Source organism: Ruegeria sp. HKCCA0235A (assembly GCF_013033235.1).
GTDB lineage: Bacteria > Pseudomonadota > Alphaproteobacteria > Rhodobacterales > Rhodobacteraceae > Ruegeria.
This window is the reverse complement of record NZ_WQDQ01000004.1, coordinates 1-56,752: the sequence shown is the minus strand read 5'-3', so window position 1 is coordinate 56,752 and position 56,752 is coordinate 1. Positions and strand designations below refer to the sequence as shown.

Below are 56,752 nucleotides of genomic sequence, written 5' to 3'. Positions count from 1 at the left end.
CCATCCGCAGTTCTCGGTCCACGTCCGCGGCCTCGACCTCGCGCCCGCCTTCCAATCGCGTGTAAAGCGATTGAAGCACCTCAATAGCCTGCTTCTGGGCGTCTTCATCGCCCATCACGACAAGCTGATTGCCGCGGCGTACGATCTGGACGGAAAGCTTGCTTTCGATGTCGGTCAGATTGCGGTCGTATTCGCCGCACAGGTCAATCAACAATCGGTTGTCGGGAAACTCTAAAAACGCCTCGCGTTGGGGCATTTCGTCTTGCGGTGGGGTCAGGGCACCGATGGCCAATCCGTTCTCCTGTCTTGGCAGTTCACCCTGAGCGTAGACAACAAATCTCGGTGGGCGCAAGCCACAGTTTCAAAAATAAGCCCACAGATGACAAAAGCGCCGATCATACAAAAGAAAAAGCCTGTCAGACGCGCATCAGAACGTATAGTTCAGCCCGAATCTCAAGCCGCCGTATTTCGGTGTGGACTTCGTGGAAAAGCCCGAACCGAATTGAACGTCTTCGGATTTGAACTGGACGTATTCGTATTCGCCGGTGACCGACCAATTGTCGGTCAGCTTGTGTTCGGCACCGATGCTTGCGGCATATCCGCCCCGCCGATCCGACACCGCAAAATTCTGTGTCGAAGTCCCCGTTGCGATATTGTTGGTTGTCTCAACATCCCCCCACAAGTAACCGACACTGAAAAAGTACAGAACCCGACCGTTTCGACTTGTCAGGCCGCTTCGGTACCTGAGGGACAAAACGTCAGAAACCTCTGTCCCACCCTGAACATCGGCACCAGAGATCTGGGTTCTGACACTATCGTCCAAGGATCCGAAATCATAACTGACTTCAAAACCATAAACGAAATCACGCCCCCACCTTGAAGGCAGAACACCACGCCAGCCACCACGAAAGCCACCGTATGCGCCGGATACGTTCAGGTCGCCAATATCAAACAGCCCGGCGGGCGTTCTCAGTCCAAATCGATCGTCCCAGCCTGAGGCGTAGCCGCCAGCAATCCCCAGGTAAAATGCACTGACGTCACTGCTGAACTTCTTAGGGCTGATAACGACAGGATCGGTTGTCGTGCCCTTCAGGTCTCCGGCAATCGTCGCGCTGGCAAAAAAAGTGACAACCGAGGCCAAAGGCAAGGTTTTCACTAGGCTCAGGGTCCTGAAGCTGTTCAAGATTGGCACTCGTACCTCCATCACTCCGATCTCGGGATCGGCGAATAATCGTTTTTTTGACGCAAAAACAGCGCCTGAAAAAACATGGCTCCTCTCGGAGCATAGTTCCAAGCAATAAATCAAGGGTAAATTTTCGAAACAAACACCAACTATGGTGTCTGAACGGCGGAATCTTACCGACTCAGAGCAGCTCACCCGCCAAAGAATTGGCGCCCGAGTCGGTGATCCGGACCTCTTTCAGATCACCAACGGCAATCCCGGTGCCCTTCACGTGCACCGAATGCAGATACTCGGATTTTCCGACCATCTGGCCCGGCAGGCGGCCCGGTTTTTCAAACAAAACGCGGACTGTACGACCGACCATACCGTCCTGAATTTCCCTTTGGTGTCTTGTGATAAGGGCCTGAAGGCGCTGCAATCGATCATCCGCCGCAGCCGGATCAACCTGAGCCCGCTCGGCCGCCGGTGTTCCCGGGCGTGTGGAATACTTGAAGGAATAGGCGTAGCCGTATTTGACCTCTTCAACCAAATCCAACGTTGCCTGAAAATCCTCTTCGGTTTCTTCGGGGAAGCCGACGATGAAATCCCCTGACATCACGATATCCGGGCGCGCCGCACGAATGCGTTCGATCAGGCGCAGATAGCTTTCTGCCGTGTGGCTGCGATTCATTCGCTTGAGGATACGGTCCGAGCCCGACTGAACCGGCAGGTGCAGATACGGCATCAGTTTCTCACAGCTGCCATGTGCCTCGATCAGGTCGTCGGCCATGTCATTGGGGTGCGACGTGGTGAAACGAATACGTTCCAGCCCGTCAACCTTGTTCAGTTCCCAGATCAGCCCTGCCAGGGTCATGTCTCCGTCGGGGCCGGCCCCGTGATAGGCGTTCACGTTCTGACCTAGCAGCGTGATCTCGCGCACGCCGCGTTCAACCAGATCATGGGCTTCGCGGATGATGCGATCCGCGGGGCGGCTGACTTCGGCCCCACGCGTATAAGGCACCACGCAGAAGGCGCAGAACTTGTCGCACCCTTCCTGAACAGTCAGAAACGCCGTCGGGCCGCGCTTGGCCTTGGGACGGTTTTTCAGTTTTTCGAACTTGTCTTCCTCGGGGAAATCGGTGTCCAGCGCCTTTTCGCCCGCACGGGTCTTGGCCTCCATCTCGGGCAGACGGTGATAGCTTTGCGGACCGACGACCAGATCGACCAGCGGCTGGCGGCGCATGATTTCTTCACCTTCGGCCTGCGCAACACAGCCTGCCACACCGATTTTCAGGTCAGGCTTTTCGGCCTTCAGACCCTTGAAGCGACCGAGTTCTGAATAAACTTTCTCAGCCGCTTTTTCGCGGATGTGACAAGTGTTCAGCAGAATCATGTCGGCATCGTCAGGCGTTTTGGTTTCGACATAGCCCTGCCCGCCCAGCGCCTCGGACATGCGTTCACTGTCATAGACGTTCATCTGACAGCCATAAGTCTTGATAAACAGCTTCTTCGGTTCGGACATGGGACGGGCCTTTGCATTCGCTGGATCGGCGTCATCTATACGCTTCGAACGCCGCTTGCAATGCGGGCGCAATTACCCGAATTTGGCAGGACTTTCCAGCAAGGCCGGACCAAAAAGCACCCGATGACGTACGATTCCCTCGACCATTTCCTGAAATCGGGACAGGCCGCACTGTCCAAAGGCCCCGTAGCATTGATTTTTGCCGAGGACGACGTGGAGCTGGCCAGCACGCTGCACCATCATCTAAGGCTCGGCTTCAAATCCGTGATCGTCTTTGCCCCGGACGAGTTTCACCTGACAGAGGACCTGTCCGCCAAGGTGCATCGGATCAATTTGAAATGTGTTCCCCGGCTGGTCGTGTTCGAAACCATAAACAGGATCATTCAGGCCGCACCCGGCATCTGGATGTATTATTGCTACAACGCCGAATACCTATTCTTTCCCTACTGCGAAACGCGCAGCGTGGGCGAGATGCTTGTCTTTCATGGTGAAGAGCGTCGCAATGCGATGCTCAGCTATGTCGTTGACCTGTACGCCGAGGATCTGACCGCACATCCCAATGGCGTGGCCCCCGATCAGGCCATGTTCGACAGCGTTGGCTATTATGCCCATACCCGCCACGACCCAAGCGGCCAACCGCTGGACCGTCAGGTGGATCTTTCAGGCGGGTTGCGATGGCGGTTCGAGGACCACATCCCCTACGAACGTCGCAGGATCGACCGCATCGCATTGTTCAAAGCGCAAAAAAACCTGGTGCTGAGACCCGATCACACGTTCAACGAACCGGAATACAATACCTATTCCTGTCCCTGGCATCACAACCTGACGGCCGCCATTTGTTCCTTCCGTGCCGCGAAGGCGCTGAAATCCAATGCAGGGTCAACCTTTGACATCCGAAGCTTTTGCTGGCACAACTCGGTGCCGTTTGAATGGCAGTCCCGCCAGCTGCTGGATCTCGGGCTGATCGAATCAGGTCAGTGGTTCTGAGCCGGCCTGGCGCTGCAACAGAATCGGAAACCAATCCTCGCGCAGGCGCTGTCCCGGCGTCATGTCATGACCGGGAAACGGGGGCGAGGTTCGGCCGGGGCGCTCTACATACCGGGCATCGTCGCCCACCAGCCGCAGTGAAAAGGCGCGGCGACGGCTGTCCGACTGGTTTCCGCGCGCACCGTGCAGCGTGCGATAGTTGAAAGCGACGGCATCGCCGGGCTCCATCTCGAATTCGACGATCTTCATACCTTCGGCATCCGGATCCGGCACAGGGATGTACTGACCTTCATCCGGGAAAAAGCCGTCCTCGGAAACCCATCGGGTCGGCAGAACTTCTTTCTCCCATCGGTGCGACCCGGCGACACACCGCAGCGTCGCCTGCCTGACCGGATCAAGCGGAGACCAGAAGCTGATCGTCTGCTGACCCTCGACGAAATAATATGGGCCGTCCTGATGCCACGGCGTCGCCATCGACGTACCGGGTTCCTTGACCAGCACGTGATCGTGAAACATCTGAACGCGTCTCGATTGCATCAGATCCGCGGCAACCTCAGCTGCAGGAGACGTCTCGATCACGTCGCGGAACTGTGGAATCCGGGTCCAGTTGCAATAATCATCAAAGAAACGACCTGTTTCACCGGCCTTCTTGTTTTCGGACGCATACGGACCGGGATCGGCCATATTCGCGGCCACACCATCGCGCAGTTGATCCACGTGATCCGCAAACAGCCCTTTGACCAGTACGACGCCGTCGGCCTGATAAGTGTCGATCATCTGCTGAGAAACAAGAGGGTGTGGCATCGGAAGCTCCTGAAGTTTTTTTGTTTTTGCCCGGAAAAGTGTATTCTGTTCAAATCATATCTTTCGAAGTCATTATTAAGCTCATGTTATATATTTCACTGCGCCAATATGAATATGTCTGTGCAATCGGGCGTCACGGCAGTTTGTCGGCGGCAGCCCAGCATCTCAATGTTTCGCAACCGGCCTTGTCCACTGCGCTGACGCGTGTTGAAGCCCATTTGGGGTATCCGCTGTTCGTTCGCCGCCGAGGTGCAGCCATGGCACTGACACCCCAGGGACGTGCGTTCATAGACCAGGCCGAGGTCTTGCTGAAAAATGCTGCGCGAATCGAAACGTCCGATACCTCCGCGCCGGGCACCACCAGGCTGAGATTGGGCTGCTTTACGGACCTGGCCCCCTTCCTTTTGGCCCCGGCCCTGCAACTTCTCCGCGACACGTTCACCGATATCAACCTTACATATGTGGCCGGGTCCTTCGAAGGGCTGCTGAATGGATTGATGGATGGCCAGATTGACATTGCAATCACATACGACCTGACCATGGATGCGGGGTTCGCCCGTACAAAGCTGTTCGACAGCAAACCGAAGGCGTTGATGTCCCCGGATCATCCATTGGCGACAACCACGGAAGTCACCCTTGCGTTGCTGGAGGGTTATCCGCTGATTCTGTCTTCGGAAGGTTTGTCCGCCCAACACATTCTCGGCCTGTTCCGGCAGAACGGGCTGCGCCCTACCGTCGCGCACCGGGCCGCATCCCTTGAAATCCAACGCAGCCTTGCCGCCCATGGTGAGGGAATCGGGATCAGCTATACCAGCCCACCCAGCAGCGTCAGCTATGACAACAAGCATCTGGTCAGCGTACCGATTGCCAATCCGGACACAGCAGAATCCGTCGTTCTGGCACGGCACGGTACAGGGCCCTCTGACACGGTCATAGAAAAGGCCGAACGTGTTTTGGTGGCCGGGCTGACAGGCGTTTAAGGTCTGTTACTTCCTGCGCAAGCGAATGACGACATCGACAGAGGCGATTTCGACACCTTCCGGCGCCTCGGGAAGGCGCTGAATGACCAGCTGATCCGACGGCGCATCACTTAGCCTTGCGTCGTCTTCCCAATAAAAGTGAGGATGATCGTGTGTGTTCGTGTCGAAATAGCTTTTCGATCCGTCCACTGTGATTTCTTGCAGGACGCCTGCATCGCAGAAAGCACGCAGGGTGTTGTAGACCGTTGCCAGAGACACCGCATCCCCATTCGCCTTTGCCGATTCAAAAAGGCTTTCTGCGGTGACATGGCGATGGCGGCCGTCGCCCACCAGAAGCTCGGCCAGCGCCACGCGCTGACGCGTCGGTCGCAAGCCGGCATTCACCAGCCAACCTGTTGCGATTTCGCGGCTCTGAGGTGTCATCGATCCGATACCCGTTATTACTGCCTATATATATAGGGGCGCATCACCGGCAATTACAAATGAAATTCATTCGCAAGATAAGAACCAACACAACATGATGTGGCGCGCCGCTCTTGCAGGACCTTGCAAACGGGTGTTAGACGAAGCCAGATGAAAAGACAGACCCCCGGCAGGAAAGGTGGCAGAATGGCCCAGTTCCCTAGCAGTTTTGACAAAGATGATCTGCTGAAATGCGCTCGCGGTGAGTTATTTGGCCCCGGCAACGCACAATTGCCCGCCCCACCGATGCTGATGATGGACCGGATCACCGACATCTCTGCCGATGGTGGTCTGCACGGCAAGGGCCATGTGCTGGCCGAATTCGACATCACACCCGACCTTTGGTTCTTTGAGTGCCACTTTCCGGGCAACCCGATCATGCCGGGCTGTCTGGGGCTGGACGGGCTTTGGCAACTGACCGGTTTCAACCTTGGCTGGCGTGGATGGCAGGGGCGCGGCATGGCCGTTGGCGTCGGCGAAGTAAAGCTGACCGGCATGGTGCGCCCGGACCGCAAGATGCTGACGTATAAAATCGATTTCAAAAAAGCGATTCAAACGCGCCGCCTGACAATGGGTGTGGCGGATGGCATTGTCGAAGCCGATGGCGAGATGATTTATGATGTCAAGGACATGAAGGTCGTTCTGTCCGAGGCCTGAGCCTGAACGGTCTGAAACAAGGAGTGCGCACATGCGTCGAGTAGTCGTCACCGGTCTGGGGGTTGTGTCCTCGATCGGGAACAATGCCGAAGAGGTACTGACCTCGCTCAAAGCAGGTAAATCCGGGATCGTGGCCAGCGAACAGATGGCGGAACATGGTTTTCGCAGCCAGATCGCAGGAACGCTCAAGATCGACGTGGCCCAGCATGTGGACAAGCGCACATTGCGCTTCATGGGTCCAGGGGCGGCCTATGCACATATCGCCATGAGCCAGGCGATTGCCGATTCCGGGCTGACCGAAGACCAGATCGTTAATCCACGCACCGGGTTGGTTGCGGGCTCTGGCGGACCATCGACCAGCGCGATGCTGACGGCGCATCAGACTGTTCTGAAGACGGGCGCGACCAAGCGCATCGGGCCGTTTGCCGTGCCGAAATGCATGTGCTCGACGATCTCGGCCAATCTGGCGACCGCGTTCAAGATTAAGGGCATCAACTATTCGATCACGTCGGCCTGCTCGACCTCGCTGCATTGCATCGGCAACGCGGCCGAACAGATCATGCTTGGCAAACAGGACGTGATGTTCGCCGGCGGCGGTGAAGAACTGGACTGGACGCTTTCCTGCCTGTTCGATGCAATGGGCGCGATGTCGTCGAAATATAATGACACACCCGATAAAGCCTCGCGCGCGTTCGACGAAAACCGCGATGGTTTCGTGATTTCGGGCGGCGGTGGAATCGTTGTTCTGGAAGAACTGGACCACGCCCTGGCCCGCGGCGCCAAGATTTATGCTGAAGTTACGGGTTATGCCGCAACTTCAGACGGCCACGACATGGTTGCTCCTTCAGGTGAGGGCGGCGAGCGCGCGATGAGACTTGCTCTGAGTACCCTGCCCGAGGGGCGCAAGGTCGGCTATATCAATGCCCACGGCACCTCGACCCCCGTCGGCGATGTGGGTGAGGTAGAGGCAGTGCGCCGCATCTTTGGCGAAGGCAACGTACCCCCCATCTCCTCGACAAAGTCGATGACAGGCCACGCTCAGGGCGCGGCGGGCGCGCTTGAAACTATTTTCTGCCTGCTGATGCTGGAAAATGATTTCATTACACCATCGATCAATGTCGACACGCTTGCCGAAGGCATTCAGCCCGGTGAAATTGCAACTCAAGTGGTTGAAAACGCAGGACTGGACAGTGTCATGACCAACAGCTTCGGCTTTGGCGGCACAAACGGGTCCATGGTTCTTTCAAAGTATAACGGGTGAAAGTAATGTCGGATCTTCTCAAAGGTAAACGCGGCCTGATCATGGGCGTGGCCAATGACCGCTCGATTGCGTGGGGCATTGCCAAGGCCATGCACGAGGCTGGCGCCGAACTGGCATTCACCTATCAGGGCGAGGCATTCGGAAAACGGCTGGAGCCGCTGGCTCAGAGCCTGGGCAGCGATTTCATGGTCGATGCGGATGTCACCGACGACGAGTCTCTGGATCGCGCTTTTGGCGAGTTGGCCGAACGTTGGCCCACCATAGATTTCCTGGTCCATGCGATCGCCTATTCGGATAAGTCCGAGTTGACAGGTCGGTTCCTGAATACAACACGGGCGAATTTCAAGCATTCGATGGATGTTTCGGCCTATTCCTTCATCGAGGTCGCGCGTCGCGCCTATCCGATGATGAAAGACAATGGCGGTTCCCTGTTGACCCTGACTTATCAGGGTTCCAACCGGGTTGTGCCCAACTACAACGTGATGGGTGTCGCAAAGGCTGCGCTGGAATCAGCAACGCGCTATCTGGCCAACGATCTTGGCCCCGATGGCATCCGCGTGAATGCGATTTCCCCGGGGCCGATGAGAACCCTCGCCGGTGCAGCCATCGGCGGCGCGCGCAAGACCTACAAATTCTGCGATCAGAATGCACCGATGCGCTCTAACGCCACACTTGAAGCTGTCGGCGGAACGGCTGTGTACCTGACGTCAGATGCAGGTGCCTGCACGACGGGTGAGATCATCCGCGTTGACGGTGGTTTCCATGTTCTGGGCATGCCTCAACCCGAATCCATGTGACCATATCTTTCCCTGCCGCTGCCCAGATTTCACCATCATTTGGCGGCAGGTAATCGATATGAGCAAACTTGACCAGATCATTGCAAATAATGCACGCGTCACGCAAAGCAGGCGAAAACCCGGCTTTCTCAGCCAACGGGCCAGGGTGCTATTGCTTACGTTGACTTCGCTGTTGCTGGTGTTCGTCTTCTTTACGCAGCCACAGGTGCGGGCCGCGATTCACACTCTGATAGGGTGAGATCCGGGCCGGACATCCGGCCCGAACCATGTCTCTCAGTTGACTGAAACGACTTCGATCTCGAAAACCAGATCCTGCCCTGCCAGCGGATGATTTGCATCTAGGGTAACGGTGGCTTCATTCGAATCCACAACCGTTACAGGCACGGCTTGACCTTCTGGCGTTTGCATCTGCAACTGTGTCCCTGGATCCAGGGGGATGTCGTCTGGAATGCCTTCACGGGGAATTTCCTGACGCATCGCCGGGTTGATCGGGCCGTAGGCGTCGGTGCAGGCAATCTCGACCCGCGTCTTGTCCCCGGTGGACAGGCCCGGCATGGCACGGTCCAGACCCGGGATGATCTGGCCCGACCCGACCACGAATTCCAGCGGATCACGCTCGTCCGAGCTGTCAAAGACTTTGCCGTCCAGCAACGTCCCGGTGTAGTGGATGCGAACCGTGTCGCCTTGTTTGATTTCGGTCATCGTGGCCTCCGGCCGTTCCAAGGGGTTAAGCGGCCAACCCTATAGGTTGACACAATGTTGTAAACCCTCGGCTCTTTCACCCCCTGCGCCGATGTGCCAACCTGCGCGCAATCTAAGGAGGACCATATGCCGATCACGACCTGTGTGTTCGACGCCTACGGAACATTGTTCGATGTTGCCGCGGCTGCCCGACAGGCGGCAGACGAGCCGGGTTTCGAAGCCCTGAAAGACAAATGGACCAAAGTTGCGGGGCATTGGCGTCTGAAACAACTGCAATACACATGGCTGCGCGCCGTGGCGGATGCGCATGCGGATTTCTGGGACGTCACCCAGGACGGGCTGGATTGGGCTCTGGAGGCCACAGGCCTGCAAGGCAACCCGGAACTGCGCCAACGTCTGCTTGATCTCTATTGGGAATTGCAGGCCTATCCCGAAGTTCCGGCCATGCTGAATGCCCTCAAGGATGGTGGGCTGCAAACGGCGATCCTGTCCAATGGGTCGCCCCCTATGCTGGACGGAGCCGTGAAGTCCGCCGGAATCGGCGATGTATTGGATGATGTTCTGTCGGTCGAAAGCGTCGGCGTCTTCAAACCCCACGCCCGTGTCTATGATCTGGTGCAAGACAGGTTTGGCTGCGCACGCGATGAGGTCTTGTTCGTCAGTTCGAACGGCTGGGACGCTGCCGGGGCCAGCGGGTACGGTTTTGTGACCGCATGGGTCAATCGGATTGGTGAACCCATGGATCGCCTTCCCTGGACACCTGCGCATGTGCTGTCCGATCTGACCTCGATTCCCAAGCTGGCAGGTCTCTGATGTCAGAATTCATGACAACGGACGGCAGGCGCATCTATTTCGAAGAGGCCGGCACCGGCACGCCGCTTTTGTGCCTGGCTGGTCTGACCCGAAACAGCCGCGACTTTTCGTTTTTTGCGCCACATGCCTCGGGCCTGCGCATGATCGCCATGGATTACAGGGGGCGCGGGCGTTCGGAATACGACTCCGATTTCATGAACTACAATATCTTCCGCGAATCCCATGACGCGATTGAGCTGCTCGATCATCTGGGGATCGCTAAAGCAGTCATTCTGGGCACATCGCGCGGCGGGTTGATCGCCATGGCGCTGGCCGCAAGCCATCCTGAACGTCTGGCCGCCGTAATTCTGAATGACGTGGGGCCGGTTATCGAGCCGTCGGGCATCGCCAAGATCATGGCCTACGTGGGGGCGCAGCCCACGGCCAAAACCTATGATGAAGCCGCCGCCGCATTGAAACACGTAATGGAGCCGCAATTTCCCGGTGTTCCACTGGAAACCTGGCGCAAACAGGCAGAATTTCAGTATGAAATGCGCAAGGGTGGGCTGAAGCTGCGATATGATCCAGCCTTGCGCAAGGCGCTTCTTGAACAAGCTGCAAGCGGGGCAGCCCCTGATCTATGGGTGTTCTTCGAAGCCTTGCGCGACATTCCCACCGGTGTGATCCGGGGCGCGAATTCCGATGTTCTGGACGTGGCCACTCTGGCCGAGATGCGGCACCGACACCCGGGCCTGATCTCGGTCGAGGTACCAGATCGTGGGCATGTTCCTTTCCTGAACGAACCCCAATCACTGGACCTGATACAGAAGGTATTGAAGAACGCCGCATGAGCACATTTGAGATGATCGAAGCCGCCGCAGAGCGGCTGAAAGGACACGTTCGCGAAACGCCGATCCTGTCGTCGCCCTTTCTCGATACGCTTGCGGGCCGCCGGATTTGGGTCAAACCGGAATGCCTGCAACATACCGGCAGTTTCAAGTTTCGCGGCGCGTGGTCGGCCATTTCGGCGCTGGATGAGGGCATACGCCAGCGTGGTGTGATCGCATATTCATCAGGCAACCATGCGCAAGGCGTTGCGATGGCCGCCGCGAAGCACGGGATTGCCTCGGTCATTGTCATGCCGTCGGACGCGCCGCAACTCAAGATCGACAACACCCGTGCGCTGGGCGGCGAAGTCGTTTTGTACGATCGTGCGAATGAAAAACGAGAGGAAATAGGCGAAGCCATCGCTGCCGAACGGGGTCTGACCCTGATCCGCCCCTATGACGAACCGCAGGTCATCGCGGGGCAAGGTACAACCGGGCTGGAAATCGCCAGGCAGGCAGCGGAAATTGGGGTTTCGCAGGCGGATGTTCTGATCTGTTGCGGCGGCGGAGGTTTGACCTCGGGCATTGCGCTGGCGCTGGAGAAACACGCGCCGAATTTGCGGGCGCGCCCCTGTGAGCCGGAAGGGTTCGACGACGTCAAACGATCCTTGGCGTCAGGTCGCATTCAAAACAACAATGCGGCGTCGGGTAACATATGCGATGCGATCCTGACACCGCAGCCCGGCGACATCACCTTTCCGATCCTTCACCGTCTTTGCGGCCCCGGACTTTCTGTCACCGAAGACGAGGCATTGCAGGCCATGGCATATGCCTTTCTGCGCCTTAAAATCGTGTTGGAACCCGGCGGCGCCGTAGCCCTGGCCGCAGCCCTTTTCCGGGGCGACGAGATCGAAGGCGACGACGTGATCGTCGTCACATCGGGCGGGAATGTCGATCCGGGAATATTTGCTAAGGCGTTGGAATTCCTGACCTGACATGGGTGCGAAAGCTGTGCAAATTGCATCAGGACCGCATGACGACAAGGACCTTTGTCATGATGATCGCTGATCTGGGCGACGTGAAACTGAACTACCGCATCGACGGCCCCACGGACGGTGCACCCATTGTGTTTGCCAATTCCCTGGGAACCGACCTGCATCTCTGGGACGCGGTGCTGCCATACATGCCCGACGGGCTGCGCATCATCCGGTATGACAAACGTGGGCACGGGCAATCCTCGGTGCCCCCTGCACCCTATTCGATGGGCGCTCTGGTGCGGGATGCCGAGGCGCTGCTGGATCACCTTCAGGTTCGCGATTGCGTCTTTGTCGGCCTCTCTATTGGCGGGATGATCGCGCAGGGGCTGGCGGTCAAACGCATGGACCAGGTTCGTGCGCTGGTGCTGTCGAACACCGCTGCCAAGATCGCCACGCCTTCGATCTGGCAAGAGCGTATTCAGGCGGTGCGAAAGGGCGGGATCGAGGCTCTGGCGGATGCCACGATGGAGCGTTGGTTCTCGCGCGAATACCGCCCCGCGCAAAACCACCTGCCCTGGCGCGATATGATGGTCAGCCAACCAGTCGAAGGGTATCTGGGCTGCTGTGCCGCCATTGCCGGTACCGACTTTTTTACCCCAACAAGCGGCCTGCGCCTGCCCACGCTTGGGATTGCGGGCAGCGAAGACGGATCGACCCCGCCCGATCTGGTGCGGGAAACGATTGATCTTGTTCCTGGATCCCGATTTCGGCTGATCCGCCGCGCCGGACATTTGCCTTGCGTTGAGAAACCGGCGGAATACGCAGAAATCCTGACCGGATTTCTGACCGAAATCGGACATGTCTGAAGGAGAATGACAATGACGTCCTTCCTGTTGGTCCATGGCTCGTGTCACGGCGCCTGGTGCTGGCGCGACCTGATCCCCGCTTTGGAAGCCCTCGGCCATACCGCCCGCGCCATCGACATGCCCAGCCATGGTGCAGACCCCACGCCGGTGGCCGACGTCACGCTGGACAGTTGCCGCGATGCCATTTTGAACGCCTGTACACCCGATACGATCGTCGTCGGCCATTCCTGGGCCGGCTTTCCGATCAGCGCAGCGGCCGAGGCGCGCCCGGATGCAATGCGCGCTTTGATTTACCTGTGTGCCTATGTCCCCCGGGATGGTCTTTCGATGGCGGAAATGCGCAGGCGCGGGCCGCGGCAAACCATTGCGCACGCAGTGGAAAAATCTGCGGACGGGCTTTCCTATACCGTGTCCGTGGATGCGGTCCCACAGCTGTTTTATCACGATTGCCCGGACGACATCCTGCCATACGCATACGCGCGCCTGTGTCCGCAAGCCATCCTGCCACAAGAAACACCGCTGCCTGTCGGCGCACGCTTTGCCAAGGTCCCCAAGGCCTATATCCGAACAACCGACGACCACACGATACCGACCGAGTACCAGGCAGACATGAGCGCCTGCGTCCCCGAAAACCTTCGACGTACAATCGACAGCTCGCATTCGCCGTTTTTTTCACATCCGCAGGAATTGGCTGAGCTTCTGTCCGAACTGGCGGGCAAACTCTAGCAACCTGCCGCAACGACATGGGGTGTCCGGCGGAACTGTCTCTTTCCTCATTCGTCGGGCATGACTAGGGTGCCGCTCACAACTCATTTGTTCAGGTCCCATGCGTCTGCCGTTTTTCTTCATCCTCGGCATCGTCATGATCGATGCTATGGGCATTGGTCTTGTGATGCCGATCATGCCGCAACTGATTGTCGAGGTTCAGGGCGGCACCCTGGCCAATGCCGCGATCTGGGGCGGTGTGCTGAGCACAGCCTTTGCCGCGATGCAATTCATCTTCGGCCCCATTCTGGGAAACCTTTCCGATGCTTACGGGCGCAGAACGGTATTGCTGGTGTCCTTGTTCGTCATGGCGCTAGACTACGTCGTCATGGCCATGGCGGGCAGCATCTGGCTTTTGCTGATCGGTCGTGTCGTCGGCGGCATCACGGCGGCCACCCATTCGACAGCGGCGGCTTTCATGGCCGATGTGTCCGACCCAAAAAACAAGGCCGCAAATTTCGGCCTTCTGGGCGCCGCTTTTGGCGTGGGGTTCGTCCTGGGTCCGGTGATCGGCGGATTGCTAAGCGAATTTGGAACTCGTGCACCGTTCTGGGCTGCTGCGGGTTTGGCGGCGTTGACCTTCTGCATCGGATATTTCGTGATGCCCGAAACGGTGACCGATGAAAACAGGCGTGCCTTCAACCTGCGGCGCGCGAACCCGGTGAACTCGCTTCGCGCCATAGCATCATTGCCCGGCATCCGGCCGATGCTGTGGGTCTATTTCCTGTATTCGGTTTCAATCTACGTCTATCCGGCCATCTGGTCCTATTTCACGACCGAGCGCTTCGGTTGGTCCGCGCAGATGATCGGCCTGTCGCTTGGAATCTATGGTATCGGCATGGCCGTCGTGCAAGGCGGTCTGATCCGCCCGGCCATCCGGCTTTTGGGCGAGCGGGCAACAATCATCTATGGCATGATCTTTGAAATCATAAGCTTCGCCATTCTGGCCTTTCTGACCAACGGCCTGATTGCACTGCTTCTCATTCCGATTACCGCCATTGGGGCGGTCATCACGCCCGCCCTTCAGGCGATGATGTCACGGGCCACACCAGACTCGCAGCAAGGTGAATTGCAGGGTGTCCTGACTGCGTTGCATGCGCTTTCGATGGTGATCTCACCGTTGGTGATGACCAGCGTATTCGCGCAGTTCATTCGACCTGACACCCCGCTCTACCTGCCCGGCGCCCCTTTTCTGCTGGCACTCTTGTTGATGCTGGCAGGGTTCCTTCTATTTAGACGGTCCCGGCCTGTCGTAGCGTAACAACGACACGCTAATGGCGGTTTCTGCCTTGCGAGCCGCCTTTTCCCGCGCCACCGTGAACCCAACGGGAGTGAGGGACAACATGCAAAAAATCAAAGCCGCAGTCTGCCGGGCATTTGGCGAGCCACTGGTGATCGAAGACGTTCATCTGGCCCCCCCTGGCACGGGCGAGGTCGAGGTGACACTGGATGCCGTGGCCATATGCCATTCGGACATTTCCTATGCCGACGGCGCATGGGGAGGGTTCCTGCCAGCCGTTTACGGGCACGAAGCCGCAGGTGTGATCACCGCAGTCGGAGAGGCGGCCGGGGATTTCAAGGTCGGCGACCCGGTGGTGGTGACCCTGATCCGCGCCTGCGGGTCTTGCCCTGCCTGTGCAGGCGGGCAACCGACAATTTGCGAAACACCCTACGACACTGTCAAAGGTCCATTGAAAACAGGCGATGGCGGCCCGCTCGAACAGGCGATGGCATGCGGGGCCTTTGCCGAAAAGGTCGTGGTAAGCCACCGCCAGATCGTCAAAATCCCGGATGACCTGCCCAAGGAACTGGCCAGCCTGCTGTCCTGCGGTGTGATCACCGGGGTCGGCGCTGCAGTGAATGCGGCAGGCGTGCGCCCCGGTCAGGACGTGGTGGTCATTGGGGCCGGCGGTGTCGGCCTGAACGCAATTCAAGGCGCGCGGATTGCAGGCGCCCGGCGGATCGTGGCCGTGGACATGACCGAAGAAAAGCTTGAGATCGCCAAAGAGTTCGGCGCAACCCATGGCGTCCTGGCCGGCTTGGATCAACCATGGAAAGCCGCATACAGGGCGCTGGGGGGGCGCGGTGCCGATGCCGTTCTGATCACTGTCGGCGCGGTTCCCGCTTATGATCAGGCTCCGCGCTATCTTGGGCGCGGCGGCAAGGCGATCATGATCGGGATGCCACATTCCGGTGACATGGCCAGCTATGAACCTGTTGTATTGGCAGCCCTGGGCCAGGGTATCGTCGGGTCGAAAATGGGCGACGTGGTCATTCAGCGCGACATACCCTGGATGGTGGACCTGTATAAACAGGGGCGGCTGAAACTGGATGAGCTGATCTCGGGCCGCTGGTCACTGGATCAGATCAACGAGGCCATCGCCGACACAAAAACCGGATCGGCCAAGCGAAATGTGATCCTGTTCGACAGGACCTGACCCACCGAAAGGATTTGGGATGAAACTTCGGGATCTCGACGTCATCGTCACCGCCCCGCCCGCCCCGGGCTGGGGCGGGCGCTACTGGATACTTGTCAAAGTGACGACCGATACCGGCATCACGGGCTGGGGTGAGTGTTATGCCTCGTCCGTGGGGCCCGAGGCGATGCGTCATGTCATTCAGGACGTGTTCGACCGGCATATGCTGGGCGAGAACCCCGAAAACATCGAGCTCATGTTCCGTCGCGCCTATTCCAGCGGCTTTACGCAGCGCCCGGACCTGACGGTGATGGGCGCATTCTCGGGGTTGGAAATCGCCTGCTGGGACATTCTGGGCAAAGATCGCGACAGACCGGTCCATGCGCTGCTGGGTGGCAGGATGAATGACCGGATCCGGGCCTATACTTACCTGTATCCCCTGCCCCGGCACAACCTGAACGATTTCTGGACCTCTGCCGAACAGGCCGGTGAAACGGCGGCTGAAATGGTAAAACGTGGCTACACCGCCGTGAAATTCGACCCGGCCGGCCCCTATACGATCCGCGGCGGGCACATGCCCGCGATGAGCGACATTTCCATGTCCGTCGCCTTCTGCAAGGCGATCCGCGAGGCCGTGGGCGACAGGGCCGATCTGCTGTTCGGCACCCATGGCCAGTTCAACACGGCCGGGGCAATTCGGCTGGGACAGGCGTTGGAACCATATCAGCCCCTTTGGTTCGAGGAACCTACACCGCCTGACAATATCGAAGATATGGCCCGCGTCGCCCGCAACGTACGCATTCCGGTTGCAACCGGAGAACGGATGACCACAAAGGCCGAATTCGGAGCCGTCCTGCGCGCTGGAGCCGCCGAGATTCTGCAACCGGCGCTGGGACGTGCAGGCGGAATCTGGGAGATGAAGAAAGTCGCAGCCATGGCCGAGGTCTTCAACGCGCAGATGGCACCGCATCTGTATGCCGGTCCGGTCGAATGGGCCGCCAACATCCATCTGGCCGCTTCCATTCCCAACCTACTGCTTCTGGAAACCATCGAAACACCGTTCCACGATCAACTGATCAAGGGCTCGATCCGGATCGAGAATGGGTTCGTCGCCGCCCCGGATGCTCCGGGTCTTGGGATCGATGTCGACGAAGACCTGGCCCGCGCGCACCCATATGACGGCGACGGGCTGCATCTGCAAATGCAGGAGGACCCATGCAATTACGTTGAAGGCAACGCTTTTCAGGGGGGTGCGCCGGCAACCGAGGGGTGACAATACCAGTCGCCTTGATGCATATTGCCATCACAAATCGCGATATGACGGTCAGAAAGTGGCACTTAACGAAACCGAAGCTCAGGTACGCCCAACGGACGCTCTGCCGGACATGAAAGACAATGCTGCACGCGCGGCTGCATTTCTCAAAACACTGGCGCATGAGGGGCGCCTGATGATCTTGTGCCATCTTGGCGGTGGTGAAAAATCCGTCGGCCAGCTTGAGGAGCTGCTTCAGTTGCGGCAGGCCGCAGTCAGCCAGATGCTGGCGCGCCTGCGCGAGGAAGAGTTGGTCTCGACGCGTCGGGAAGGCAAAACGATCTATTATTCATTGCGCGACGGAGCCACGGAAAAAGTGATCCGTCTGCTTTACGATTTGTTCTGCGGCACGGACTGCTGATCGCTAATTGGACACATAACCGGCGATAACCTGCAACAGCTTGAATGCGGTCGCTGCATCGTTTTCCACAACGGCAAGGAATTCTTCTTCACCGATCCGCAAACAGGAAAGCGGCGTTTCCGCCACCATGCTCAGCGCACGTGGTTCTTTTCTGATCAGGCCCAGCTCTCCGACCAATGCGCCGGGCCCGACTTTGGTGATCAGTTGGTCAGGCCCCTGTTCTTGTGGCAGGTACAGACCTGCTTCGCCCTCCAGCACCACATAGGCACCGTCGGTGGGCTGGTCATCTTTCAAGAACACCACCTGCCCCGGCTCGGCATCAAACCAGCGCGCGCCAAAGGCCAGCAGGCGCAGCTGACGCCGATCCAGACCCGAAAACAAGGGGGTTTGTTCCAAGGCGCGTAGTTTCCGCGTCAAGTCCGCCGATGCCGCACTGTCTTCCTCCACCTCCACAGGCCCTCCGTCCGAGACCACACGACCTTGCCGGATTTCCACATACATGTCGAATGCACCGGGGTTTTCGAACTGATCATTCAGATAGACAACAGTGGTGTCCGGCAGCAGTTCACGGAGCCGTTTATAGACCGCCACCTGCGTTTTCATGTCGTAGCTGGCCAGCGCATTTTCCAGAATCAGGATGTCAGGTTTCTTGATCGTCGCACGGGTAAAGGCCAAGGGCTCGGCAAATACCGCCGGAAGATTCTGACCGCCCAAAGCAACCTGCACATCATAGATCAGCTCTGTGACCAATGGGCGCGCGCCGTTTTCAGCCAACACATCGACAATCAGCTTGCGGGCTTCGTCTGAACGGGAACCGCCAATCTGGCTGACTTTTCCGAACAGCGCATTTTCCATGACCGTCAATCCGGGCGCAAAGACGTTCGGATCCAATGGAACGAAGACGTCTTGCAAACGCTCCATCAGTTTCTCGGAATGGCTGTGCCGGAGTTCAAGGATGCGATCCTTCAGTTCATCCGTGAACGCAGGTCCGATCTGTTCGGCAGAGATCACAAATGGCACCGCCAACATGTTGGCAAGCTGTTCGTCATCCAGCCCGTCCGAACCTTCTTTGCGGGTCTGGTCCACCAGATCCACTGCAATTTCATAGGTTTTTGCATCAAGACCAAGCTTTTGGAACAACGGGTGGTCGGTTCCATCGATCCCGAAGATCTGGCGCAGCATGTCGATCACATCGCGTGTCAACGCGATCAATGTCTCGTCCAGCCCCAGTTCACGCAACTGTCCGAGAAAGACCTTTTGCTGCGCAAGCAAAGCCTGTGTCACAGGAACACGTGGCGTTGCGAAAAGCAGGTTTTCAGCCACAGGCAGGGCCGCGTTATAGGTGTTCCGGTCAAAGACAAGCGCCTGTTGTTCCAGCCCGGCCTCCCGAACGGCCTGCTGCACGACCGGGCGCAGCTCGATCAGTTTCTTTGCCAATTCACAATGCTCGGCCGCATCGAAACTCTGTTCGGCGCCTCGTTGGAACAGCGCTGCGCCAAACCCCATTCCATCAATCAACTGCAACCACCAGGCACGCAGTTCTGCGGCGTCCTGAAAGCCGGCCAGAGTTGGGTCCAGCCATTCCGCCCTGAACGGATCGGCACTGTTGCCCGCCCTCAGAGTTTCAAGAAAATCCGGATCGTCCGGCGGGTCAGTCAGCGGTTTGAACCGCATCGGCATCATCACGTTGTCGCCCAGCGTACCCTGAAACATGACAGGGCGTGATGTGACATACCCGATACGCGCGGCGACAACCGCCTGATGCACCTCGGCCAGTTTCAGATCCCCGATCCGAACCTGGCCAGCACTTGGACGTATTTCCCGTGTCAGCAATTCGCCGATGGCGCGTCGATCTTCCTCGCTGGGGGCGGCGATCCCAATTGTCTTTCCGGCAGGAAAACTGAGGTCCAGATCATCAAGCACCTGATTGCCATCCATGTCGCGCACCGAAACGTGATCCAGCACGATGTCGCCGTTCAGGTGCGGCCACTCGGTAGGTTCACCTTTGAACAAGGTTTCATCATGCATTCCGGCCGGGGCAAAACGGTCAAGAACCACATCCCAGCGCAGCGACATGTCCTGGGTCTGGTTGTAATAGGTCAGCAGTTCCTTCCAAGGTGAGCTGAGATCCTTGTACGCAGCCAATGCGGCAACCAGCGCCCCCAGCGAAACCGAGCCCTGAAGCACCAACAGACCACCAACCAGATAGAACATGAACGGTGTAAGCTGCGAGATGAAGTTGTTCAGGAATTTCATGAAAAACTTCTTTTGATAGATCTCGAAACGGATGCCGAACAGGCGTCCCAATTGCTCTGAGATCATCGACCGGCGAAAACGCCAGCCGCCATTGGTCCGCAGGGTGGACGCGCCCGCTGCGTTCTCGCCGATCTGCGCCGCCAGAACCCGAACCTCCTGAATGCGTTTTTTGTTCAGCAGGTTGATCTGGCGTTGCAGCTTGGGGATTAACCAGGCCTGCAAGGGTATCAGCGCCACCGCGGCCAGCCCGAACCAGACGCTTTGCAGGAACAGGAAGGAAAGTATGGTGATCATTTGGCCGGCCTGAAGAACCGGCTGGCTGATCGCATCGCCCATCAGGCCGCCCATCGGCTCGCTTTCGGCGGTGATCATTGACACCATTTCACCCTGGCTGACACGCTCGAAATAGGGTTGAGGAAAGCGCAGCGCCCGGCTGATCAACTGATAGCGAAAGCGCCGCAGCATCCGTTCACTCAGCACGCCCTTCATGGTGTTGATGCGCATTTTCATCAGGCCATGGCACAGCACGGCCGCCAGAAAGGCAAAGCACAGAACAATCAGAAAATTGGTCTGCGACATGGAATAGCCCCAGATCGTCACCTCAGAGGTGGACGACCCGATCGCGTCATTGATTATTCGTTTTGGCAACTCAAGTGTGAGGTACAGCAAAGGAAACAGCGTCGCCGTCACGGCCAGCAGGATCAGCTGTTCGCGCTTGGAGTATTTCCAGATAAAGCGGAAAATTGTGCGTTCTATGGAACCTGCCCCTGCTGCTGACCTTCGACGTGGATTAAACGCAATGCATGCAATTTCAACAGCATGAATCAAATATCATCCAGACAGGATAAGCAAATTTTTCCCTTTTGGAAAATTTCTTGACCGAATGTGAACTAGTTCATTTACGCGTGCCCGTTTTATTGCCTAATGTTGGCGTCAGAACGATATCGGGAGGGTTCTTTTGACTGCCAGTATTGGCGCAGTGTTTCTTATGCTTTGTCTTTTGCTGATCAAGCATATGTTCGCTGACTACTACCTCCAGACACCGAAGATGCTTTCCGGTCGGGGTGAGTATTTTCACTTGGGACGCGCGCAACATGCCGCTGTGCATGTTGTGGGTTCTGTCGTCGTTTTTTTGGTGTTCGGCGCGCCGTTGTCTTTTATTCTGATTGTCGGGGCGCTGGAATGGTTCATCCATTTCAATATCGATTTCATCAAGGCCAGCTATTCAGACAAAAAACGACTTGAGCCAACGCAACCCGCTTTTTGGCGCGCTGCAGGTTTGGATCAGTTGATGCACAACTTAACTTATGTTGCGATGGTTTGGGCCTGGGTTACCTTCGCCGCCGCTTGACGGTGTCAGGCCGCGTTCTCCGATACGGCAAGCCGATAGGCCCTTAGCCACATACGATCCAATGCGTCAATCGCAGCAGGGTCGAACCGGTGTTCAACTTCCCAATACCGTCCCGAGGCCACATAATATCCAAGATCATCTTCCATTCGCTGCACATTGTGCATGGCTGCAATATCGGGAAGCGGTGCGGCTGTCAGGTCAGATATGTTGACGGATGGAAATACCAGCCGGCTTGGTGCGCCGGATAACCGTACGGTTCTGCACCCCTGAGCGGCTGCAAAAAGACCCAGTCGGGCGGCCTTCGCTTCAAGCGAACGCAGTGTCACGTCCTCTCGCAAAGGGTCCGCCGTGCCATTTCCGTAAAAATGTGTTCGCCCCGATCCTGAATACATCATGTCGCAACCGGAAAAAGCCAGAACATCCGGCTTCAGGGCTGACAAAGCCCAATAGCCTGCCGTGAAAGCCATCGTTCCGCCGGCATAGACGAACCCGCCATAGTCATTCTGTCTTGGGACGTATTCGTCGGCAGTGACTATGTGTTGAGTGCCAAGAACTTTTCCAGGGCGGCGCTCTGCCGGGAAGTCTTCGGGGTGGATCAGGTAATCCCAGTCTTCTCGGATGCGCCACGCGTTGTTGATGGCGACGATATGCGTGAAAGGCGCACGCGACCATGCCCGCGCCTCCAGCGCCGATGGGGCGCTGCCAAGGATCAATACGGTTGTCTTTCGATCGGTCATGCCAGGGCCGGGCTTGTTGACAGCCCCACACGACATAGACCGTTTGCGAAACGCGACTAGCCCAGAACCGAGAAACTGCTTTCCTCATTGATCGGGCGTTTGCGCGAGTAGAAGCCAACGTCGATTGTCCGCTTGATGTATGGCAATTCGAACTGCAACGGTTTCGCGTCGTGATCGGCGCCACCTTCACAGTAATCGATCAGTGCCGCCATCATCTTGCCCGCAATCGGCGCATTCTTGTACTGGTTTCCGCTTGACCCACAGGCCATGTAGAACCCCGGCAGGCTGGATTTGTCATAGATCGGAATCCAGTCGGTAGACGCATCATACAGGTCAACCACGCCCCGCGTTTTCGATGGAATACCAAGGCTGGGCACACGCTGCGCATACCGCATGGCCTGCGTGGTCCATTGATCGGTGAATTCACGATTGTAGTTCACATCGTCCTCGCACCACTGATGCGGATCACATTCCGGATCCTCAGATCCGACAAGGATGTGATTGCCGTGTTCCGGCCGGCAATAGCAGGCAATGTCACTGTCCGAAACGATGGTTCCGTCGTGTTCAAAATCGAACCCTTCAGGGGCTGGAACGTGCACGACCTCCTGCCGCAAGGGCCGGGTTTTGATGGTCATATCGTCCAGAACGCCGGCCATCTTGTTGATGATGGACGAACCAGGTCCTGCCACATTGACCACAACCTTGGCGTGGATTTCCTCGCCCGAGGCCAGCTTGACGCCGGAAACGCGCCCGCCCTCGGTCAGGATTTCCGTGACTTCAGCGCCGGTACGGACCTCGGCTCCATGCAGCTTCGCGGCATCCATCAGGTTCTGGGCCGACAGGGCCGGGTCGGTGACATAACCCGCCTGAGGCCAGTACACACCGCCCGTCATTCTGCGCCCGTTGGGTTGGCCGAATTCAGGATCGTCCATACGGCGCGCGGGGGCAAAGCTGTCCAGCGAATAGACCGGCAAGCGTTCCAGCACTTTTTCATCTGACCATTCCTCGAACGGGCAATCCAGCTCGGACGAATTGCGCATGTGCTTCTCCAGCATCCCGTTCGCCTCGGTTTTCATGACCAGACAGCCGGTTTCGCGGAACTGCGCAAGGTTGGCGTCTTCCGGCAAGCCAAGATACGCGGCCCAGTCGCGCCAGTAGTGGTAGCCTTCCCAGGCAAACGCGGTTCCATCAAATGTAGAATAATGCATCCGGATAATCGCGCAGGACCCCGCGGTAGAACCGTGCCCGACCTGAGAATTCCGGTCCAACGACAGGGTTTTCCATCCCGCTTTGGACATCTCGAACGCAATGGCCGCGCCGATCACGCCGGTTCCGATGATGATTGCGTCTGGTTGGCTCATGTCTGGTTTCCTTTCCAAAAGCGCAGGGAATACGCGCTGAATTCTTCAACTTCCTCGGGTTTCGGCTCGACGCCTGTGAAGGCGTAGAGGTAATGCGGCACCATCGACAGCCGCATTTCGATAGGTTCATTCAATTGCGCCAGATCATAACCGATCTGCATGTAATACAGCACGCGCGCCCGGGTTTCGGCTTCGATCTCGGAATAGCCGTAGCGGGCGAACATGGCGTGCAGCGCTTCCAGCCTGCGGGCGTCCGACTGGTCCAGAATACGCCGCACCTTGCCTGATTTTCGCGCCCAGTCACGTACGGCAAAATCCAGCGCAGTATCGAACAGATCGGTGTTCACCACGCACCGATGAACGTTGCAGACGGCCGCCGTTATCGTCTCGGCTGGTGCTTCGGCCTGCGCGACCAAGGCGGCGGTGTTGGTGGCCTGCCAGCGCGCCAGCAATGCATCCAGCAACTCTTGCCGGGATTTGAAGTACCAATAGAACGACGACCGCGATACTGCCATCCGTTCGGCCAGGTTCAGGACCTTGATCTGGTCCACCCCGTCCGAAATCAGCACATCCATTGCCACGTTCAGCCAGTCGTCACGCGTGACCTTGATGTTGCCGATCAATGGTTCGGCCTCGGGGTCATCGCGATGAAGGATCGGTTTCGGGCTCATTCAACTCTCCGGCGGTGCCCCGCCCTCGGCGGTACGACGGGCAATGAAGTCATGTAAATCACCTGTCCGATCATTGTCGACAGCGGGCGCCTGGAAGTCGTTCAGAATGCCTTTCCAAACATCCGTTGCCCGATGGTTTGCGTCCACAGACCCGCGTTCGGCCCAGGTGCCGAAATTGGCGTAGTCATGGACATGCGGTTGATAGAACTCAGTATTATAGCGCTCCATCGTCTGGCTTGATGCAAAGAAGTGGCCACTGGGTTCAACCTCACTCAATGCAGTTTCAAACCCGATCTCGGACGGCCCTGCCTGAACGCCCACGCACAGTTCGGCGACCATATTCAGCACTTCCGCATCGCAGACCAGCTTTTCGAAGGAAACCGTCAACCCGCCTTCCAACCAGCCTGCGGAGTGGATGATCACCGTTGCACCGGCCATAAGGCATCCCCAAAGGCCAAACTGGTTCTCGTTTGCGGCCTGTACGTCGTTGGTGTTTGACGCCGATCCGGCAGCCGACCGCCAGGGCAAACCAAGATGCCGCGCCAGTTGGCCCGCAGCCAGTGATGCCTGAAAGTGCGAGGGCGTGCCAAAGGCGGGCGCGCCGGACTTCATGTCCACGTTACTGGTGAACGTGCCATAGCAGACCGGCGCACCAGGATTGACAAGTTGGGTCAAAGTCAGCGCGGCAAGGGCCTCGGCATGGGACAAGGTGATCGCCCCGGCCACGGTGATCGGTGCCATCGCCCCCATCAGAGTAAAGGGTGTGATGATCGACATCTGACCGTGGCGGGCGAAGTCGATCAGACCTTGCGCCATCGGGATGTCCAAGGTGCGCGGGCTGTTGGTGTTGATGATCGTATAGCAATGCGCGTTGCCCTGGAACGCATCATCCGAAAGACCGCGGGCCGTGGTCAGCATCTCAAAACAGTCCATCACCTGCGGCGTCCCGCGCGAGAAGAAGAACGGAAACTTGTCCGTCAGTTCCATCTGGGCCCGAGTCGTGAAGTAATGGCGCAGATGGGTCGGCACATCCTGCGGTTCGACCTGTGGCGAAATCATCTGGAACACGTCGAAATGATGGGTGAGCTTCAGAAACTCCAGGTAATCCTGACCTGTCGCCGGGCGCCGACCACGTTCAAGATCGGTTGCGTTCGGCGCGCCGGCTCCGGGTTGAAACACCAGCGAGCCCAGTTCGAGAGTAAAATCGCGACGCCGCGAGCCGGCGCGACAGGCGATGGATTTGGGCGCTGACGCGACTGCGGCTTCAACCATCTCGCGCCCGATAAACACCATCTCAGTGTCTTCATCCACCCGCGCGCCGCCCTGTTTGAACAGTTTCCGCGCCTCGGGCAGCAGGGTCTTTACCCCCAACTCTTCCAGTGTCCGCAAGGCGGTGTCATGCATATCCGCGATCTGATCGGCCGGGAACACTTCCATCTGTGGGAAAGGGTTCCTGAGCTGGCGATAGTTCACATCGCGACCGGGCTGCGGGGCGGCTTCAGCCCCCCGCCCCCGCCGTCGGCGCCCGCGCTCCGCAGCAGTCATGATCAGCCTCGCATCGCTTTGCCTTCGGGGTCATAAGGTGACGGCGCAATCACGCGCGCCGGGCGTTCAACCCCCACCACGTGGACGGACAGTTCCGTGCCCGGTTCCGCCTTGTCCCGATCGATCAGGGCCATCGCCAGTGACTTGCCGGTGTAGTGCCCGTAGCCGCCCGAGGTTACGAACCCAACGCGTTCGCCATTGGCCCAGACCGGTTCGTATCCGCTGGCATCTGCGTCCAGAGCATCGATTTCCAATGTCGCCTGAATTTGCGCGGGGCCGTTGCCGTCACGTTCGGCAAGCGCGCCCGCCTTTCCAACAAAGGCCTTGTCCCAGGCGATCCAGCGATCCATTCCGGTCATGCCCGGTGTATAGGCTTGCGTGAATTCCGCCGACCAGATGCCAAAGCTTTTTTCAAGCCGTGTTGACAGCATCGCGTTGAAGCCGCATTCGCGGATGCCTTCCTCGGCCCCTGCTTCCAGCAGGATGCGGCGCAGCTTGATATGGTCGCCATAGCGGCAGTTGATCTCGTACCCTTTTTCTCCGGTCACCGACATGCGGGCGACGCGGGCGCGCACGAGGCCGATATCGAAATCGCCGCACCCCATGAACTTCAAGCCCGAGATATCCTGTTCCGCCAGTTTTTCCACAACCGCCTGTGACTTCGGCCCGACCACGGCAAAGCCGCAATATTCCTCGCCCAAATCACGGATATTGACGCCATCCATCATGTGATCGTCGAACCAGCGCATATGCCAGGCCCGCAGGTAATAGCTGCCCATGATCCACCAGGTCCCGTCGCCCCAGTTCAGCACCGTCAGATCGCCCTTCAGCCGCCCATCCTCACCCAACATCGGGGCCAGTTTCGCACGACCCGGGCCGGGGAGCTTGGAGGCCATTACCATATCCAGCCAGGCTTCTGCGTTCGGACCGGAAACCTCGAACCGAGAAAAGCCCGAAATATCCAGCAAGCCCGCACCTTCGCGGATCACATTGCATTCCTCGGCCACGATGTCATGCGCGTTCGAACGCTTGAGCGTCGGGGTTTCCTCGAACCCTTTCGGCGCGAAATAAAGCGGTACTTCAAGATCCCAGCTGACGCCCCATTTGCACCCTGCCTCGGTCATCGCATCATGCGCCGGTGCCATTTTCAGCGGCCGCCCGGCGGGCAGTTGCTCGTTTGGATAGGTCATCACGAAGCGGCGGGAATAGAACTGCCCCGTCGTCTCGCGGATATAGCGCTTGTTCTGGGCATAGTCGCCATAGCGCGCCACGTCCATCGGCCAGGCGTCGGCCTCGGGCTCGCCATGGATCATCCATTCGGCCAACGTCTTGCCGACGCCGCCGCCTTGAAGGAACCCGGCCATCACCGCGCAGGCGGTCCAATAGCCCCGCTTGCCCGGCACCGGACCGACCAGAGGGTTGCCGTCGGGCGAGAAGGTGAACGCGCCGTTCACCCATGTCTTGATTCCCACGTTCTGGATCGCCGGATAGCGTTCGAACCCCAGCGTCAGCTCGTTTTCGATACGGTCCAGCTGCTCCTGGAACAGCTCTTCGCCATAATTCCACGGCGCGCCGTCCATGGCCCAGTGTTCGTGATCGACCTCGTAGATGCCCACCAGAACGCCCTTCTGGTCCTGCCGCATATAGGTGAAGCCCTCAAGATCCACGGTCATCGGCATCTCGAAATCAGCCGCTGCGACCTCGGGCACCGTGTCGGTGATCAGGTAATGGTGTTTCAGCGGAGAAACCGGCAGTTCGACCCCTGCCATGCGCCCCACCTGCTTGGCCCACAGGCCGGCGGCGTTGACCACATGTTCGCAAGTGATCGTGCCCCTGTCGGTCACCACCTGCCAGCCATCCGCCGTCTGGATCAGTTCCTCGACCTTGGTTTCCTCATAGTATTCCGCCCCGCGCTTTTTCGCGGCTGTGGCATAGGCCTGCACGGTGCCTGTGGTGTCGATATAGCCTTCGCGGTCGGCCCACATCGCGCCCAGAATGCCATCGGTGGACATGATCGGGCAGCGTTTCTGCGCCTCTTCAGGGCTCAGCAGTTCACAGTCATCAATGCCGATGGACTGGAAGATACGGTAATTGGCCTGCAACCACTCCCACCGTTCGGGGGTTCCGGCCAGCGTCAGACCACCGGTCATGTGCAGGCCGATATTCTGGCCCGATTCCTTCTCGATCTCGCTGAGCAGATCAATGGTATAGGCCTGCAAAGACGCCATGTTCGGATCAGCGTTCAAAGCATGAATGCCCCCCGCCGCGTGCCAAGACGACCCAGACGCCAGCCGCCGGCGTTCCAACATGACCACATCCGACCAGCCGAACTTGGCCAGATGATACAGAACCGAGGCCCCGACAACGCCTCCTCCGATGACCACGACGCGATATTGGGACTTCATCCCGACCTCCCCTGAACAGAATCTGAGGAGACGCTAGTGGCACTGTTCACATCTGTCTAGACATTTCTGTACAGTACAAACCACAACGCAACCCGGCTCGGCTTGGCAGTTTTACAGGCTTGCGCTTGGTCGAGATTGGATGGCTTGAAACCACGCCAAGGTGGCGGCGTTGTCTTCCGGGATACGCATCTTGATGACGCGGGCGAAATCGACAAAAACAAAGGCCGAGATATCCGCCAAGGAAAATACATCACCGGCCACAAACGGGCTTTCCGTCAGACGTGATTCCAGCATTTCAAAGAAGGATGCCACACGCTCGCGCCCGCGCTGCGCAAGTTCGGGGATCTGCGCATGATTGGAGGGGCCCGGAATGGCGCGATCCTTGAAGGCGGGATGGCCGTTGCGCAAAGCCTCGGCAATCGGCGCCCCGCCCTGCTGTTCGACAATCGCGTTCCACATCAGGACCAGACCCTTTTCCTCGGGGGTTCGGCCCATCAAAGGTGGTTCAGGAAACTGCGCCTCAAGAAAAGCGGCAATGCCCAGGTTTTCCGTCAGAACGGTTCCGTCATCCGTTACCAGAACCGGTATCGTGGCCCGTGGGTTCACGGCGCGAAAGGCTTCGCTCAATTGTTCACCTTTCGCAATCGAGACCTCACGGGTTTCGATATCCAACCCTTTTTCGGCAATGAACATCCGCGCGCGGCGCGGACTCGGAGCAGTGGAGCAGTCGTAAAAAATCATGCCGTTACCCCTTTTCGGTCAGCGGCGATAGATGAAACAGCGCCCTTCAACGGCGCCTTCGGGCAACGGCATCTCGGTCAGCCCCTCGAAATACATCCGATCACTCGAGACCATCAGCCCGCCCGGAGCAAGCAAAGGCTCGATGAGCGGAGATACAAACCGCGCGAATTTGTCATTCTTTTCGCGATTGTGCCCACCAAGATCCGCGTGGATCAGGCTGGCTGACGCGCCGAACCGTTCAACCGATGCAGGCAGGGTGTCCCGCACATCGCCCAGAATCACGCGATCTTCGGGCGGGGTCGAGTCGGGGTGCGAGGCCACCGAGCGTTCGAACACATATACCGGGCGGCCATCCATGTGCTGCACAAGATGGTGATATGTACGCCCGTTGCCCAAACCCAATTCGAACACCGGACCCGCCATGCCCGCAGTGAGCCGGATTGCGTGATCCAGACAAGCGCGCTGTGACACCATGCGATCGATGAACAGATCCAGACGGCTTTGATTCTCGGACACCGGAAAATATCTCCTTGATACCAATCGAGAGCATAAATGCGCCCGATGCCGCCCTTGATGACAAAATCTCAAGACTTTGTGTAGCGACGAAGCCCATAGTTTCACGATTTCGCGACATTTCGGCCCAAGAACGGGTTTGACTAGACGGGCGGAACCGCGCGACACTGAACAAAAAATCACGGGGAGTTGAAATAACCGATGTCATCGAACGGTCAAACGGGTGGAAAACCCGCATGAGCGCGTTGTTGTCCGTAAGAGACCTCAGTATCGGCTTTGGTACGGGCAATTCCGTGGTCACGAATGTGAACTTCGATGTCGAAGCGGGACAGACGCTGGCCCTGGTCGGTGAATCGGGATCGGGGAAAACAATCACCTGCCGCGCCGTCTTGCGCATTCTGCCCCGCACGGCGCAGATTCGAAGCGGTACGATTACCCTGAACGATTCCAAGGGCATGTGCGAGCTCACCACAGTGTCCGAACGTGAGTTGCGCGACATCCGCGGCAATCGGGTTTCAATGATCTTTCAGGAGCCCATGAGATCGCTGTCCCCGCTGCACAAGATCGGCAATCAGGTCAGCGAGGTTTTGTGGCTGCATCGCGGGCTGTCCGAGTCCGCGGCACGCAAAAAGGTCCTGACGCAGTTCGAACGCGTCGGTTTCCCAGATCCGCAACGGGCCTATGACTCGTACCCTTTCGAGTTGTCCGGCGGTATGCGCCAACGTGCCATGATCGCCATGGCCATGGTGTCCAAACCCGAATTGCTGATCGCGGATGAGCCAACCACCGCTCTGGACGTGACCACCCAGGCGCAGGTTCTTGGCCTGATCAAGGAATTGCAGCGCGAAACCGGCATGGCGCTCATTCTGGTGACTCATGATCTGGGTGTCGTCGCCAACATGGCCGAGCAGGTCGTCGTCATGCACAAGGGACGTATCATGGAGGCCGGCCCCGCCGCCCCGATCCTGACCGCGCCCGCACACCCGTATACCAAGCAGTTGTTTGATGCCGCGCCGGAAATACCGGATCAGGATGCGGTGGGCATACCGATGCCCGACACGGATCTGATCCTTCAGATGAAGGATGTGTCCAAGACCTACACCATGCGGTCCAGCAAAGGATGGCAGTCCGACAAAGCAATCTATGCCTGCCGAGGTGTCGACCTGAATCTGGCGCGCGGAAAGACATTGGCAATTGTCGGTGAAAGCGGATCGGGAAAGACGACGGCGGCCCGCATCGCGTTGGGGGCTGAATTGCCCGACCCCGGTGGTGAAGTCCTGTTTCGTACCGCCCCCGATGCCGACCCGATCACGGTGCACAACATGACCCGAGCCCAGCGCACGGCGTTTCAGCGCAAGGCGCAGATGGTGTTTCAGGACCCCTATAGTTCGCTCAGCCCCCGGATGCGCATCCAGGACGCCATGACCGAACCACTGGAAATCCACCGCATCGGCACAACAGCCGAACAGCGTGACAAGGCCGCCGAGATGTTGCAGCGCGTCGGCCTGACGGGTGATATGCTCAAACGCTATCCGCACGCGTTTTCCGGAGGGCAGCGACAGCGCCTTTCAGTGGCGCGGGCCATGATGCTGGACCCGCAGTTGATCGTGTGCGACGAACCGACCTCGGCATTGGATGTGTCTGTTCAGGAACAAATCCTGACCTTGCTGGAAAACCTGCAAGACAGCCTGAACCTGTCCTACCTGTTCATCTCACATGATCTGGCCGTTGTCGCACGGATCGCTGACGAAGTTGCCGTCATGCGGCGGGGTCTGATCGTCGAACAGGCACCGCCCGAAACTCTTTTCTACAATCCGCGCCATCCATACACCAAGGCGCTGATTGCCGCTCAACCCGAACCCGACATCAATCGCCCGATTGACCTTCAATTGGTTTCTCTGGGTGCCGGCGCGCCGGACAGTTGGGATGAAGCCTTTCGTTTCTCGGACACCGTGATACCCTCACTGGTGGAATTGGAACCGGGCCATAAGGTACGTTGCCATGTTTAATACCATTCGCCCTCTGCTGCTGGCTGCTATGCTGGCGTTTTCAGGGATCCTGCCCGCGGCGGCAGATACAATCCCAACACCTCAGGAAAGCGCCTTCTGGAGCGCCGAGGTTGAAAGCGGCAATCTTCCGCCAGTGCAGGAGCGTTTGCCCAAGGACCCTATGATTGTGGATCTGGCCGCAAAAGGAAGAGCATTCGGGAAACCGGGTGGCACTCTGCGCACTATGGTCACGCGATCCAAAGATATCCGGCAGATGGTTGTCTACGGCTATGCAAGGCTGGTTGGGTTCAACCAAGATTACGAATTGGTACCCGACCTGCTGGCCTCGTATGAAAACGAGGGCAATCGCAAATTTACCCTGAAACTGCGCGAAGGGCACAAGTGGTCGGACGGCTCACCCTTTACCTCGGAAGACTTCCGTTATTGGTGGGAAGACGTCGCCAACAACGAGCTGCTCAGCCCGTCTGGCCCACCTGATTTTCTGATCGTCGAAGGCAAAGCCCCCAAGGTCACGTTTCCTGATGAGACCACAGTGATCTTCGAATGGGATGATCCGAACCCGAACTTCCTGCAATCTCTGGCACAAGCACGACCACCATTTATTTACCGGCCGGCCGCCTTTTTGAAACAGTATCACGAGAAATACGCGGACGCGGAAGAGCTTGCCTTTCAGGTTGAAGATGCCCGGGTCAAAAGCTGGGCCGCGCTGCACAACAAGCTGGATAATCTTTACAAGTTCGACAACCACGAACTTCCCACGTTGCAGCCATGGCTGAACGCCAGTTCGGGCAAGAAAATCCGTCACAACTTTGTGCGCAACCCCTATTATCACCGGATCGACAGCAAGGGGGTGCAACTTCCCTATATTGACGTGGTCGAGATGGAGATCGTCGCCCCCGGTCTTGTTGCCGCCAAGACCAACGCCGGTGAAAGCGACCTGCAAGGCCGTGGCCTTGCCTTCCGAGACGCGTCGATCCTCAAGAAAGGCGAAGCACAAGGCGGATACAAAACGCTGTTGTGGAAAACCGGCGTGGCCTCGCAGATCGCGATCTACCCGAACCTGAACTTTTCTGATGATGTCTGGCGCGATGTACTGAGGGACGTTCGCGTGCGGCGCGCCTTGTCGCTGGCCATCGACCGGCAGACCATCAACCAGGCGCTTTACTTCAAACTCGCACACCCCGCCGCGAACTCGGTTCTTCCCGCCTCGCCCTTCTACAGCGAAGAAAACGCTGCGGCCTGGGCGCAATACGATGTTGATCAGGCCAATGCGCTTTTGGATGAGGCTGGTCTGGATCAGCGCGACAAGAACGGCATTCGCCTGTTGCCTGACGGTCGCCCAATGGAGCTGGTAATCGAAACCGCAGGTGAGCGGCAGGAAGTCGAAAACGCGCTTCAGATCGTAACCGATACCTGGCGTGAAATCGGTGTCAAACTGGTCATGCGCCCGCTGGACAGGGACATCCTACGCAACCGTGTGTTCGCGGGCAATTCGATGGCGTCCGTCTGGTTCGGTTGGGATGATGGTATTCCGCAGGCGCATACGTCCCCGGCTTATCTGGCCCCGACAGATCAGGTGTTCCTGGCCTGGCCAAAATGGGGGCAGCACTATCAGACCGGTGGCGAAGCGGGAGAAGCCCCCGACATGCCAGAGGCGCAGCGCCTGATGGAATTGGCGCATGAATGGCAAACCGCCACGACCGATGAAGAACGCGCAGCTGTCTGGACCGAGATGTTGAAAATCCATGCCGATCAGGTCTATGCCCTAGGCATCCTGAACGGCGCCCCCCAGCCCATTGTGGTGTCAAACCGCCTGCGAAATGTTCCGGAACAGGCTATGTGGGCCTGGGAACCCGGTGCACATTTCGGCATTCACCGCCCGGACGAGTTCTTTTTCGCCGACTGAGCAGGAGCAGCTAAATGATCATGCTGCGCTACGTGGTGTATCGCTTTTTCACGATGCTGCTGACTTTGTTGGTGGTCTCGGTTCTGGTTTTTGTAATCATCAACCTTCCGCCCGGCGACTATCTGAGCAACCAGATCGCTGAACTTCAAGCCTCAGGCCAGTCGGCAGGTGTCGCAAAGGCAGAGTTCCTGCGCGCTGAATACGCTCTGGACCGTCCGATGTGGGAACAATACCTGATCTGGATGGGATTCTGGCCCGGACCGCACGGGTTTTCGGGGTTGATCCAGGGCAATTACGGGTGGTCCTTTGAATTTGACCGTCCCGTTTCCGAAATCGTCGGCGACACGCTTTGGTTGACGGTTGTGGTCAATCTGGCTGCGATCCTGTTTGTCTATGCCGTCGCGTTGCCGCTGGGCGTTATCGCCGCCGCGCGGTCCCGGACATGGATCGACTATACCTCGGCCTTCGTGGGGTATCTGGGGCTGGCAACGCCGAACTTTTTGCTTGCGCTGATCCTGTTCTATTATGGCCACCAGTATTTCAACCTGCCGATCGGGGGCTTGATGGATCCCAGTTTCGAAGGCCAGCCGATGAGTTGGGAGAAACTGAAATCCATCCTCATCCACCTGATCGTACCGACCTTCGTCATCGGCACTTCAGGCGCATCGGCGATGATGCAGCGTCTGCGCGCGAACATGCTGGACGAACTCGGCAAACCCTATGTGGAAACCGCCATTGCAAAGGGCATGGCCCCGTCACGGATGCTGACCAAGTATCCCCTGCGGGTGGCCTTCAACCCCTTTGTCGCCGATATCGGCAACCTGCTGCCGTCGATGGTGTCCGGCTCGGTTCTGGTATCGGTCGTTCTGGGCCTGCAAACCATTGGCCCTACACTGCTGACTGCCTTGAAGACGCAGGATCAGTTCCTGTCCGCGTTCATCCTGATGTTCGTCGCCCTGCTGACGCTGATCGGCACGATGATTTCTGATATCCTGCTGGTGATGCTGGATCCGCGCATTCGGTATGAGGGGCGCGAGGCATGACTGGTCGTCCTGACAACCGCTATGTCGATGATGCGCCGTTTGATCCGCAGGCCTCGATTCAGCAGCTGGAACGCGCCGATCTGGATGCCCCCAACTGGGTTCTGGTCTGGCGCAAGTTCAAAACCCACAAGCTGGGCCTGATCTCGGGCATCTTCCTGCTGTTTTGTTATCTAATGCTGCCCTTTGCCGGGTTTATTGCGCCTTACGGGCCAAATGACCGAAACGGAGAGCACCTGTACGCGCCGCCACAATCGGTAAACTGGTTTCACGAGGGTGAGTTCATCGGCCCCCACGTTTACCCGATCGTCGCCGAAGCGGACCTTGAAACCTTCCAATGGAAGTTCGTCCCCGACACGGAAGACCCGCGCCCGATCCGGTTCTTCTGCGAAGGCTCTGAATACAAGCTGGCCGGTCTCATACCGTCGGACACACACCTGTTCTGCCCGCCGGAAGGAACCACGCTGTTCCTGTGGGGATCCGACCGGCTGGGCCGAGACATCTTCAGCCGTATTCTCTATGGCGCGCAGCTGTCTTTGACGGTGGGTCTGATCGGAATCTCGGTGTCCTTCTTTCTTGGCATCCTGTTCGGTTCGATGGCCGGCTATTTCGGCGGGCGTATCGACTGGACCATCAACCGTGTCATCGAAATCCTGCGTTCGTTGCCGGAACTGCCGCTGTGGCTGGCCCTTTCTGCCGCCGTACCTTCGAACTGGAGCCCGGTCGCGGTGTTCTTCATCATTTCGATCATTCTGGGCATCCTCGACTGGCCGGGTTTGGCGCGCTCGGTTCGCGCGAAATTCCTGTCTTTGCGGGAAGAGGAATATGTCAGAGCCGCCGAGATGATGGGCGCAAGTTCGGGCCGTGTGATCCGCAAGCACCTGCTGCCCAACTTCATGTCGCACCTGATTGCATCGGCCACATTGTCGATCCCGGCCATGATTCTGGGGGAAACGGCGCTCAGCTTTCTTGGCCTCGGCCTGCGCGCACCTGCGGTCAGTTGGGGCGTGATGCTGAATGACGCGCAGAACCTCGCTTCGATCGAGATCTATCCCTGGACGGCAATCCCGATGCTGCCGATCATTGTCGTGGTGTTGGCGTTCAACTTCCTTGGTGACGGGCTGCGCGACAGTCTCGACCCCTATCAGCAATGAGTCTTCTGGCCACTCTTCCCGCTGCTGACAGCTATCACAGGGTCGGTGCCGGCGTTCTGCCAAGCGCCTTCGCCGTTTCCGAACTGGCCACCGCCAGTTTCGCAGCCGTGGGGCGGGAAATGGCCCGGTTGATCCAGGCTCTCAACCTGTCTCCGAAGACACCTGAGGTCACAATCGATCACCGGCTGGCATCTCTGTGGTTCGGCTATTCCTTCAAGCCGGATGGTTGGGACATGCCCAGTTTGTGGGACCCGGTCGCGGGCGATTACAAAGCCGCGGATGGCTGGATCAGGCTGCACACAAACCTGCCCCGCCATCGCTCTGCCGCGTTGAAAGTCCTTGGTACCCGGCCAGAGCGTGAAGCCGTGGTAAAAGCCGTCAGGTCTTGGGCAATATCGGATCTGGAAACGGCGGTTGTTGCCGAAGGTGGGGTGGCCGCTGCCATGCGCAGCCGAGTGGAATGGCTTGATCATCCGCAAGGCCGCGCCGTGTCGCGCGACCCATTGATCGGATGGCAGGGACCGCGCTATGTCAATTTGCGCGACAGACCTCAGGCAACCCCTGATCGGCCTCTGGCAGGGTTGCGGGTGCTTGATCTGACACGTGTTCTGGCCGGTCCGGTTTCAACGCGTACGTTGGCCGGTTTTGGGGCCGAAGTTCTGCGCATCGACCCACCTGGCTGGGATGAACCGGGGGTGATCCCTGACATCTCGCTGGGGAAACACTGCGCCTATCTTGACCTGAAATCCGAAACCGGCCTTGAACGTCTGCACGGGCTGTTGTCTCAGGCCGATGTGTTCGTACACGGGTATCGGCCCGGCGCGCTGGATGCACTGGGATTGACACGGGCCAAACGTGACGAGCTGGCTCCGAACCGGATCGAAGTCACGCTGGATGCCTATGGTTGGCAAGGTCCATGGTCGACCCGGCGCGGGTTTGACAGCCTTGTCCAGATGAGCGCGGGTATCGCCCATGCCGGGATGGGGTGGGCGAACGCGGACAAGCCGACCCCGTTGCCGGTTCAGGCTCTGGACCACGCAACGGGCTACCTGATGGCTGCGGCCGTCCTGTCCGCACTGGCCGAGGCCGCATCGGGCAATTCCATCATGCACGCACATCTCTCTCTGGCGCGTACCGCCGAACTTCTGGCCGTGCTCGGCAAGGACGACGCAGAATCCGCGCCCATCAGCCCGGCAACAACAGATTACGGCACGGCAACAGAGACTTCCGGCTGGGGCCCCGGCCATCGCCTCAAACCTGCGCTGAGGGTCGGCGAAGCGTTGATGCGCTGGGATTTGCCTGCGTCGAAACTGGGCGCTTCGGACCCTGTCTGGCCCTTCACCGCCAACTGACCATCCGCCGCGTGGGACGCGCGGCCGGGCCCAACGCTTTGGGTGGCGTCTCGTAAGAGACGCAGTCCAAAGCGACGGGAGCGCCCCTAACGATCATCGCCGCCTGGCCCGATATCGTCCAGATAATCCTCATCAATCGCCGCCTGCACCGCACCTGTCACGGCCTCACGTTGTTTGGGCGTCAGGTCATCAGCCTCTTTGCCATCCGCCAACCTCACGGTGACTTCGCGATGCGCGAATTTGATGCCTTCCCGCGCGAACAGCTCGCGAATTTCCTGATAGACCCTCTTGCGTACCAGCCACTGATCGCCCGGTTTGGTCATGAACTTGACCCGGATGATCATCGCTGAATCCTGCATCTCGATCACGCCCTGGGACTTCAGCGGCTGTATGAAGTTTTCGCCGATCACAGGATCGCTCAGCAACTCCTGCCCCAGCTTCTTGATCAGCTTTCGCACCTTTTCCACGTCAGTGTCATAGGTCACGCGCAGCGGCAGTTTCATGATCACCCAGTCACGGGAATAGTTCGTCAGAACCTTGATTTCGCCAAAAGGAATCGTGTTCAGCGCGCCAAGATGGTGACGCAGCTGGAAGGACCGGACCGAGATTTTCTCGACCGTTCCCTTGACGTCTCCGATATCGATGTACTCACCCTTCCGAAAGGCATCATCCATCAGGAAAAACGCCCCGGAAAAGATGTCCCGCACCAGTGTTTGAGATCCGAAACCGACAGCCAGACCAACCACACCGGCACCGGCAAACAGCGGGCTGACATTGATACCAAGTTCCATGAGAACGATCAGCATGATGGTCACGACCACAACGGCCAGAATTGCGCCGCGGAACAATGGCAGCAGCGTCGCCAGCCGGCTTTGCCCGCCTTCCCCGCCCTCATCGCCCAGTTCGGCCTCGGTGCCATCATCGACTTCTTCCGCTATCTTGCTGTCGATCCAGATGCGAAAGAAATGAAACAGGATGTAGCCGATGAAAATGATGACCATTACATCCAGCACGCGTGCAACCGGCAGGTCCTCGCTCCAGTCCGCATCGGGATACCAAATCACCACAAGGGCATAGACACCAATCACAAAGGCCAGAATTCCGGCCACCCGGCGCGCCAGATCTTCATAGGTCAGAAGATACTGTTTGCGCTGTTCTGCCTCGGGCGTTTCCACGGGCTCGGCATCCGCTTCGGCAGCGGCGGTTTCTTCGTTTATCTCGTTGATCTTGCGCGAACGGTCAAAATACCGCTCCAGCACGTAGTTCATCGCACCATAGGCAACGACGACGGACATGAAGATCATATAGCTGCTTGCGATCAGCGGCAGCGGCGTTGGGTTCTCCAGTGCAAGATCAACCGCCAGACGGAACCAGCTGAACACGACATAGACGATCAGTGCAGGTGCCCAGCCGAAGGATACGAACCGCAACAACCACGAGACCTGATCCGGCGCTCTTCCGCCCCGGATGGCATTTGAAATGGCCCGGGCATTGAACAGGATCATCAGAATATTGCCGAAAGCGCCCACCATTGTCAGACAGCCATAGACCATGGCGTAGACGTTGTAGTTCAGCCCGAAATCCGCAACCCAGGTCGAAAACAGAACAACCGTGATGTCATAGGTCGCGAGTGCCGAAGCCCACAGATACAGCCGCTTGGCGTCCCGGTCCGAGAACGGTGGCAGCCGGTATTGGCTCAGGTAAGGTGACAGAACCATCCGCCACAGATCGGACACCGTGCGCGACAGGAAGAACGCCGTGAAGATCGCCGTGACCGTGAACTGGATCGAGATATCGTCAGCTTCACCAAAAAACAGGTATCCGACGATCAGGGCCATGAGCATGGCAAATATCGTCGCTCCGATCCCCATCAGGAACCGGAACAGAAGGAAGGGCATCTTTTCTCGGTAACCCTGCGGTTCATCCTTGATCCGCGCCACGACCCAGCGGCGCGCGATGCGTTTCCCGTATATCTCGATAGACAGCCAGCGGCCCAACAACAGGAACAGAATGTTCCAGCCCAGAACTTCCACATAGGTCTGAATGCGACCGTCCGGACTGGTCTGGCGCAGGATATACTTCACTTCGAACACCGAATACGGCAGCGCCTCAAGCCGTGATTGCATGGACTCACGGAATTTCGAGAACCGCTCCTGCGCCTTCATCAGCTGCGATCCCTCACCCATGGGATTGTTCGAATCGCCCGCCGCATCACCCGTGCCCGTATCCGTGCCGCCGGCTGTTGTCACAACCTGCCCGGCGCTGTCGATGACGATCACACTGGCCCCGGCTTCGCTGGCGGCGCGAATTGCGGCAGCCAAGTCGCTTTCCTGCGTAGACGCAGACGAACTGTCCGCGTTGTATCCCGGAATCAAGGATGTTTGCGCTGAAACGCTGACCGGAAGCGCCAGTACAAAAGCCCACAAAGCCAGAAGTGTTGCGGCCAGAAAGGTATGTTTCATGGGGTTTTGCATCCAGTTTTTCCGATAGCGGTCAGATTACAGAAGGGTTTCAGGCAGTTCAAACACTCGGGCGCACCCTGCTCAATATCGTGTCCGGGCGTGTTCTTGGCGCACTGCCTGATTCCGGATGTTTTCAATCTGGCGAAAATTGAATATGAACGGGATCTGTAGGCCCTACCCCTTTGCCAGTTCACCGGTTCTTTTGCGATCCCCCTCAAGCCTTGGTGCGACATGACGCGAAACCGTCAATATGCTGTTGCCAAATCGCAATGCTTGGAACATTTGCGGAAGAGCAATTCCTCCTTTGGCAAGCGTGACGGGGATATATACAGTAACGCTTGCAAACGCGCGGATTTCGAACCGGGATCAAGAAGACAGGCAACACTATGAGCCTAGGCAAAACCAATTCCAAACCGGGCCGCGCACCGCGTATCCTGTTTTACAGTCACGACACGTTCGGGCTGGGCCATCTTCGCCGGTCTCGGGCTTTGGCGGCCGCGATCACGCAGGCGGACCAAAGCGCATCCGCGCTGATCCTGACGGGATCACCCGTGGCCGGACGGTTTACCTTTCCCCGTCGCGTTGACCACGTGCGCCTGCCCGGTGTCACCAAACGCGCAGACGGGTCTTATGCTGCACGCACGATCGGGATGGGCATCGAAGAAGTGACCGAGTTGCGGTCGGGTCTGATTCAAACCGCTGTTCAGCAGTTCGACCCTGATGTGCTGATCGTCGACAAGGAACCGACGGGGTTCCGGGGTGAGCTGCTGCCGACACTGAACCACCTGCAACAGAACTGCGGAACCAAAATGGTGCTTGGGTTGCGCGATGTTCTGGATGAACCCGAAGTCCTGGCCGCCGAGTGGGCGCGCAAGGAAGCGGTTGAAGCCACCGAACGGTTTTATCACGAAATCTGGGTTTACGGTTTGCAGTCGATTTACGACCCGACAAAGGGGTTGCCGCTGAGCGCCGCGGCACAGTCCCGCATCCACTGGACGGGATATCTGCGCCGCGATCTTGGTCCGGTCGGTGAGCCTCCGCAACAACCCTATATCCTGATCACGCCCGGCGGCGGCGGCGACGGCAAGGCGATGGTCAACCTCGTCCTGTCTGCCTATGAAAAAGATCCAAACCTGTCGCCGCGGGCGGTTTTGGTCTATGGCCCCTTCCTGTCCGGTGAGTTGCGCGAAGATTTCGAAACCCGCGTTGCCGCATTGAACGGTCGCGTCACCGCCGTTGGGTTCGAATCCCAGATCGAAACGCTGTTTGCAGGGGCCGAAGGCGTCGTCTGCATGGGCGGCTACAACACGTTCTGCGAGGTTCTTTCCTTTGACAAACGCGCTGTCATCGTCCCGCGCACCACGCCTCGTCTGGAACAGTGGATACGGGCCTCGCGCGCAGAAGGGCTGGGCCTTGTCCGAATGCTGGATGAAAAGCGGGATGGCTTGACGCCGGACGCGATGATCCGCGCCATTCGGGAATTGCCGTACCAATCCCTGCCGTCGCAGGCGATACAAAGCGGATTGCTGGACGGGCTGGACTATGTCACCGACCGCATCGAAAGCCTGCTGACCTGGGAACAGGAACGAGCCACCGGATGACCTCAGATTCTCCTCGATTGGCGGTTGTGGTCAAAGGCTGGCCACGACTGTCCGAAACGTTCATTGCGCAGGAACTTGTCGCCTTGCAGGAGGCCGGGCATCGCTTTGACATCTGGTCTTTACGGCATCCGACCGATACGAAACGCCATCCCTTGCACGACCGGTTCACAGGACAGGTCCGATACCTGCCGGAGTATCTTCATGACGAACCCAAACGGGTCTGGGCGGCACGGGCCCTTGCCCAAACGCTTCCCGGTTACGACAGGGCCTATCGGATCTGGCGTCAGGACTTGAAGCGCGACCCGACACCCAATCGCATCCGCCGGTTTGGGCAAGCCTGCGTTCTGGCCGCGGAATTGCCTGCCCGGACGCAAGGGTTGTACGCTCACTTCATGCACACGCCGTCATCCGTTGCCCGTTACGCCGCCATCATGCGCGGATTGCCGTGGAGTTTTTCGGCTCATGCCAAGGATATCTGGACGTCGCCGGATTGGGAAAAACGTGAAAAGCTGCAAGCCGCATCCTACGGGGCCACGTTTGGTGCCACCTGCACAGCCATCGGAGCCGAGCATCTGCGCAGCCTGGCCGATGACCCCAAGCGCGTGGACCTGATCTATCACGGTTTGGACCTGTCTCGCTTTCCCAAGCCCCCAACGCGAAGGCTGCGTGCTGTGAATGATCCTTTTCACATGATTTCCGTCGGGCGGCTGGTCGAGAAGAAAGGCTTCGATCGTCTGATCGCGGCTTTTGCATTTCTGCCCGATGACCTGAACTGGCACTGGACCCATATCGGCGGCGGCGCATTGGGTGACGCTTTGCGGGCACAGGCGAACGCAGCCGGCATTGCGAACCGGATCACCTGGAAAGGGGCTTGCGACCAGCCCCAGGTCATCGCAGCAATGCGTGATGCCGACCTGTTCGTTCTGCCCAGCCGCATCGCGAAGGACGGAGACCGCGACGGGTTGCCGAATGTGTTGATGGAGGCCGCGTCTCAGTTGTTGCCAATCCTGTCGACACCGGTCTCGGCGATCCCCGAGTTTATCGAAACCGGAACACATGGGGTTCTGTCCGATGACGCCCCCTCTGCACTTGCGGATGCCGTCGAACGTTTGTCAGCCAATCCGCAGCAAGCGTCACAGATGGCGCATGCGGCCTATGATCGCCTGATCGCCGAATTCCGGATGGCTCCCGGCATTGCACGGCTGTCGGAACGCCTCAATTCCATGTGCATGGAAAACGCGTAATGGCGCGGGTCGCGTTTTATGCCCCGATGAAATCTCCTGACAGCCCGAAACCTTCGGGCGACCGTGAAATGGCCCGGAATCTGATGCAGGCGCTGACCGCCGAGGGTGAAACGGTCGATCTGGCGACCGACTTGCGCATCTATGACAAAAGCGGCGACGAAGACCTGCAACAAGCCCTGAGGCGCGCGGCAGAAGATGAAGCGAAGCGACTTGTCTCTGACTTGCCATCAGATACCGATCTGTGGGTGACCTACCACAACTATTACAAGGCACCTGACCTGCTGGGCCCTCGGGTTTGCAAGGCGCGTGGCATTCCCTATGTGCAACTGGAAAGCACCCGCGCATCCAGTCGGTTAAACGGGCCGTGGGCTGAGTTCGCCAAGGCGGCGCATCAGGCCTGCGATGCAGCGGATGTGATCTTTTATCATACGGCCAACGACCTGATCACTTTGCAGCGGGATCGCTTTGGCGATCAGGCTTTGGTCGAATTGCCTCCGTTCCTGCCCATCTCGGAACTGCCTCCGGCCGCCACAGGTGGCGCACCCATGCTGACCGTCGGCATGATGCGGCATGGGGACAAGCTGGCGTCCTATCAGATATTGTCCGAGGCCCTGGCGCATTTGACCGGGGACTGGCACCTGAACATCGCAGGAGACGGCCCAGCGCGCAGGCAAGTTGAGGCGCTGATGGCGCCGTTCGGACAGCGGGTGCGTTTTCTGGGTCAGCTTGACCGGGAAGAACTGCAACGCGTCTATCAACAATCATCTCTGCTTGCATGGCCCGGAGTGAACGAAGCTTACGGCATGATTTACCTCGAGGCGCAGGCTGCGGGATTGCCTGTGGTCGCTCAGGATCGGCCCGGCGTACGCGATGTTCTGTCCCCGGCGGCCTATCCATCCGTCGAAAGTGGCGCCAGGGGATTTGCGGATGGCATGCAGGCCCTTTTGTCGGATTCCACGCTGCGCCACACTCTGGGCGCTGCGGCACGCAACTACGTGGCAGAGCGCCACCTGATGCCACAGGCGACCGAGCGCTTGTGGGCAACCCTCCGCCCCCTGCTGAAGGACGTATCATGACCCGGCTTGCACTGCTCCGACACGGGCACACCCATTGGAACCGAGCGGGACGGATCCAGGGGCGCAGCGACATACCGCTGGACGATGACGCCCGAGCCGAATTGGCGGGCTATGGATTGCCACAGGACTGGGCCGAGGCTGACATCTGGTCCAGCCCCCTGCACCGCGCCAGTGAGACGGCGCAAATCGTGACCGGTCGCGACCCGAACACCGCGGACGCGTTGACCGAGATGAACTGGGGCGATTGGGAAGGTCAGCGCGGGGTCGACCTGATCGCGGACACATCCAGCGGATATCGTCATATCGAGCATTGGGGCTGGGATTTCCGTCCACCAAACGGGGAAAGCCCGGCCGAGGTTCGGGACAGGCTTCGCCCCTGGCTGTCCGCGCTGCGGCAGGATACGGTCGCGGTCTGCCATATCGGTATCATGCGGGTCATTCTGGCTTGGGCATGGGGTTGGAATTTCGAAGGACCTGCCCCCTTTAAGATCAAACGCAATCGGCTGTATATCGTCGACATGAAGACCATGACCGCCGACGCCGACCCCGTTCGCCTGATCAAATACGAGGCCCCGCAATGAAGGTGATGATCATCGTCACGCACCTGTTGGGCACCGGGCATCTCAGCCGGGCGCTGACATTGGGGCGGGCCTTTCGGGATGATGGCCACGACGTCATGGTCGTGACGGGTGGCGTGCCCGCGCCGCAATTGGACAGCACGGGCATGACCCTGTTCGGCTTGCCGCCGCTCAGATCAGACGGAACCAACTTCACCCGTTTGCTGACCGAAGCCGGCGACGAGGCTGACGCGGCCTATCACGCCACGCGCGAGGCCGCCCTGGTGCAGGCGGTGAACAGCTTCCAGCCGCAGATCCTGATCACCGAGCTTTACCCCTTTGGTCGCCGATCACTGTCGGCCGAGTTCGATGCGGCCCTGAATGCGGCAAGCGCGTTGCCTGAGCGTCCCGTCATTCTCGGATCGGTCCGCGACATTCTGGCTCCGCCCTCCAAACCCGCCAAGGCCGAGCGCGCGGATGAAATCGTGTCTCGGTATTATGACGGCATTCTGGTTCATTCGACCGAAAGCGTTACGCCCCTGTCGGTCAGCTGGCCGGTGTCGGACCGATTGGCCAAGCGACTTCACTACACCGGCTTTGTGGCGCCTGCATTGCCCCAACCTCACCCCGACGCGGCGGGCCAGGATGAAATCCTGGTCAGCGCTGGCGGCGGATCCGTCGGGCAACCGATCTTTCGCGCAGCCATCGAGGCCGCCCGAAAGATGCCCAGCAGGCGCTGGCGCCTGCTGGTCGGTGGAACGGATGCAAAGGCACGGATCGCGGAATTGTCTCGGATGGCCGAAGGTGCTTCGGTTGTTCTGGAACCGGTGCGGCCGGATTTCCGCCAGATGCTGCCCCTTGCAGCGGCATCCGTAAGCATGTGCGGCTACAACACTGCCATGGATATCCTTCAAAGTGGCACCCCCGCCGTGTTTGTACCTTTCGACGACGGCAAAGAGGTGGAACAAGGGCTGCGCGGGCAGAGCCTGTCCGATCTGCCCGCAATCGAAGTTCTGGAAAGCAGAGCGTTGAGCTGGGCGACATTGGCTCGGGCGGTGGAGCGTGTCGTGGCCGACGGCCCCCGTGTACAACAGGATTTCGGTTTTCACGGGGCCATCCAATCCGTTCACATCGCCAAGCGCCTGCTGGAGCAGCGCACATGAACCCCGACTGGCGCCCACTTGACGTCGAGTTGAACCATTGGCGTGCCGAAAGCTTGCCCTTGCCTGTGTGGTGGCGCGATGATGATGCCATTGCGCCAACACCGCAATTGGACCGCCTTTCCGAGCTGGCCGACAAACTGGGCCTGCCCGTGCATCTGGCCGTCATTCCACGCGACGCGACGCCCGCGCTGGCGGAATACGTTGCCGCGCGCGCATCTCTTGTTCCGGTCGTACACGGGTGGGCGCATACAAACCATGCGCCCCGCGGCGAGAAGAAGGCCGAGTTTCGGCTCGACCGTCCGCTGGACGTGATGGTGACGGATGCGCAGGCCGGGATGGCGCGTCTTCGGTCCGTGTTTGGTGACAATATGCGACAGATGTTCGTGCCCCCCTGGAATCGCATTGCACCCGAGATGGCCAAGCAGTTGCCAAAGCTGGGATACCGCATCCTGTCCACCGCAACGCCCCGCAAATCACGTCTGACCGCACCGGGGCTTGAGCAGATCAATACCCACCTTGATCCGATCGACTGGCGCGGGTCGCGTGGCCTGATCTCACCCGACGCCCTGATCGCACAGACTGCTGGTCTTCTGCGAGATCGACGCGAAGGCCGTTCAGACAACACCGAGCCCTTTGGCATATTGACCCATCATCTGGTCCATGATCAGGGCATCTGGACCTTTACCGAGGCCCTTCTGAGCAAACTGCTGAGCGGGCCCGCCACAGCCTGGGTCGCGCCACAGAACGAATGAGGACATCACCATGAGCCGATTGGATTCCATGCTGCGCCGACTGACGGCCCAACGCGACGGATTGAACTGGGCGGCCGAGCGGATCAGTGGCCAGCCGGGGGATGTGCTGGATATGGGCCTGGGCAATGGCCGCACCTATGACCACCTGCGTGAAATCCTGCCAGAGCGCCGGATCTGGGTGATGGACCGGGTCCTGCAATGCCATCCGGACAGCACCCCCCCGGCCGAGGATTTCCTGCAAGGTGAGGCCGAACCGATGCTGCTCAGACTGGCGGCCGACGGGCATAGGATCGCGCTGGCGCATTACGATTTCGGACGCGGCATCAAGCACGAGGACGTCGCCGAAGCAGAGCGTCTCAGCCCGCTGATCGCGAAAGTCATGCAGCCCGGAGGGTTGTTGATTTCAGGTCAGCCCCTGGTCGGCTTTGCCCAGATCCAGGGGCCCAAGACAATCGCCCCGGACCGTTACCTGTTCTACACGGCCTGATCACGCCACGCGTCGACCGCGCACCCAGACCGAACTCGGGACGGGTACACCCGCGCGCATCCGGAAGCGGATGACATCGGCGCGGGCGTCGGCGCGCAACTCGCCCAGCTCCTCCAACCCTGCGGCCCGAGCCGGGGCCAGCGTTACCGTCTTCATCCCCCGCGCCATGTCGCCCCAGATCTCGCCCAGCCTAACCGCCGAAAGCAACAAGGCCGACGGCACATAATCCGAAGACAGGATGTCCAGATACCCAAGCTGGGCCAGCTCGTGGGCAGCAACATTGCCAGAATGCGATCCCCCACGGATTATGTTCGGCGCACCCATCATGATCTGAATGTCGTTTTCGTGGCAGGCGCGTGCCGCCTCGACGGTCGTGGGGAACTCGGCCAGACGGATGCCGTGACCTGCGGACACTTTCACCTGATCTTCCGTCGTGTCGTCATGGCTGGCCAATACTGCTCCGAAACGGCGGGCAGCTTTGACAGCTTCGACCTCGTGCAGTGCGCCATTGCGATCTCGAAGCCCTTTCAATTGCGCCACGTGCTGAAAGAACGTGTCATCATCCATGGCATATTTGCCCTTCAGAAAGGTCTCCAGCTTGCCCATATCTCGAAACTGACGCTGACCGGGTGTGTGATCCATTATGGACACAATGCCAACCCTGTCTTCCGGTCCAAATTCGCTCAGCTCTTCAACCAGAGTTTCCGAACACACCTCGGCCCGCAAGTGCAGAAAGTGGCTGATCTTGAGCGCATCCTGTTCGCGCAGATCCCACAACTCCTGCGACAGGCCGCGGGCGTATTTCCCATACCGCCGCGCGCCCGACGGGACCGATCCAACCCGCATGGCATCGAACACTGTCGTGATCCCGGCGCCGGCCAATTCCACATCATGCGCAAGAATTGCAGCGGCATGGGGCCAGTTCACCTGTGGGCGCGGTTGAATGTGACGTTCAAGGTTGTCGGTGTGCAACTCGACAAGCCCTGGGCTGACATAGTCGCCTTCGCAATCTATCGCGCCCGCGGGAACCCTGTTTCCGGTGTCGATTTCAGCGATGGCCTCACCCACAATCCGGACAGTGCCGGTTACGGTTTCATTCGGTAATACAAGCGTGGCATTGGCAAGGATCAAGTCTTCTGTCATCTGAACTTCACGCATGTTGAGACCGAGGAAGGCCACGCAAAAGGAGGCCGATATGACATTCACGCGATACGCGATCTATTTTGCGCCGCCCGCGGGAAAGGAATGGGCGAAATTTGCAACCAGCTGGCTGGGTTGGGACATGGAGGCGGGAAAGCCGGTTGCCCATCCGATTGTCGAAGGCATCGACGTTGCCGCCGTCACGGAGGTGCCGCGCAAGTACGGGCTGCACGCGACACTGAAGCCACCGTTCAGACTGCGCGACGGCAAAACGTACGAAGCCCTGCAAAAGGCTTGCAGCTCGCTCGCCTCCCGCCAACCACCTGTGTCGCTGGATGGCCTCGAGATCGCCCGGTTTGGGCGCTTTCTGGCCCTGCGTCCGTTGGGTGAGACGCGGGCACTGAATGCGCTTGCCGCGGCCTGTGTTCGGGAATTGGACTGTTTTCGTGCGCCTACCTCCGAGGCCGAACTGACCCGCCGCCGCGCCGCCGGGTTTACCCCAGAGCAAGACGCCAACCTGGTTCAGTGGGGCTATCCTTACGTACTGGACGCGTTCCGCTTTCACATCACGCTGAGCGGCAAGCTGGACAAACCGACCCTGAGAGCAACTCGGAACGCGCTGCAAACCCATCTGGTCCCACTGCTGCCTCAGCCCTTCCAGATCACGGATCTGGCCCTTGCGGGCGAGGCTGAGGACGGGCGCTTCCACCTTATCCATCGCTACAGGCTTTCCGGTTGAAGACGCGACAGGATTTCGGCAACCGTATCTTCCATCGCACCGGAGTTGTCGATTTCCACGACCTGGTTCAAACCGTTGGGCAAAGACGTTTGGGCCCGGTCCAGACGCCGCGTCTGTTCCGCCTTGCTTTCCCGCCCTCTTAAGGACAGGCGTTCGGACAGAACCTCGGGCTTTGCCGTCAGGGAAATCACGATCAGATCACCAAACACCTCCTGCGCCTGAAGCAACACCGTTCGTGACAGGTTGACCAGAACCGCCTCGGCTACCTGCCGCTGCCGCGTGATCGTCTTCGGCACGCCGTAATACAGCCCATGCGCATGCCAACTCAGCGCAAACGCACCATCCCGTTCCATTCGCTGAAATGTATCGACCGAGACCCGGTCGAAATCTTCGCCGTCTTCGCCTTCGGGACGGGTAATCACCCGCCGCTGCCGATGAACACCCGGCGCCCGGGCCACCAGCGCGTTCATTACGCTGTCCTTTCCGACCCCCGAAGGACCCACGACCGCTATGACCGGAGCAAGCGTCATGCAGCCATCTCCGGCGTGAAGTCCGAGACATCGACCTCGCGGTCACAGACCCGTTCGCGTGCGTCGAGATCATGAAAAATCCCGACAATCGTCACGCCCTTGTTCTTGGCCTCTTCGATCAGGGACAAAACGGTTTCCCGGTTCTGCGCATCCAGGCTTGCGGTCGGTTCATCCAACAGCATTGCCGGATATTCATGCGCAAAGCCCCGCGCAATGTTCACTCTCTGCTTTTCGCCGCCCGAGAAGGTCGTCGGGCTGAGGGTCCACAGACGTTCGGGAATATTCAGCCGTTTCAGCAACCCGGCTGCCCTGTCCATTGCCACTTGCCTGTCACAGCCCACGGCCAGCAGCGGCTCTGCCACAACGTCCAACGCCGACACCCGAGGCACGACCCGCAGGAACTGACTGACATAGCCCAAGGTGTCACGACGCAGCAACAGGATCTGCCGCGGTTCAGCCCTGGCCACGTCCAACCTTGCGACCAGCACCTGACCAGTGGCCGCCAGATAGTTGCCGTAGATCACCCGCATCAGCGTGGATTTGCCTGCACCCGACGGCCCGGTCAGGGCGACGCACTCACCCGGTTCCACTTTCAGAGACGCGCCTTTCACCACCGGGATCGTGGCGCCGCCCTGATTGTGCAGGGTGAAGCTTTTGCTGACATCAACAAGTTCAATCATCGCTTCATCTTTCCCCAAAGCCTCAAACCTGCAAAACGCTGGATACCAGCAACTGCGTATAGGCATGTTGCGGGTCGTCCAGCACCTGATCCGTCAGCCCGGCCTCGACCACGCGACCGCTTTTCATCACCATCAACCGGTCCGCCAGCAGACGCACCACGGCAAGATCATGGGTGACGATGATCGCACTCAACCTCATCTCACGCACGAGTCCACGCAACAAATCCAGTAAACGCGCCTGTACCGACACATCCAGACCACCGGTCGGTTCGTCCATGAACACCAGCCGAGGACCTGTCACCAGATTGCGCGCGATCTGCAAACGCTGCTGCATCCCGCCCGAAAACGCGCTGGGGCGGTCATCGACGCGGCTCTCGTCAATCTCGACCCGGCCCAGCCAGTCAATGGCCTTGCCCCGAATGCTGCCATAGTGGCGACCGCCGACAGCCATCAGCCGCTCGCCAATGTTGCCTCCGGCGCTGACAGACATCCGCAACCCGTCGCGCGCGTGTTGGTGGACAAAGGCCCAATCGGTGCGACTCAGCATCCGGCGCTCTGGCTCGGACATTGTGACCGTATCGACCGGGCCGTCTGCACGGGTATCAAAGATCACCTGCCCGGCATCCGGCTTCAGAAGGCCGGCCATACAGTTGAGCAAGGTCGACTTGCCCGACCCACTTTCACCAACGATTCCCATCACTTCTCCGGGGAAGATATCAAAATTCACATCCGCGCATCCGATCCGGCGGCCATAGCTTTTTTCAATGCCTTTGACTTGCAACAGAGGGGTCATTGCGCGTTCTCTTCAGCCAATCGATCCGCGTAACCCGCCTCGCGGCGTGACCGGCAGTAATCCGTGTCGGAACAGACAAACATCCGGTTGCCAGCGTCATCCATGATGACCTCATCCAGATAGCTGTCTTCGGCCCCGCACAGGTCGCAGGGATGATCGGCCTTGGTGGCCTCGAACGGGTAGTCCTCGAAATCGAGGCTCACGACCCTGGTATGCGGTGGCACCGCATAAATGCGCTGCTCGCGCCCGGCGCCAAACAGCTGGATCGCGTCCATCTCAAGCTTTGGATTGTCGAATTTCGGAATTGGGGACGGGTCCATCACATAGCGCCCCGACACCTTCACCGGATAGGCATAAGCGGTCGAAATCGCCCCGTGCTGACTGATGTCCTCGTACAATTTCACATGCATCAGCCCGTATTCCTCAAGACTGTGCATCTTGCGCGTCTCGGTCTCGCGCGGTTCCAAAAAGCGCAAAGGTTCGGGAATCGGCACCTGAAAAACGATGATCTGGTCTTCGCGCAGTTTTGCCTCGGGGATGCGGTGGCGGGTCTGAATGATTGTGGCCTGTTCCGTCTTTTCCGTGGTGGCGACGCCTGCGGTGTTTTCAAAGAACTTGCGGATGGATACGGCGTTGGTCGTGTCGTCTGCGCCCTGATCGATCACCTTGAACGTATCCTCGGGCGTCAACGTCGCGGCTGAAACCTGTACGCCCCCGGTACCCCAGCCATAGGGCATCGGCATCTCGCGGCTGGCAAACGGCACCTGATACCCCGGTATGGCCAGACCTTTAAGGATCGCCCGCCGGATCATCCGCTTGGTTTGTTCGTCCAGATAGGCGAAATTGTACGCGCTCATAAGCAACCTCTTTCTGCAAGAGCGCGTTCAAGCGCGTGCGGCGCGGTGAAGTGGATCCCATCCATGCCTATCGCACGCGCGCCTTCGACATTGTGCAGCCCGTCATCGATGAAAATGCAGTTCTCGGGTGAAAGCCCGGCCCGCTTGCACAACAGATGGAAAATCTCTGGCTGAGGCTTTAAAAGTTTCTCCTTCCCCGACACGACGGTGACACCAAACACTTCGCCCAATTTGGGATGTGCCCCCACGCCGACAGGCCAGGTTTCCGCTGACCAATTGGTGATCGCGTGAACCGGAGTGCCTTTCTCTTTCAGGCGGTAAAGCAGGCGCCAGCTTCCCTCGATCTTTTGCGGAACGGTTCTGGCATAACGTTCAACGTAAACACTGAGGCGCTGCCGATCTTCCGCATTTTCCAGTTCAGCGGCCAGATCGGCGAACATCTCTCCTCCATCGGCCCGCAGGTTGCGTTCGGGGAAATTGATGCGCGCCAGGAACTCTGCCACCGCCTCGCGGCTGCCCATCTCCTCCAGCCATGCCAGATGCGGATCCCATTTGACCAGCACGTTTCCGATATCAAAAACGACGGCTTTCATTCCATGGCCTCCTCTGACATGCGCTCTTCGGCCTTTCGACGCAGTTTGCGGACCAGTTCCAGCTCGGACTGGAAATCGACGTAATGCGGCAGCTTGATATGTTCGAGAAAGCCGGTGGCCTGAATGTTGTCCGCATGGCTCAGGACAAATTCTTCATCCTGCGCGGGCGCACCCACGTTGTCTTCACCCAACTCTTCCCACCGCAAGGCCCTATCGACCAGCGCCATCGCGATGGATTTTCGTTCAGACTGGCCAAAGACCAGCCCATATCCCCGCGTGAACTGCGGCGGTTCCGTTTTCGAACCGGTGAACTGGTTCACCGTTTCACATTCGGTCAGCTCGACCTCGCCAATGTCGATGGCAAAGCCCAACTCGGGGATGTCCAGCTCAACCACGACCTTGCCGATACGCAATTCTCCGACAAAGGCGTGGTTGCGGGCGTAACCGCGCTGGGTCGAATAAGCCATGCCCAGCACAAAGCCCTCATCCCCACGAGTCAGCGATTGAAGGCGCACCGGGCGGGTGGACGGGAACTCCATCGGTTCACGGGTCAGATCGCCCGGAACGTCATCGCGGGCAGGTTCATCCTGAATGATACCCTCGCCTTTCAGGAATGCGGTAATATGTGGCATCGGTTCCAGCCGCACAGGGCCTTCAGGCGCCTTTGGAACTTCGCCCTCGGCCGCCAGCTTGAAATCCAGCAATCGGTGGGTGTAGTCGAAGGTTGGCCCCAGAACCTGACCACCGGGGGCATCTTTGAACGTGGCCGAGATCCGGCGATCACAGGCCATGTCGCCGGTTTTGACGGGGTTGGAACAGCCGAAACGAGGCAGGGTCGTGCGGTAAGCGCGGACGAGGAAAATCGCCTCGATCAGATCGCCGCGCGCCTGTTTGATCGCGAGCGCAGCAAGGTCGGGATCGTATAACGACCCTTCGGCCATGACCCGGTTCACCGCAAGGCTCAACTGTTCACGGATCTGCGCGAGGCTCAGTTCCGCGACATCTGTCGCACCACGGCGTTCTTCGGCAAGCCACGCATGGGCATTCTCGATGGCTTTTTCGCCCCCTTTGACCGCGACATACATGGCTTACCCCCTGGACCTGATTTGCGTGCTACGCGGCAGAGCTGCGACCGCCTCACCGCAGGTGAAGAAAAAATCACACCCCAAAGGGTAAAGCAGCGCATTGTTCTGAAGAGCCGGAACATCCGGCAGAGAAAGCCGCGCCGTGTCCCGGATGCCGGGGCCGCTCAGAACCGCACCATTCTGCTCCAGGCGCGTGCATTCCACAACAAGTGTCGCGGACCGGTCCGGGTATTCCGGCGTCCCGATACGATAGGTGTTGAGCGGCGCCAGTGCATCCCACGTACCAAGGGCAAAATCAGCATCTTCCGCCGCCACCATCGGTGCACCCGTGTGAAAGGTCAGCCATTTGCGCACCACATCGGTGTCGGCGTCACCCGCCAGGTGAACGTTTGTCTCGGCGTCGCAAAGCGTCAGGAGCAGCGCGCCGGCCGCGAAGGACAAGGGCGCAGGTGGTTCACAGCCAGTCAGGGCGCGGATTTCACCCGGACGCGCCATGACGGTCATGGCCGCGCGGAATGCATGTGCCGCGTCGACAGGTGCGTCTTGAAAGCCCCCCGAGAACCGCATTTGATCAGGCATCAGTCTTCCCCCCGAGCCAGCGTGAAAAACTCGACCTTGGTGGCCGCTGCCTTTGCGGCGCGCGCTGTCTTGATCGACTGCATTTGCAGCCTCAACGGATCAAGCAGCCGTTCCTGCAAATCATCAGCAGCGACCGTCTGCATCATCGCATCAATCAATGCCGCCGCTTCTGCCTTGGATTTCGACCTGCCCTGAACATATCCGTGACCGACCGTACCATCCTGCAACACGACCGAGCAGCGCGTAACGGTCATTTCGCCCAGGTTGAACAAAGCGCCGGTTCCTCCGATGCGGCCACGCACCATGACACCACCCACCTCGGGCATGCGTAGCCATTCGAAACTCGGGCAGTCCTGAATGCCGTCCCACAGCGTCATCAGGGCGGCGTCAGGCGCGCGCGCCAGCAGACCCATCCATTCCTTCCGTGCCTTGATCCCGATTTCCGTCTGGTTTGCCATCAAAGCCTCTTGGACAGGTTGTCTACATAAACTATACAACTAGACAAATGTTAACTGACAGGTTGTTAAAACGCAATCTGCGACCGTTTGAAGGTTTGGTGAAATGAGCAAAACGCCGATCTGGAAAAGTATTGCCCTGCGCCTGACCTCGGACATTGCCGAGGGGCGCTATCAAACCGGAGATCGCCTGCCGACCGAAGCCCAGCTGGCCGCCACCTATGGCGTCAACCGCCACACGGTACGGCGCGCTTTGGCTGACATGTCTGATCAGGGTCTGGTTCACGCTCGGCGCGGTGCGGGCGTTTTTGTTGCGGCACGGCCAACAGATTATCCGATCGGCAAAAGGGTGCGCTATCACAAGAACATCTCGGCCAGCGGCAAGATACCGGGCAAGAAAATCCTGGCTTTGACCACGCGCGTCGCCGATGAAGCCGAAGCCGAAGCTCTGGGCCTGAACAAGGGTGATCCAGTGCACGTCTATGACGGATTGTCCCTGGCAGACGGGCAGCCCATAGCCCTGTTTCAGAGCGTTTTCCCCGCGGAACGGTTTCCGGATATCTTGCAGACATTGACCGAAACCCAATCCGTCACCAAAGCGCTGCAAGCCTGCGGCGTCAGGGATTACGTCCGCGTGTCGACTCGCCTGACCGCGCGCGGGGCGACCGCAACGCAGGCGCTGCAACTTCAATTGTCAGAAGGTGCTCCTGTTCTCTTCTCGGTCGGCGTCAATGCCGACCCGGATGGACGGCCAGTCGAGTACGGCCGCACGGTTTTCGCGGGTGAGCGTGTAACGCTGACCCTGAACGAGGTATAAGCCAACAAAGGTTCTCAGCCGCATCCGACCGCCGGTCCCTGGTCTAAGCCCATCGGGTCAAATGCCGCGCGGTGAGAGTTTTGTGGCAACACAGCGTTTGCGGGGGCTATCCATCCCACCGGCTCACGGGTATACGCATCCGCGACTCTTCAGCTGATACGAGGCCACCATGAGCTTTGACCGCACCATCAAGATCGCGCCGTCTATCCTGTCCGCCGATTTCGCCAATTTCGGGCAGGAAATTCAGGCCATCGAAGCGCAGGGCGCCGACTGGGTTCATGTTGACGTGATGGATGGCCATTTCGTTCCAAACCTGACCTTTGGCCCTCCGGCCGTGAAAGCTTTTCGCCCGCATGTGAAAACGGTGATGGACGTTCACCTGATGATCACGCCGGTCGATCCCTACATCCAGGCCTATGCCGATGCCGGAGCGGACATTCTGACCGCACATGTCGAAGCCGGCCCCCACACCCATCGCACCTTGCAGGCCATTCGCAGCGCCGGAATGAAAGCCGGCGTTGCCCTGAACCCCGGCACCCCAGCCGAAGCGGTCGAGCATCTGCTGGACCTCACGGATCTGGTTTGCGTGATGACCGTGAACCCCGGCTTTGGGGGCCAGAAATTCATCGACATGACCGGCAAGGTCAAAAAACTGCGTCAGATGATCGGTGATCGTCCGGTGCATATCGAGATTGACGGTGGCGTCGACCCGAAAACCGCTCCGCTTGTGGCAGCGGCAGGTGCGGATGTGCTGGTGGCCGGTTCCGCGGTATTCAAGGGCGGATCGGTTTCAACCCCACAGATCTACGGAGACAACATCCGTGCCGTCCGGGCAGCTGCTGAATCAGCGCTGTCCTGATTTGAAATCACCGGCGGCTGTTAGCAAGACTGTCAGCCGCCGGTATGGATCGCAGCCCTTGTCAAACAAGGACTTAAGCCCGCGCGGAACACGCCCAAATAAGGCGCTCTGCCCGTTTCCTTGACATTGCGGTTGAGAGGATGACAGACGCGCATCACCACCCTTCATCAAACCCAAATGGCGGGAAACTCCCACCTTGACGTTCTTGTTGAGAACCCGCGTGCATTGGTGAGGTTCGCAGGACTTGGCAGGGGGCGAAATGCGACCAGGACCCCAATACAGTTTGTAAAATGGGTGATGAGCCACCGCGCAACGTAAAAACCGATAGACCCTACCCAGTTTCAGGATCGTTTTGGGATTGACCCAGTTCCGCCAACTCGCTCCAAACTGCATCCGGAATAGCCCAGTTGGCCCATTCGAATGTTTGGTCCACATGTTGCGGCCATGTCGCCCCGCAGATTGTTGAAGCAATGTCTGCGTTCTTGACTGAGAACTGCAACGCAAGCGCCCCCAACGGTACATCGTAACGAGAACAGATACTCTCAACTGCACGAACCGGGCCAAGAACGGCTTCGGTCGCCTGCTGATAGACGTAATAATGATGAGCAGAACTTCCCTTGGCCAAAATTCCTCCGGAATAGGGCGCCGCATTCAGAACCGCCACACCATTGGACCGCGCAAGCTCGATCATTGGAGCGGAGTTCACGTTGACCACCGTATGTCTGTTGTGTGTCAGAAGGACGTCAAACTCGCGATCACGCAGCATCGGCATCAGGACGTCAATCCGGCCGCCTGCAAGCCCCACTGCCTTCGCCAGACCTTCTTCCTTGATCCGGAACAGCTCATCAAGTGCACCGCCGGTGCCGGTCACCTCTGAAATATCTGCAGCGTATTCGGGGTCATGTAGATGGAGAATATCCACCCGTTCCACCCCGAGGGCCTGAAGACTTGCTTCAAGTGACCTTCGCGCTTGTGTCGCATCAAACCTGTTGCTCTCCATGTCCCGGTCCAGTTTCGTAGAAAGAACCCGGCCTTCAGGCCACCCCCCCAGTTCACGAATGACTTGCCCGATACGCTCTTCACTTCGACCCATCGCGTACCCACGCGCTGTGTCAATGAAGCCATCCGGGCGCTGGAGAATTGCCCTTATTGTGTCCAGCGCACGGCCTTCGTCTACCTCGTAACCATATATCTGAGGTATGCTTCCCAGACCTGTTGAACCGAACCCTATTTGCGGCAGCCTGACTCCAGTCCGGCCGATTTCAACATGCTTGGTCATCCCACCATCCTCCCCTACAGGACATTTCTGACTGCAATTTTGTCGAGGGTCGCCGTTCAACGCAAGCTTGGCGTATTGGCTTGCTATCTCGAAATCGAGGGAAGCATGGCATTTGAATCCTAACAAAAAGGGCGCCCCGCGGGACGCCCTTTCCGTCTGATCATTCGCTTGCGCGAATTATTCAATGATCTTCGACACAACGCCGGCGCCGACGGTGCGGCCGCCTTCGCGGATCGCGAAACGCAGGCCGTTTTCCATCGCGATCGGCGCGATCAGCTCAACGCCGAACGACACGTTGTCGCCGGGCATGAC

At 58.8% G+C, this 56,752-nt stretch carries 56 protein-coding genes and 1 pseudogene (1 of these 57 cut by a window edge); 31 read left to right on the top strand and 26 right to left on the bottom strand.

What is annotated here, in order from left to right:
* From GOW56_RS08345 to miaB, 3 genes are all read right to left on the bottom strand, one after another.
* Positions 1–292, bottom strand: partial view of a PhoH family protein gene (locus tag GOW56_RS08345; protein WP_171205593.1) — the start only. 731 nt of this gene lie to the left of the window's left edge; the window shows 292 of its 1,023 coding nt (coding positions 1–292); its start codon is at positions 290–292; its stop codon lies beyond the left edge, outside the window.
* 135 nt (positions 293–427) lie between these two features.
* Positions 428–1,192, bottom strand: coding sequence for an outer membrane protein (locus tag GOW56_RS08340; RefSeq protein WP_371807889.1), 765 nt, complete (start codon positions 1,190–1,192; stop codon positions 428–430).
* Between the two features lie 172 nt (positions 1,193–1,364).
* A complete protein-coding gene (gene miaB / locus GOW56_RS08335) occupies positions 1,365–2,684 on the bottom strand; it encodes a tRNA (N6-isopentenyl adenosine(37)-C2)-methylthiotransferase MiaB (RefSeq protein WP_171170939.1) in 1,320 nt (439 codons plus the stop codon).
* A 123-nt stretch (positions 2,685–2,807) separates the two neighbouring features.
* On the opposite strand from miaB, the gene GOW56_RS08330 reads away from it, so the two are divergent.
* On the top strand, positions 2,808–3,671 hold the full coding sequence (locus GOW56_RS08330; protein WP_171205592.1) for a hypothetical protein: 864 nt from the start codon (positions 2,808–2,810) through the stop codon (positions 3,669–3,671).
* On the opposite strand, the gene GOW56_RS08325 is transcribed toward GOW56_RS08330, so the two are convergent.
* A complete protein-coding gene (locus tag GOW56_RS08325; protein ID WP_171117374.1) occupies positions 3,654–4,475 on the bottom strand; it encodes a phytanoyl-CoA dioxygenase family protein in 822 nt (273 codons plus the stop codon). The two genes, GOW56_RS08330 and GOW56_RS08325, sit on opposite strands and share 18 nt — an antisense overlap.
* A gap of 83 nt (positions 4,476–4,558) precedes the next feature.
* Between GOW56_RS08325 and GOW56_RS08320 the strand changes: the two genes are divergently transcribed.
* The gene (locus GOW56_RS08320) at positions 4,559–5,455 is read left to right on the top strand and encodes a LysR family transcriptional regulator (protein WP_171205591.1); all 897 of its coding nucleotides are present in this window, start codon (positions 4,559–4,561) and stop codon (positions 5,453–5,455) included.
* A gap of 6 nt (positions 5,456–5,461) precedes the next feature.
* On the opposite strand, the gene irrA is transcribed toward GOW56_RS08320, so the two are convergent.
* On the bottom strand, positions 5,462–5,878 hold the full coding sequence (irrA, locus tag GOW56_RS08315) for an iron response transcriptional regulator IrrA (RefSeq protein WP_117872833.1): 417 nt from the start codon (positions 5,876–5,878) through the stop codon (positions 5,462–5,464).
* A 186-nt stretch (positions 5,879–6,064) separates the two neighbouring features.
* On the opposite strand from irrA, the gene fabA reads away from it, so the two are divergent.
* Genes fabA through GOW56_RS08295 form a run of 4 tightly spaced genes read left to right on the top strand, consistent with a single transcriptional unit; the run spans position 6,065 to position 8,870 of the window.
* A complete protein-coding gene (gene fabA / locus GOW56_RS08310) occupies positions 6,065–6,574 on the top strand; it encodes a bifunctional 3-hydroxydecanoyl-ACP dehydratase/trans-2-decenoyl-ACP isomerase (protein WP_152457158.1) in 510 nt (169 codons plus the stop codon).
* Positions 6,575–6,605: 31 nt separating this feature from the next.
* Positions 6,606–7,835, top strand: coding sequence for a beta-ketoacyl-ACP synthase I (gene fabB / locus GOW56_RS08305; RefSeq protein WP_171117367.1), 1,230 nt, complete (start codon positions 6,606–6,608; stop codon positions 7,833–7,835).
* Positions 7,836–7,840: 5 nt separating this feature from the next.
* On the top strand, positions 7,841–8,632 hold the full coding sequence (locus GOW56_RS08300; protein WP_171117365.1) for an enoyl-ACP reductase: 792 nt from the start codon (positions 7,841–7,843) through the stop codon (positions 8,630–8,632).
* Between the two features lie 58 nt (positions 8,633–8,690).
* On the top strand, positions 8,691–8,870 hold the full coding sequence (locus tag GOW56_RS08295) for a hypothetical protein (RefSeq protein ID WP_171205590.1): 180 nt from the start codon (positions 8,691–8,693) through the stop codon (positions 8,868–8,870).
* Between the two features lie 35 nt (positions 8,871–8,905).
* Here GOW56_RS08295 and GOW56_RS08290 read toward each other — a convergent pair whose 3' ends face one another.
* Positions 8,906–9,334 (bottom strand): peptidylprolyl isomerase, encoded by a 429-nt coding sequence (locus tag GOW56_RS08290; protein WP_171205589.1) that lies wholly within the window; start codon positions 9,332–9,334, stop codon positions 8,906–8,908.
* Positions 9,335–9,460: 126 nt separating this feature from the next.
* Between GOW56_RS08290 and GOW56_RS08285 the strand changes: the two genes are divergently transcribed.
* The 9 genes from GOW56_RS08285 (at position 9,461) to GOW56_RS08245 (ending at position 17,651) form a co-directional block, all read left to right on the top strand.
* Positions 9,461–10,147: a haloacid dehalogenase type II gene (locus tag GOW56_RS08285; protein ID WP_171205588.1), complete on the top strand. Its 687-nt coding sequence runs from the start codon at positions 9,461–9,463 to the stop codon at positions 10,145–10,147.
* Positions 10,147–10,977 (top strand): alpha/beta fold hydrolase, encoded by an 831-nt coding sequence (locus tag GOW56_RS08280; RefSeq protein ID WP_171170952.1) that lies wholly within the window; start codon positions 10,147–10,149, stop codon positions 10,975–10,977. The genes GOW56_RS08285 and GOW56_RS08280 overlap by 1 nt, the downstream gene beginning before the upstream one ends.
* Positions 10,974–11,948, top strand: a complete 975-nt coding sequence (locus tag GOW56_RS08275; protein WP_171117357.1) for a threonine/serine dehydratase — start codon at positions 10,974–10,976, stop codon at positions 11,946–11,948. Before GOW56_RS08280 ends, GOW56_RS08275 begins: the two co-directional genes overlap by 4 nt.
* A gap of 59 nt (positions 11,949–12,007) precedes the next feature.
* Entirely contained in the window at positions 12,008–12,796 is a 789-nt protein-coding gene (pcaD, locus tag GOW56_RS08270) for a 3-oxoadipate enol-lactonase (RefSeq protein WP_171205761.1), read from the top strand.
* A 12-nt stretch (positions 12,797–12,808) separates the two neighbouring features.
* A complete protein-coding gene (locus GOW56_RS08265; protein WP_171205587.1) occupies positions 12,809–13,522 on the top strand; it encodes an alpha/beta fold hydrolase in 714 nt (237 codons plus the stop codon).
* A gap of 100 nt (positions 13,523–13,622) precedes the next feature.
* A complete protein-coding gene (locus GOW56_RS08260) occupies positions 13,623–14,822 on the top strand; it encodes a TCR/Tet family MFS transporter (protein ID WP_171205586.1) in 1,200 nt (399 codons plus the stop codon).
* A gap of 82 nt (positions 14,823–14,904) precedes the next feature.
* Positions 14,905–15,999, top strand: a complete 1,095-nt coding sequence (locus tag GOW56_RS08255) for a Zn-dependent alcohol dehydrogenase (protein WP_171205585.1) — start codon at positions 14,905–14,907, stop codon at positions 15,997–15,999.
* A 19-nt stretch (positions 16,000–16,018) separates the two neighbouring features.
* Positions 16,019–17,251: a mandelate racemase/muconate lactonizing enzyme family protein gene (locus tag GOW56_RS08250; RefSeq protein WP_170344896.1), complete on the top strand. Its 1,233-nt coding sequence runs from the start codon at positions 16,019–16,021 to the stop codon at positions 17,249–17,251.
* 112 nt (positions 17,252–17,363) lie between these two features.
* Positions 17,364–17,651 carry a helix-turn-helix transcriptional regulator gene (locus GOW56_RS08245; protein ID WP_171205760.1) on the top strand — a complete coding sequence of 96 codons (288 nt, stop codon included), beginning with the start codon at positions 17,364–17,366 and terminating at the stop codon, positions 17,649–17,651.
* Between the two features lie 3 nt (positions 17,652–17,654).
* Here the strand turns inward: GOW56_RS08245 and GOW56_RS08240 are convergent, their stop codons facing one another.
* Positions 17,655–20,651 (bottom strand): cyclic nucleotide-binding domain-containing protein, encoded by a 2,997-nt coding sequence (locus tag GOW56_RS08240; protein WP_171205759.1) that lies wholly within the window; start codon positions 20,649–20,651, stop codon positions 17,655–17,657.
* Positions 20,652–20,895: 244 nt separating this feature from the next.
* Here GOW56_RS08240 and GOW56_RS08235 point away from each other — a divergent pair, with 244 nt between their 5' ends.
* Positions 20,896–21,258: a DUF3307 domain-containing protein gene (locus tag GOW56_RS08235; RefSeq protein WP_371419740.1), complete on the top strand. Its 363-nt coding sequence runs from the start codon at positions 20,896–20,898 to the stop codon at positions 21,256–21,258.
* 5 nt (positions 21,259–21,263) lie between these two features.
* Here GOW56_RS08235 and GOW56_RS08230 read toward each other — a convergent pair whose 3' ends face one another.
* From GOW56_RS08230 to GOW56_RS08200, 7 genes are all read right to left on the bottom strand, one after another.
* Positions 21,264–21,995 (bottom strand): hypothetical protein, encoded by a 732-nt coding sequence (locus GOW56_RS08230; protein WP_171205584.1) that lies wholly within the window; start codon positions 21,993–21,995, stop codon positions 21,264–21,266.
* 56 nt (positions 21,996–22,051) lie between these two features.
* Entirely contained in the window at positions 22,052–23,356 is a 1,305-nt protein-coding gene (locus GOW56_RS08225; RefSeq protein ID WP_171205583.1) for an FAD-binding oxidoreductase, read from the bottom strand.
* Positions 23,353–24,027 (bottom strand): TetR/AcrR family transcriptional regulator, encoded by a 675-nt coding sequence (locus GOW56_RS08220; protein WP_171170961.1) that lies wholly within the window; start codon positions 24,025–24,027, stop codon positions 23,353–23,355. The genes GOW56_RS08225 and GOW56_RS08220 overlap by 4 nt, the downstream gene beginning before the upstream one ends.
* On the bottom strand, positions 24,028–25,572 hold the full coding sequence (locus GOW56_RS08215; protein ID WP_171205582.1) for a trimethylamine methyltransferase family protein: 1,545 nt from the start codon (positions 25,570–25,572) through the stop codon (positions 24,028–24,030). It lies immediately after the preceding gene.
* A 2-nt stretch (positions 25,573–25,574) separates the two neighbouring features.
* On the bottom strand, positions 25,575–27,977 hold the full coding sequence (locus GOW56_RS08210) for an FAD-dependent oxidoreductase (RefSeq protein ID WP_171205581.1): 2,403 nt from the start codon (positions 27,975–27,977) through the stop codon (positions 25,575–25,577).
* A 111-nt stretch (positions 27,978–28,088) separates the two neighbouring features.
* Positions 28,089–28,718, bottom strand: a complete 630-nt coding sequence (locus GOW56_RS08205) for a glutathione S-transferase family protein (RefSeq protein ID WP_171205580.1) — start codon at positions 28,716–28,718, stop codon at positions 28,089–28,091.
* Between the two features lie 18 nt (positions 28,719–28,736).
* On the bottom strand, positions 28,737–29,234 hold the full coding sequence (locus GOW56_RS08200; RefSeq protein ID WP_371807888.1) for a class I SAM-dependent methyltransferase: 498 nt from the start codon (positions 29,232–29,234) through the stop codon (positions 28,737–28,739).
* A 233-nt stretch (positions 29,235–29,467) separates the two neighbouring features.
* Between GOW56_RS08200 and GOW56_RS08195 the strand changes: the two genes are divergently transcribed.
* From GOW56_RS08195 to GOW56_RS08175, 5 genes are read left to right on the top strand one after another with little or no spacing between them, the layout of a single operon-like run.
* The gene (locus GOW56_RS08195) at positions 29,468–31,240 is read left to right on the top strand and encodes an ABC transporter ATP-binding protein (protein WP_171205579.1); all 1,773 of its coding nucleotides are present in this window, start codon (positions 29,468–29,470) and stop codon (positions 31,238–31,240) included.
* Positions 31,233–33,146 (top strand): ABC transporter substrate-binding protein, encoded by a 1,914-nt coding sequence (locus GOW56_RS08190; RefSeq protein WP_171205578.1) that lies wholly within the window; start codon positions 31,233–31,235, stop codon positions 33,144–33,146. Before GOW56_RS08195 ends, GOW56_RS08190 begins: the two co-directional genes overlap by 8 nt.
* Positions 33,147–33,160: 14 nt before the next feature.
* Positions 33,161–34,189, top strand: a complete 1,029-nt coding sequence (locus tag GOW56_RS08185) for an ABC transporter permease (RefSeq protein ID WP_152457137.1) — start codon at positions 33,161–33,163, stop codon at positions 34,187–34,189.
* Positions 34,186–35,340, top strand: coding sequence for an ABC transporter permease (locus tag GOW56_RS08180; protein ID WP_171205577.1), 1,155 nt, complete (start codon positions 34,186–34,188; stop codon positions 35,338–35,340). Before GOW56_RS08185 ends, GOW56_RS08180 begins: the two co-directional genes overlap by 4 nt.
* Entirely contained in the window at positions 35,337–36,692 is a 1,356-nt protein-coding gene (locus GOW56_RS08175) for a CoA transferase (RefSeq protein ID WP_171205576.1), read from the top strand. Before GOW56_RS08180 ends, GOW56_RS08175 begins: the two co-directional genes overlap by 4 nt.
* An 86-nt stretch (positions 36,693–36,778) precedes the next feature.
* On the opposite strand, the gene GOW56_RS08170 is transcribed toward GOW56_RS08175, so the two are convergent.
* Complete coding sequence (locus GOW56_RS08170; RefSeq protein WP_171205575.1) at positions 36,779–39,154, bottom strand: mechanosensitive ion channel family protein; 2,376 nt, start codon at positions 39,152–39,154, stop codon at positions 36,779–36,781.
* Between the two features lie 386 nt (positions 39,155–39,540).
* Here GOW56_RS08170 and GOW56_RS08165 point away from each other — a divergent pair, with 386 nt between their 5' ends.
* The 7 genes from GOW56_RS08165 to GOW56_RS08135 are packed head-to-tail and all read left to right on the top strand — an operon-like array spanning position 39,541 to position 46,034.
* Positions 39,541–40,755, top strand: coding sequence for a glycosyltransferase family protein (locus GOW56_RS08165; protein ID WP_171205574.1), 1,215 nt, complete (start codon positions 39,541–39,543; stop codon positions 40,753–40,755).
* The gene (locus tag GOW56_RS08160; RefSeq protein ID WP_171205573.1) at positions 40,752–41,999 is read left to right on the top strand and encodes a glycosyltransferase family 4 protein; all 1,248 of its coding nucleotides are present in this window, start codon (positions 40,752–40,754) and stop codon (positions 41,997–41,999) included. Before GOW56_RS08165 ends, GOW56_RS08160 begins: the two co-directional genes overlap by 4 nt.
* Positions 41,999–43,075 carry a glycosyltransferase family 4 protein gene (locus GOW56_RS08155; RefSeq protein WP_171205572.1) on the top strand — a complete coding sequence of 359 codons (1,077 nt, stop codon included), beginning with the start codon at positions 41,999–42,001 and terminating at the stop codon, positions 43,073–43,075. Before GOW56_RS08160 ends, GOW56_RS08155 begins: the two co-directional genes overlap by 1 nt.
* A complete protein-coding gene (locus GOW56_RS08150) occupies positions 43,072–43,656 on the top strand; it encodes a histidine phosphatase family protein (protein ID WP_170344880.1) in 585 nt (194 codons plus the stop codon). Before GOW56_RS08155 ends, GOW56_RS08150 begins: the two co-directional genes overlap by 4 nt.
* Positions 43,653–44,795: a glycosyltransferase family protein gene (locus GOW56_RS08145; RefSeq protein WP_171205571.1), complete on the top strand. Its 1,143-nt coding sequence runs from the start codon at positions 43,653–43,655 to the stop codon at positions 44,793–44,795. Before GOW56_RS08150 ends, GOW56_RS08145 begins: the two co-directional genes overlap by 4 nt.
* Positions 44,792–45,547: a polysaccharide deacetylase family protein gene (locus tag GOW56_RS08140; protein WP_171205570.1), complete on the top strand. Its 756-nt coding sequence runs from the start codon at positions 44,792–44,794 to the stop codon at positions 45,545–45,547. The genes GOW56_RS08145 and GOW56_RS08140 overlap by 4 nt, the downstream gene beginning before the upstream one ends.
* A gap of 10 nt (positions 45,548–45,557) precedes the next feature.
* Entirely contained in the window at positions 45,558–46,034 is a 477-nt protein-coding gene (locus tag GOW56_RS08135; RefSeq protein WP_152457128.1) for a class I SAM-dependent methyltransferase, read from the top strand.
* Here the strand turns inward: GOW56_RS08135 and GOW56_RS08130 are convergent, their stop codons facing one another.
* Positions 46,035–47,177 (bottom strand): alpha-D-ribose 1-methylphosphonate 5-triphosphate diphosphatase, encoded by a 1,143-nt coding sequence (locus GOW56_RS08130; protein WP_171205757.1) that lies wholly within the window; start codon positions 47,175–47,177, stop codon positions 46,035–46,037.
* Positions 47,178–47,229: 52 nt separating this feature from the next.
* Here GOW56_RS08130 and GOW56_RS08125 point away from each other — a divergent pair, with 52 nt between their 5' ends.
* Positions 47,230–47,913 (top strand): DUF1045 domain-containing protein, encoded by a 684-nt coding sequence (locus tag GOW56_RS08125; protein ID WP_171205569.1) that lies wholly within the window; start codon positions 47,230–47,232, stop codon positions 47,911–47,913.
* Here the strand turns inward: GOW56_RS08125 and phnN are convergent.
* From phnN to phnG, 8 genes are read right to left on the bottom strand one after another with little or no spacing between them, the layout of a single operon-like run.
* A complete protein-coding gene (phnN, locus tag GOW56_RS08120; protein ID WP_171205568.1) occupies positions 47,895–48,443 on the bottom strand; it encodes a phosphonate metabolism protein/1,5-bisphosphokinase (PRPP-forming) PhnN in 549 nt (182 codons plus the stop codon). The two genes, GOW56_RS08125 and phnN, sit on opposite strands and share 19 nt — an antisense overlap.
* Complete coding sequence (gene phnL, locus GOW56_RS08115; RefSeq protein WP_171205567.1) at positions 48,440–49,123, bottom strand: phosphonate C-P lyase system protein PhnL; 684 nt, start codon at positions 49,121–49,123, stop codon at positions 48,440–48,442. The genes phnN and phnL overlap by 4 nt, the downstream gene beginning before the upstream one ends.
* Positions 49,124–49,145: 22 nt before the next feature.
* The gene (gene phnK, locus GOW56_RS08110; RefSeq protein WP_171205566.1) at positions 49,146–49,916 is read right to left on the bottom strand and encodes a phosphonate C-P lyase system protein PhnK; all 771 of its coding nucleotides are present in this window, start codon (positions 49,914–49,916) and stop codon (positions 49,146–49,148) included.
* Positions 49,913–50,773: an alpha-D-ribose 1-methylphosphonate 5-phosphate C-P-lyase PhnJ gene (locus tag GOW56_RS08105; RefSeq protein ID WP_171205565.1), complete on the bottom strand. Its 861-nt coding sequence runs from the start codon at positions 50,771–50,773 to the stop codon at positions 49,913–49,915. Before GOW56_RS08105 ends, phnK begins: the two co-directional genes overlap by 4 nt.
* The gene (locus GOW56_RS08100; protein WP_171205564.1) at positions 50,770–51,366 is read right to left on the bottom strand and encodes an HAD family phosphatase; all 597 of its coding nucleotides are present in this window, start codon (positions 51,364–51,366) and stop codon (positions 50,770–50,772) included. The genes GOW56_RS08105 and GOW56_RS08100 overlap by 4 nt, the downstream gene beginning before the upstream one ends.
* Positions 51,363–52,451 (bottom strand): carbon-phosphorus lyase complex subunit PhnI, encoded by a 1,089-nt coding sequence (locus GOW56_RS08095; RefSeq protein WP_171117295.1) that lies wholly within the window; start codon positions 52,449–52,451, stop codon positions 51,363–51,365. Before GOW56_RS08095 ends, GOW56_RS08100 begins: the two co-directional genes overlap by 4 nt.
* A gap of 3 nt (positions 52,452–52,454) precedes the next feature.
* Entirely contained in the window at positions 52,455–53,030 is a 576-nt protein-coding gene (phnH, locus tag GOW56_RS08090) for a phosphonate C-P lyase system protein PhnH (protein ID WP_171205563.1), read from the bottom strand.
* Positions 53,030–53,488 carry a phosphonate C-P lyase system protein PhnG gene (gene phnG, locus GOW56_RS08085; protein WP_171205562.1) on the bottom strand — a complete coding sequence of 153 codons (459 nt, stop codon included), beginning with the start codon at positions 53,486–53,488 and terminating at the stop codon, positions 53,030–53,032. Before phnG ends, phnH begins: the two co-directional genes overlap by 1 nt.
* Before the next feature lie 103 nt (positions 53,489–53,591).
* Here phnG and phnF point away from each other — a divergent pair, with 103 nt between their 5' ends.
* Together phnF and rpe are read left to right on the top strand one after the other, a co-directional pair.
* Entirely contained in the window at positions 53,592–54,302 is a 711-nt protein-coding gene (phnF, locus tag GOW56_RS08080) for a phosphonate metabolism transcriptional regulator PhnF (RefSeq protein WP_171205561.1), read from the top strand.
* 169 nt (positions 54,303–54,471) lie between these two features.
* The gene (rpe, locus tag GOW56_RS08075; RefSeq protein ID WP_171205560.1) at positions 54,472–55,161 is read left to right on the top strand and encodes a ribulose-phosphate 3-epimerase; all 690 of its coding nucleotides are present in this window, start codon (positions 54,472–54,474) and stop codon (positions 55,159–55,161) included.
* A 331-nt stretch (positions 55,162–55,492) separates the two neighbouring features.
* On the opposite strand, the gene GOW56_RS08070 is transcribed toward rpe, so the two are convergent.
* Complete coding sequence (locus GOW56_RS08070) at positions 55,493–56,440, bottom strand: aldo/keto reductase (RefSeq protein WP_171205559.1); 948 nt, start codon at positions 56,438–56,440, stop codon at positions 55,493–55,495.
* A 177-nt stretch (positions 56,441–56,617) separates the two neighbouring features.
* Positions 56,618–56,752 (bottom strand): annotated as a pseudogene (gene tuf / locus GOW56_RS08065) (elongation factor Tu); the annotation flags it as partial.

Coding starts and splice junctions, on each gene's coding strand:
- fabB (WP_171117367.1), top strand. CDS start 6,606: ATGCGTCGAGTAGTCGTCACCGGTCTGGGGGTTGTGTCCTCGATCGGG.
- GOW56_RS08295 (WP_171205590.1), top strand. CDS start 8,691: ATGAGCAAACTTGACCAGATCATTGCAAATAATGCACGCGTCACGCAA.
- phnL (WP_171205567.1), bottom strand. CDS start 49,123: ATGATTGAACTTGTTGATGTCAGCAAAAGCTTCACCCTGCACAATCAG.
- GOW56_RS08250 (WP_170344896.1), top strand. CDS start 16,019: ATGAAACTTCGGGATCTCGACGTCATCGTCACCGCCCCGCCCGCCCCG.
- GOW56_RS08245 (WP_171205760.1), top strand. CDS start 17,364: ATGAAAGACAATGCTGCACGCGCGGCTGCATTTCTCAAAACACTGGCG.
- GOW56_RS08210 (WP_171205581.1), bottom strand. CDS start 27,977: ATGAAGTCCCAATATCGCGTCGTGGTCATCGGAGGAGGCGTTGTCGGG.
- GOW56_RS08215 (WP_171205582.1), bottom strand. CDS start 25,572: ATGACTGCTGCGGAGCGCGGGCGCCGACGGCGGGGGCGGGGGGCTGAA.
- phnG (WP_171205562.1), bottom strand. CDS start 53,488: ATGGCAAACCAGACGGAAATCGGGATCAAGGCACGGAAGGAATGGATG.
- GOW56_RS08155 (WP_171205572.1), top strand. CDS start 41,999: ATGGCGCGGGTCGCGTTTTATGCCCCGATGAAATCTCCTGACAGCCCG.
- GOW56_RS08105 (WP_171205565.1), bottom strand. CDS start 50,773: ATGAGCGCGTACAATTTCGCCTATCTGGACGAACAAACCAAGCGGATG.
- GOW56_RS08275 (WP_171117357.1), top strand. CDS start 10,974: ATGAGCACATTTGAGATGATCGAAGCCGCCGCAGAGCGGCTGAAAGGA.
- GOW56_RS08330 (WP_171205592.1), top strand. CDS start 2,808: ATGACGTACGATTCCCTCGACCATTTCCTGAAATCGGGACAGGCCGCA.
- fabA (WP_152457158.1), top strand. CDS start 6,065: ATGGCCCAGTTCCCTAGCAGTTTTGACAAAGATGATCTGCTGAAATGC.
- GOW56_RS08165 (WP_171205574.1), top strand. CDS start 39,541: ATGAGCCTAGGCAAAACCAATTCCAAACCGGGCCGCGCACCGCGTATC.
- rpe (WP_171205560.1), top strand. CDS start 54,472: ATGAGCTTTGACCGCACCATCAAGATCGCGCCGTCTATCCTGTCCGCC.
- GOW56_RS08255 (WP_171205585.1), top strand. CDS start 14,905: ATGCAAAAAATCAAAGCCGCAGTCTGCCGGGCATTTGGCGAGCCACTG.
- GOW56_RS08285 (WP_171205588.1), top strand. CDS start 9,461: ATGCCGATCACGACCTGTGTGTTCGACGCCTACGGAACATTGTTCGAT.
- GOW56_RS08070 (WP_171205559.1), bottom strand. CDS start 56,440: ATGACCAAGCATGTTGAAATCGGCCGGACTGGAGTCAGGCTGCCGCAA.
- phnN (WP_171205568.1), bottom strand. CDS start 48,443: ATGACGCTTGCTCCGGTCATAGCGGTCGTGGGTCCTTCGGGGGTCGGA.
- GOW56_RS08180 (WP_171205577.1), top strand. CDS start 34,186: ATGACTGGTCGTCCTGACAACCGCTATGTCGATGATGCGCCGTTTGAT.
- phnH (WP_171205563.1), bottom strand. CDS start 53,030: ATGCCTGATCAAATGCGGTTCTCGGGGGGCTTTCAAGACGCACCTGTC.
- GOW56_RS08235 (WP_371419740.1), top strand. CDS start 20,896: ATGCTTTGTCTTTTGCTGATCAAGCATATGTTCGCTGACTACTACCTC.
- GOW56_RS08280 (WP_171170952.1), top strand. CDS start 10,147: ATGTCAGAATTCATGACAACGGACGGCAGGCGCATCTATTTCGAAGAG.
- GOW56_RS08130 (WP_171205757.1), bottom strand. CDS start 47,177: ATGACAGAAGACTTGATCCTTGCCAATGCCACGCTTGTATTACCGAAT.
- GOW56_RS08175 (WP_171205576.1), top strand. CDS start 35,337: ATGAGTCTTCTGGCCACTCTTCCCGCTGCTGACAGCTATCACAGGGTC.
- GOW56_RS08095 (WP_171117295.1), bottom strand. CDS start 52,451: ATGTATGTCGCGGTCAAAGGGGGCGAAAAAGCCATCGAGAATGCCCAT.
- GOW56_RS08195 (WP_171205579.1), top strand. CDS start 29,468: ATGAGCGCGTTGTTGTCCGTAAGAGACCTCAGTATCGGCTTTGGTACG.
- GOW56_RS08300 (WP_171117365.1), top strand. CDS start 7,841: ATGTCGGATCTTCTCAAAGGTAAACGCGGCCTGATCATGGGCGTGGCC.
- GOW56_RS08220 (WP_171170961.1), bottom strand. CDS start 24,027: ATGAGCCCGAAACCGATCCTTCATCGCGATGACCCCGAGGCCGAACCA.
- GOW56_RS08205 (WP_171205580.1), bottom strand. CDS start 28,718: ATGATTTTTTACGACTGCTCCACTGCTCCGAGTCCGCGCCGCGCGCGG.
- GOW56_RS08160 (WP_171205573.1), top strand. CDS start 40,752: ATGACCTCAGATTCTCCTCGATTGGCGGTTGTGGTCAAAGGCTGGCCA.
- GOW56_RS08225 (WP_171205583.1), bottom strand. CDS start 23,356: ATGAGCCAACCAGACGCAATCATCATCGGAACCGGCGTGATCGGCGCG.
- pcaD (WP_171205761.1), top strand. CDS start 12,008: ATGATGATCGCTGATCTGGGCGACGTGAAACTGAACTACCGCATCGAC.
- GOW56_RS08320 (WP_171205591.1), top strand. CDS start 4,559: ATGTTATATATTTCACTGCGCCAATATGAATATGTCTGTGCAATCGGG.
- phnK (WP_171205566.1), bottom strand. CDS start 49,916: ATGACCCCTCTGTTGCAAGTCAAAGGCATTGAAAAAAGCTATGGCCGC.
- GOW56_RS08260 (WP_171205586.1), top strand. CDS start 13,623: ATGCGTCTGCCGTTTTTCTTCATCCTCGGCATCGTCATGATCGATGCT.
- phnF (WP_171205561.1), top strand. CDS start 53,592: ATGAGCAAAACGCCGATCTGGAAAAGTATTGCCCTGCGCCTGACCTCG.
- GOW56_RS08100 (WP_171205564.1), bottom strand. CDS start 51,366: ATGAAAGCCGTCGTTTTTGATATCGGAAACGTGCTGGTCAAATGGGAT.
- GOW56_RS08265 (WP_171205587.1), top strand. CDS start 12,809: ATGACGTCCTTCCTGTTGGTCCATGGCTCGTGTCACGGCGCCTGGTGC.
- GOW56_RS08190 (WP_171205578.1), top strand. CDS start 31,233: ATGTTTAATACCATTCGCCCTCTGCTGCTGGCTGCTATGCTGGCGTTT.
- GOW56_RS08185 (WP_152457137.1), top strand. CDS start 33,161: ATGATCATGCTGCGCTACGTGGTGTATCGCTTTTTCACGATGCTGCTG.
- GOW56_RS08170 (WP_171205575.1), bottom strand. CDS start 39,154: ATGAAACATACCTTTCTGGCCGCAACACTTCTGGCTTTGTGGGCTTTT.
- irrA (WP_117872833.1), bottom strand. CDS start 5,878: ATGACACCTCAGAGCCGCGAAATCGCAACAGGTTGGCTGGTGAATGCC.
- GOW56_RS08145 (WP_171205571.1), top strand. CDS start 43,653: ATGAAGGTGATGATCATCGTCACGCACCTGTTGGGCACCGGGCATCTC.
- GOW56_RS08140 (WP_171205570.1), top strand. CDS start 44,792: ATGAACCCCGACTGGCGCCCACTTGACGTCGAGTTGAACCATTGGCGT.
- GOW56_RS08230 (WP_171205584.1), bottom strand. CDS start 21,995: ATGACCGATCGAAAGACAACCGTATTGATCCTTGGCAGCGCCCCATCG.
- GOW56_RS08125 (WP_171205569.1), top strand. CDS start 47,230: ATGACATTCACGCGATACGCGATCTATTTTGCGCCGCCCGCGGGAAAG.
- miaB (WP_171170939.1), bottom strand. CDS start 2,684: ATGTCCGAACCGAAGAAGCTGTTTATCAAGACTTATGGCTGTCAGATG.
- GOW56_RS08135 (WP_152457128.1), top strand. CDS start 45,558: ATGAGCCGATTGGATTCCATGCTGCGCCGACTGACGGCCCAACGCGAC.
- GOW56_RS08150 (WP_170344880.1), top strand. CDS start 43,072: ATGACCCGGCTTGCACTGCTCCGACACGGGCACACCCATTGGAACCGA.
- GOW56_RS08325 (WP_171117374.1), bottom strand. CDS start 4,475: ATGCCACACCCTCTTGTTTCTCAGCAGATGATCGACACTTATCAGGCC.
- GOW56_RS08290 (WP_171205589.1), bottom strand. CDS start 9,334: ATGACCGAAATCAAACAAGGCGACACGGTTCGCATCCACTACACCGGG.